Source organism: Mycobacterium hubeiense (assembly GCF_002838065.1).
Lineage (GTDB): Bacteria > Actinomycetota > Actinomycetes > Mycobacteriales > Mycobacteriaceae > Mycobacterium > Mycobacterium hubeiense.
The window spans coordinates 1-57,671 of the sequence record NZ_PIZU01000001.1 but is presented as its reverse complement, the minus strand read 5'-3'; the positions used below and the strand labels follow the sequence as shown (position 1 = coordinate 57,671).

Below are 57,671 nucleotides of genomic sequence, written 5' to 3'. Positions count from 1 at the left end.
GGCAATTCGGGCAGATGCTGCGGGTACCGCGGCGTGACGGTGCTGATGGCCCGGACAGACGGCACACCCTCCAGCGACCCCAGATGCTTTTCGGCGAACGACTTGCTCGCCACGATCAGCGCAGCCGCGCCGTCGGACGTCGCGCAGATGTCGAGCTGCCGCAACGGGTCGGCGACCACCGGGCTGGCCAGCACGTCCTCGACCGACGCCTCCTTGCGGTAGCGGGCATTCGGGTTCTGCAGGCCGTGGCGGGAGTTCTTCACCTTCACCTGGGCGAAGTCTTCGACGGTGGCCCCGTAGAGATCCATCCGGCGGCGGGCCAGCAGCGCGAAGTACACCGGGTTCATCGCACCGATCAGGTGAAAGCGCTGCCAGTCCGGGTCGTTGCGGCGCTCGCCACCGACCGGGGCGAACGCACCCTTCGGCGTCGTGTCCGCACCGACGACCAGCGCGACATCGCAGAACCCGGCCAGGATCTGCGCGCGAGCGCTCTGCAGCGCCTGCGACCCGCTGGCACACGCGGCATACGACGAGGACACCGGCACACCGTTCCAGCCCAGCTTCTGGGCGAACGTCGACCCCGCGATGAAACCCGGATAGCCGTTGCGGATGGTGTCTGCGCCGGCGACGAACTGGATCTGACGCCAGTCCAGCCCGGCCTCGGCCAGTGCCGCCCGGGCGGCGACCACGCCGTACTCGGTGAAGTCGCGGCCCCATTTGCCCCACGGATGCATGCCGGCGCCGAGGATGTAGAGCGGTTCCGGGCTCATGATGCGATCCTCCAGGCGTGCACGACGCGCTCGACGCCGTTCTCGTCGACGTAGAGCGGCATGGTGGTCAGTTCCATCTCCATCCCGACCTTCAGGTCGGCGGCGAGCGTGCCCTCGACGACCTTGCCCAACACGATCAGGCCCTCGTCGGCGAGCTGCACCGCGGCAATCGCGAACGGCTCGAAGGGATCTGGCGCCGGATAGGGTGCCGGCGGGGGATACCGGTTTTCGGTGTAGCTCCACAGCGTGCCGCGTCGCGACAGCGGCACCTGGGCCAGCTCGTCGCCGTCACACGCCGGATTGGGACAGTTGTTGGCCCGCGGCGGAAACACATAGGTGCCGCACTGATGGCATTTGCTGCCGATGAGATACGGCGCGCCCGATCCGTCGGTGGCGAACCAGCCGTCGATCGCGGGTTGAGTGGATGCTCCTGACACGCGGTCAGCGTACCGACTCGGCGCACGAAACTGAAACGTGTTCCAGTTTCCGGACAACACCTGTCAAGCCCGCCCGGTGTCCTGCCCTGTTGTCACCGCGGGTGCATAGAGTAGGGCCGTGAGCCCAGCCAGCACCGCGACCGACAAGAAGACGGCGCCCGCGACAACGGACCAGAAGCCGACATTGATGCTGCTGGACGGCAATTCGCTGGCGTACCGGGCGTTCTACGCGCTGCCCGCCGAGAACTTCAAGACCCAGGGCGGGCTCACCACCAACGCGGTCTACGGGTTCACCGCGATGCTGATCAACCTGCTGCGCGATGAGCAGCCCACCCACATCGCGGCCGCGTTCGACGTCTCGCGGCAGACCTTCCGCGTCGACAAGTTCCCGGAGTACAAGGCCGGCCGGTCCAGTACGCCCGACGAATTCCGCGGCCAGATCGACATCACCAAAGAGGTGCTCGCCGCGCTCGGCATCACCGTGCTGGCGGAGCCGGGCTATGAGGCCGACGACATCATCGCCACGCTGGCCACCCAGGCCGAGGAGCAGGGCTACCGGGTGCTGGTCGTCACCGGTGACCGCGACGCGCTGCAGCTCGTCAGCGACGACGTCACGGTGCTCTACCCCCGCAAGGGCGTCAGCGAGCTCACCCGGTTCACGCCCGAAGCCGTCGTCGAGAAATACGGGCTGACACCGCAGCAGTACCCCGACTTCGCGGCGCTGCGCGGCGACCCGAGCGACAACCTGCCGGGCATCCCAGGCGTAGGGGAGAAGACCGCCACCAAATGGATTGCCGAATACGGCTCGCTACAGGCGCTCGTCGACAACGTCGACACGGTGAAGGGCAAGGTCGGTGACGCGTTGCGCGCCAACCTTTCCCACGTGGTGCTCAACCGCGAGCTCACCGACCTGGTCAAGGACGTGCCACTGGCGCAGACCCCCGACACGCTGCGGATGCAGCCGTGGGACCGCGACCAGATCCACCGGCTGTTCGATGACCTCGAGTTCCGGGTGCTCCGCGACCGGCTGTTCGAGACTCTCAGCGCCGTCGAACCCGAGGTCGAGCTGGGTTTCGACGTCCGGGGCCGCGCGCTGGAGCGCGGGGAGCTCGCCGCGTGGTTGGCCGAGCACAGCGACGGGCGCCGGTTCGGGCTGGCCGTCGTCGGCAGCCACCGCGCGTTCGACAGCGACGCCACTGCGCTGGCCATCGTGTCGGCCGACGGCGACGGCCGCTACATCGACACCGCCACCCTGGACCCCGAAGACGAGGCGGCGCTGGCGTCGTGGCTCGCCGATCCGGGCCCGCCCAAGGCGCTGCATGAAGCCAAACTGGCGATGCACGACCTGGCCGGCCGCGGCTGGACGCTCAACGGTGTCACCTCCGACACCGCGCTGGCCGCCTACCTGGTGCGCCCCGGGCAGCGCAGCTTCTCCCTCGACGACCTGTCACTTCGCTACCTGCGGCGTGAACTGCGTGCGGAAAACCCTGAGCAGCAACAGCTTTCGTTGCTCGACGACACCGACGGCACCGACGAGCAGGCGGTCCAGACCTTGATCCTGCGGGCGTGTGCGGTGCTGGATCTCGCCGACGCGCTCGACGAGGAGCTGGCGCGCATCGACTCGTCGTCGCTGCTGGGACGGATGGAACTACCGGTGCAGCGCGTGCTGGCCGACATGGAGACCGCCGGCATCGCCGTCGACCTCAACATGCTGTCCGAGCTGCAGAGCGAATTCGCCGACCAGATCCGCGACGCGGCCGAGGCGGCGTATGCGGTGATCGGCAAGCAGATCAACCTCGGCTCGCCCAAACAGCTGCAGGTGGTGCTGTTCGACGAGCTGGAGATGCCCAAGACCAAGCGCACCAAGACCGGCTACACCACCGACGCGGACGCGCTGCAGTCGCTGTTCGACAAGACCGGCCATCCGTTCCTGCAGCATCTGCTGGCGCACCGCGACGCCACCCGGCTCAAGGTCACCGTCGACGGGCTGCTCAACTCGGTGGCCTCCGACGGCCGGATCCACACCACCTTCAACCAGACGATCGCCGCGACCGGCAGGCTTTCCTCCACCGAACCGAATCTGCAGAACATCCCGATCCGCACCGAGGCCGGCCGCCGGATCCGCGACGCGTTCGTCGTCGGCGCCGGATACGACGAGCTGATGACGGCCGACTACAGCCAGATCGAAATGCGGATCATGGCCCATCTGTCCAAGGACGAGGGCCTGATCGAGGCGTTTCGCACCGGCGAGGACCTGCACTCGTTCGTCGCGTCCCGGGCGTTTTCCGTGCCGATCGACGAGGTCACCCCCGAACTGCGGCGCCGCGTCAAGGCGATGTCGTACGGCCTGGCCTACGGGTTGAGTGCGTACGGGCTGGCGGCGCAGCTGAAGATCTCCACCGAAGAGGCCAAAGTGCAGATGGAGCAGTACTTCGCGAGGTTCGGCGGGGTGCGCGACTACCTACACGAGGTCGTCGACCAGGCTCGCAAGGACGGCTACACCTCGACGGTGCTGGGCCGACGCCGCTATCTGCCCGAGCTCGACAGCAGCAACCGGCAGGTCCGCGAGGCCGCCGAACGTGCCGCGCTCAACGCGCCGATCCAGGGCAGCGCCGCCGACATCATCAAGGTCGCGATGATCAACGTCGACAAGGCGCTCAAGGACGCCGGGCTGAAGTCGCGGATGCTCCTGCAGGTGCACGACGAGCTGTTGTTCGAGATCGCGCCGGGGGAGCGGGACGCCCTCGAAAAGCTGGTCAAGGACGAGATGTGCAACGCCTACCCGCTGGACGTGCCGCTGGAGGTCAGCGTGGGCTACGGCCGCAGCTGGGACGCCGCGGCTCACTAGGAGACCCGACTCCGCAACAGGCGACTGTCAATTGCCCAAAATTGTCGGTGTCGTAGCGGATACTTCCCAGAGCAAACAGGCGCAAAGCGACGAGGAGGTGCCCAACCGGTGAAGGACGGCCGTTGGGTCCAGATCGCCGAGTCGCAATTCGCCCACGAGCAGCAGGGGCTTGACGCCATCAAGCGGATTCTCCCCGACGCTCCGCCGTTTCGCGCCTGGGCCAACTTCGAGTTCCGCGACAACCGCGGCCGCTGGCATGAGGTCGACCTGCTCGTGCTCGCCCGTGACACGCTGTATTTGATCGAGCTCAAGCATTACGCGGGCACCCTGCGGGGCAACGACCACGTCTGGATGCGCGACGGGCACCGGGCTGAGGACTCGCCGCTGCTGCTGACCCGTCGCAAGGCCCAGTACTTCGCGTCGCTGCTCAAGGACACGCTCCGGCAGAAGGCCGGCTACGACCCGGGCATCATCCCGTACGTGCAGGAATTGGTGTTCCTGCACCATCCGGAATTCAAGTGTGAGCTGCCGGAAAGCTCGAAGATCAACCTGTACGGCCTGGACGGGCGCAGCCACAAGACTGGTTTGCCCGGGATATCCGAACGCCTGCTGGCACCGGCCCGACACGAGCCGGTCAGCGAGAAGAACAGCTTGATCATCCATGGCCTGATGAAGGCGATCGGCCTGGCGCCGCGGCGCCAGCGCGAGATCGGGTCGTGGATCATCGATGAGCAGCCACTCGCCGACGGCGAGGGTTGGCAGGACTGGCCGGCCTTTCACCATGTCGACACCGAACGGCATGCCCGCATCCGCTTCTACACCATCGGTGAGGGCGCCACCAAGGCCGACAGTCACGCCCGCAAGCAGGCCGTCACCCACGAGTTCCATCTGCTGTCCCGGCTGCGTTACGACGGGCTGCAGGTTCCCGAAGACCTGGTCAACGAGCCCGAACTGGGTATCGGGCTGGTATTTCCTCAGCCCAAAGGTGATGTGCCGCTTGATCTTTGGCTGGCCGACCACAAGAACCTGTCGCTGGAAACCCAACTCGACTTGATCGGCCGGCTGGCCGACATCGTCAACTACGCCCACCGCAACCGCGTGGTGCACCGTGGACTCAACCCGCGTGCTGTGGCCATCCGCGACCGCGACGAACCGCTGCCGCAGGTCACCGACTGGGACAGCGCTGGCGTGCTGCCCGCCAACCCCGACACCGCGGTGAGCCGGCTGTCGAGCGGCTCGCTGTCGCTGATGGCGGCGGCGCCCAGCGAGATGGCCCGCCTGTTCGCCGCGCCGGAGGGGCCGCGACCGACGGATCCCGCGCGCATCGACGTCTTCGGGCTGGGTGCCCTCGCGTTCTTCGTGCTGACCGGCGGCCAGTTGCCGGCCACCGAACGCGGCGAGCTGATGGACCGGCTGCGCCGCGACCACGGCCTGGACCTGGCCGCTGAGATGCCCCAGGTCCGAACCCCGCTGCGCCAGTTGGTGCTCGACGCCACCAACCCCCGGCCTGACGAGCGCATCGCCGACGTGTCCGAGTTTCTCGACCGACTCGCCGCTGCCCGCGAGGACGTGCTCGGCAAGGCCACGGGCACCGATCCGCTGGAGGCTGGGCCGGGAACCGAACTGGCCGGACGGTTCATCTACCGCCGCAAGCTGGGCGCCGGCTCGACGGCAGTGGGCATTCTGGTCGCCGACCACCAGGTGGGCGGCGCCGAACGGGTGCTGAAGGTGGCCAAGGATGCCGACGCCGCCGACCGGCTGCGCGCCGAAGCGCAGATCCTGGGCCGCTTCGAGGACGACGACCGGATCGTCACCTTGCACGGCGTCGTCGAAGTCGGCGGGCGCACCGCGCTGCTGCTCAAGTACGCCGGCCGCACCACGCTGGCCGAGGAACTCAACAACCGCGGCCGTTTGTCGATCGACGTGCTGGAACGCTGGGGCACCGACCTGCTGACCGCGCTGGTGGCGCTGGAACGCAAGGGGGTAATGCACCGCGACATCAAACCGGCGAATCTGGGTGTCTACCAGTCGAGTTCACGTGCCGACTCGCATCTGGTGATGTTCGACTTCTCGATGGCCGGCGTCGATCCCAAGAACATCGAGGCCGGCACCCCGCCCTACCTGGACCCGTTCCTGGGCATCGGTGGACGCCGCCAGTACGACACCGCCGCCGAACGCTACGGCGCCGCGGTGGTGCTTTTCGAGATGGCGACGGGCAAAAGCCCCCAGTACGGACCCGACCCGAACATCAATCCGGCCACCGTCGACGACGACATCACGCTGGTTCAGGACATGTTCGAGCCGACCCCCGCCGCGGGGATGGTTGAATTCTTCACCACCGCGCTCTCCCGCGACGCGGCCAAACGACCCGACACCGCCGAGGACATGCTGCGCGCCTGGCGCGCCATCTTCACCACCGTCGACACCGAAACCGCGCCGCAGGAAAGCGATTCAGCCGCCGCACGGGCGGACGTGTCGACGCCACTGGCCGCCGCGGGGTTGAGCGCTCGGGCGGTGTCGGCGTTGGCCACCGCGCAAGTCGCCACCGTCGGCGAGCTGCTGGCGCTGGACTCCACCCCGCTCAACCGGCTGGTCGCCCGCGAGGCCAAGGACACGCAAAAGGAGATCAGAACCCGTTACCGCGAGTGGACGAAGCGGCTGGGCAAGCAGCGCACCGTCTCCGATCAACTCATGGGCCTCGACGACGCGGTGGGATTGTTGCTGACGGCGGTATCGGCACCGCGGGCGGCCACCACCCGCAGGCGGGCCGCCGAGCTGATCCTGGGCGTCACACCGGGGCTCGACGCCTTCGCCAGCAGCGCCGAACTGGCCGAAAAACTGGGCAAGACGACTCCACGCGGCATCCAGGTGCTCAAGGAACTGCAGGACGACTGGGCGAAGAACGCCGACGCGCGGGAATTGCTCGACGCGATCACCGAGATCGCCAAACAGGTGGTCACCGACTTCGGCGGGGTGGCCGCGGTGAGCACGCTGACCGCCGAGATCCGTGCGCGGCTGCCCCAATCCGGCGTCACCATGGCGGACTGGTCGGCACACGACCGCGCGGCCGGTGGTCTGTTGCGCGCCGCCCTGGACCGGCTCAGCGAGCACGAAACCGCATCGGGCACAAAGGAGTTCGTGCGGCGACGGCACGGTCGGCGGCTGGCGCTGCTGGCTGACGACGAGATGCTGCTCGCCGCCGCCGAAGCCGCAGGGGAACGGGCCGACAAATTGGTCAGCGCCGACGTTGCCGCCGTGGTGTCCGCGTCGACGGCGGCCAGAGAACTGCGGGCCGCGTTCTGTGACGGCTACCGCGCCGTTAGTGACGCCGCCACGCAGATCCCGGTGCCGGCGGATGCGCGGTTGGTGCGGCTGGCCGCCGCCATCTCCCGCCATGCCGCGGTGTCCGGCCGCGGCGAGTTGCACAACCGGAACATGCCGCCCGCGGCCGCGGTGCGGGTGGCGCTGACCGGGCTCGCACAGTCCGAGCGGCTGTCGCCCTCGCAGGTCCGCAGCCGCGTGACCGCCCGCTTCCCGGAGTTGGACCGGATTCCGCTGCGGCCGCACCTGGACACCCTGATCGCGCAGACCGGACTGGACCTCGAGTGGGATGGCGAGGCCTATCGCTTCCGGGTTGTCGAACCGCCCAGCGCCACCACCATGCACACCCACACACCAACCGTCGTGCCGGGGGCCGGTGACCTCGACGCCGCGGCGCTGCAACAGGCGGATCACGATGCGGTACTGCAGCGGTGCGTCGATGAACGGGGATTCATCGCGATCGGCGTGCCCATACCGCCGGATCGGCCCGGCGAACACGAGCGGGTGGCGCGTGTGCTCGCCCATGCCTACGGCGGTGAGGTGCTCGACATCACCACGCGTCTGATCACCGCGATGCGGGAACTGGCCGAGCGGCAGGGCGTGTCATGGGATCTGATTCGCAGCGCGGACGCCGCGGCGCCGGGCAGCCGTGACGCCCGCGGGCTGCGCGCGGTGATCGACCGGGTGATGCCGCAATTGGCCGACGAGTTGCGCGCGTCGGTGTTCGACGGCCCCGGCCGGGCCGAACCGCTGATCCTCACCGAGGTCTCGCCGCTGGCCCGTTACGGACATCTCGACATTCTCGCTGAGCTCAGCGACCTGTCGGCGCCGCGGCGGCGCCCGGTGTGGGTGCTGCTACCCCAACTGCGGGGACAGACCGGCGCGCTGGTGGACCGCAAGCCGATTCAGCTGGGCTCGCCCGGACAGTTCCTCGTGTGGCGGGAGGCGGCGGATGCAGTACCCGCATGACGAAGCAACCGCTCACGCACCCCCGACCTCGACACAGGCCTACTTTAGAAGTAATTTTAATGTCATGGATGAGGTGTCGTTTTCTGACTTGCAGTTGAAAGGCAAGGCAACTGTCGAGCGGTGGCTACGCAGTTCGGCGGGTCGCCCCCTGCGGGTGCGTAGGCGCGACGCCGAGGATCTGGTGCTGATCACGGCCTCGCGGGCCGCCCAGGAGCGCGAGGCGTCATCGGCGACGTCTCGGTTGTTCGTGGCGATGATGCAGCATGGCCGCGGCGCGCATGACTTGGTATCCGACGCGTTGCCGGAGGCATTTCCCTGGGTGGCGTTTTTGTCGCAGGAGGAGGTCGGCGAGTTCGTCGACGAGTTGGTGGCGACGATGCGGGCCGCGGATTCGATCGACAACCCGGTGCCGGTGGCGCAGGTGATCGAGAGCTGGCGACACACCGCGGAGGTGCTCGCCGATCCGGAGTTGGCGGCGGTCCTGGCCGCACCGAGCGACGGCGACTACGGAAGGGTGCCGGCACCTGAGTGAGTCCGAAACGGGGAGATCGCGTCGCACCGCCGGCTGTGCGGGGACAGTGGGAGGTGCGGTTCGCGACCAGCGAGGCGGTCAAGGGATGGGAATCGCTGTGCCAGCAAGCCGCCGCGAACACCGCGACTGCGTGGAACGAATTGCGCAAACGCCCGGAAAGCCCTGCGTCCACCCCGCGCCATCATCGGCTCAAGGGGCGGCTGGCCTCGGCCGCGCATGGTGGGGTGGAGATGGAGCAGTGGCAGTACGAAGTGACCGGCGGCGGAAGGATCTGGTACGTCGTCGATGTCGAGAAGCACACATTGTGGCTGCGCCACGCGGGACCTGGGCATCCTCGTGAGACTGAGTAAGGGGAAAGACGTCGCCGTGAAAGCAACCGAATATAAGGAGCGATGGACTCGCGAGTTTTCTGGCGTGGGGAGAGGCGGCCGATGCCTACTGGTGAAACAGCGCCCGCACGTGACGACATGAAGACGCTCGTCATTCTCTGTCGCTGTCGGTCCCGCCCGATACTCTCTACCCCGACGTTCAGGGCTGAGATACGGAATGGTTGAAATTGTAGGCAAGCACTACGTGCTAGTCGGCGGTGGAAGTCGTGCTGGTGGGCTCTCGACCGTGCGCAAAGCTGTCGATAATCGCGACGGTAGCTCCGTGGCGGTCAAGTTCATCGCTAGTGGATCGGATGAATTGTCGCAGAAGGTATTTGACCGCGAAATTCGCGCGCTTCGTAGTTTGAGTCACCCGAATATCGTCAAGTTCCGAGACGCTGGTACTGACGAATCCGGGACTCACTTTGTTGTCCTCGAGTGGGTAGAGCGGTGCCTGAAGGATCTCCTTGAGGAGCCACCGTGGCAGAACTGGGCCGAACTCTACAAGACTATTGCCAAGCCCGTACTGGCAGCGCTTGAGTACGCGCACTTAAATCAGTACGAACACCGTGACATTAAGCCCGGGAACATCTTAATTGACTCATCAGGGTCTCCGCTGCTTGCAGATTTTGGCATCGCGAAACTGCGGACTGACGAACTTCACAGCGACTACACGGTCCAGAACTTCCGCTCGGGAGCGTATGCACCGCCCGAGCGCGAAGCAGTTCGGCCCTATGTGCGCGACGTCTTCAGTATGGGCGTGGTGTTACTTCAATGCATGAACGCGACTCCTATCAAGGACTATTCCGATGTTCGCGTCGCACTCGAATCGGTTCGGGTGCCGGCAGATATCCGAGAGGTCCTTGAAGCATGTGTAAGTCCTGACCCAATGGAGCGCCCGCCCAACGCCGGCGTGCTCGCCCTTGAACTTGACTCGCTGGTACGTAAGGGAGCCGCGGCCAGTCAGCAACCCCGCAACCAGATCTGGCTGCAGCTGACTCGCAGTGCACAGGAACATCTCGCGGGGTCTCCACCAGATAGAGCGCGGGCCGCGACGATGATGGTCAAGGACCTCTCTGGTGAAGTGTTCGCATATTTCGGTACGGACCGTGAAACGGGCGAACTAGATAAGTCACGGGTTGTCCTGATCGGTCAGGAACGTAGGTACGTGCTGAAGCGAGACGACGAGAAGCCGGGATTCGTTGTAATCGCAGTAAGCACGCCTGAATTCGAATCCTTGGAAGCCAGCCGCAGGCACGGACTCGCACTACCGCAGATCTTCAGCTGGAGTGATCGTCACCCTGTTGACATGCAGGCTAGTGGCCAAGCACGCCATCGCTTATTCGAACTCTTGGAGGAGTTCTACTTAGAGAAAGCAGTAGCTGCTGAAGGCTCTGCCAACGAACGTAGCGACGAGCTTTTCGATCGTTGGATGCGCGTGTTGGATGCACGCGAGGAACTGGCCCGCGGTGAACATCAGCCTTTGGTGTACAAACGAGTTCGAGTTGTCGGTCGTAGGTCGATGTTCACACTTGCAGAGCCTTGTGAGGCCGATCTCGTCGGTACGGATTGGCAGGTGATGGACCGGCCCTCGGGGCGACGGTTCGGGTACGGCCAGGTCATTGATCAGGACGGGGACGAGATCACCGTGCTCACGGCGAGGCCGTTGGGATCGCTGCCCCCAACTGCAACTCTCGTGCCATACGACGCGCCGTCATCGATATCGCTTAACCGGCAACGGGATGCGGCTCTGGCCGTAAAGAACGGTACGACTCCACGACAGGATCTCCGCGGCTTGCTCGTCAACCCGGAAATAAATGCCGAGCCAGACGAAATACGACTGGACGATTGGTTTGAGGAGCTTGATCCACAAAAGCGCTTGGCAGTCGAGAAAGCAGTCGGTGGATCTGATCTGCTTGTTATCCAGGGGCCGCCGGGAACAGGCAAAACGCGATTTATCACTGAAACCGTGAAACAGGTTCTCAGGCGCCAGCCGAACGCACGCGTCTTGATTGCCTCGCAAACACATGTTGCGGTTGACCACGCAGTCGAGCGCCTCCGTGATGCTGGCGTCACTCGGTTGGTGCGGCTAGCGGGCGCCGACGATTCGGTCGTGCAGCCTGGTGTGCGAGATCTCTTACTGGATGCGCAGATACGAAGATGGGCTGAGGGAGTTCGTAGCCGGGCAGAGTCTCATGTTGCCAAGCAAGCGGTGGAGTTTGGAATCGACCCAGCCCACTTGAAGGCTGTGCTTGCCTTGGAGCAACTGGCGACGGTCGCGGCAGAGCTGGAATCAGTCGAGAACCAGATCGCCAAGACGCCAGCAACGATGTCCGAGCCTTCAGATCTGGCCACCGCAATCGAAGAAGCGAATCCCGCTGAACGCCTTCAAGCTCGATTCGACCATCTCTCTGATCGACGCGCAGAACTAGCCCGCGCGGCGCAAGAACTCCTGGCGGGCGATCTGACGATCCCTGCCGTGATCACCAGTTCGGAGGCGCGCAATGCGATCGAGCTTCTGCTAGGCGAGGATGTTGAGGCCCGAAGGCTAGTGGGTCGCTTGGAACTACAGGCCCAGTGGCTCGAACGGATAAGTGCGGAAGACAGTTTGGCCGCCATTTTTCTCGCAGGCACATCTGTTGTCGCCGGCACCTGCACAGGCTTCCTGCGGAACAGAGCAGTCGGGCAACTCGAGTTTGATCTGTGCGTCATCGACGAAGCTTCAAAGGCGACGCTTACCGAGGCACTGGTCCCGATAGCGCGTTCGAAACGATGGATCTTGGTAGGGGACACAAGACAATTGCCACCGACGGACGAAGAGCTCATGCGGCGAACGGACCTGCTGGAAGAGCACTCACTCAACTCGGATGATGTGAGGGAGACACTGTTTCAACGCCTTGTGGACCGATTGCCCGAACATTCCCAGCTCATGTTGGAAGAGCAGTACCGCATGGTGCGTCCTATCGGTGACTTGATCTCGAACTGCTTCTACGGAGGGAGGCTTCGCTCACCCAACACGCAGGGATTGGCAGGCTTCGACAGAGTCGTCGGTGCCGAAGTGGTGTGGCTCGATACCGGCGCCTTCGGCGAGAAGCGCCGAGAGCAAGGCAATCAGAGCTATGTCAATCGCGTCGAGGCGCGGACGATCGTGTCCCAGTTGCAGACCTTGGACACCGCGATAGAGAAGGGTCTCGTAAAACCCAACGCGGTTGGAAGCAAGCTGACTGTCCTGGTCGTGGCGCCATACAAGAACCAAGTCGAGGAATTGCGTCGGCGCTTAGCGCCCAAATCGTTTCGACATCTTGAAACCAGTGTGATGTCTGTCGACGCAGTCCAAGGCAGGGAATCTGACCTGGCGTTCTTTTCAGTTACCCGAAGCAACAGCCGTGGACGTCTTGGATTTCTTGGCCCTGACTATTGGCGGCGTATCAATGTCGCCCTTTCAAGAGCCCGATACGGCCTGGTCATAGTCGGTGACGCGGGCTTCGTCAAGGGAACGAATGGCGCTCTGAAATCGGTACTGGAATACATCGAGCAGCACCCTGGAGACTGCCTAGTTACACGAGTCGACGATGAGTAGGCAATTTCAGATGTTTCAGCGGCGGTTCGGGGCCGCCCGACCCGGCCTTCAGTTGATCGCTGTCGAGGATGCCGCGATCCCTGTGACCGTGATCCGCGTCGACCTACTAGCGCAGGAGCGCAAAGAACTGCCCATCACGGAGGAGTTCACGCTGAGGTTCATCAACGAAGGTGTTGACGAACCGCAGGAGATCGCGGCATACCTGGGACTGGAAACCGCGCACGTGCTCAGCGCAGCTGCAGAACAGTTGAGTGAAGGTCATGTCCGTCGAGTGGGACCGCGGGGCCAACTTGCGTTGACACCGCTCGGCTCAGACGTTGCTACGACGCTTGCGGCAACACGGCCAGTATTGCGCCAGCTCCCTATCTCATTTGACCGACTTACTTGGGAGCTTGGTGACTACCCAGAACGAGCCCTGATTGAAAAGAAAGAGGCGCAGGAAAGAGATCTGACGCTGCTACCGGCGGCGCGGAACGCGCGCATAGGCTTGGGCGACGTCAGTGCTGCAGACTTCAATCGGCTCCTCAAAAAGAGCGGCCAAGACACACTTCAAGTACTCCGAATTCATAAAGTACAGGCAACGAAACATCGATATTTACCGGTTCAACTGTTGGTCTACGGCGACGAGACCAGAAGCGAGCTTGAGCTTGCAGTCATCATCGATGATGAACTTGCGACGGAACACGGTTTCGCGCTTGAACGGGTCGGCGCGGTCGAGCGGCTCGGATTGAAGTTGGGGCCAGCCGAACCTCGGCCAGTGCTCGATGAGGAGCTAGAACGCCAACGAGCACGAGCTACCGACTTGCAGGAGGATGAAGCCCCATCCGATCCCGCGCGCGAATTAAGCGGCGGGCTCACGGCATTGGTAACCAGCGTCAGCGTTTTCGAGCACGCCGATCTCCTTGCCGAGGCCCTGGAAACCGCGCACCAGCGGCTGCTGATCATCTCGCCTTGGATTAAGAAGGCTGTCGTAACTACGGATTTCATCTCAAAGCTGGAGAAGCGACTTCGAGCGAAGGTACAGGTCACAATCGCTTACGGAATTGGAGATAGCGACGAAGGGTCTGATGAATCAGCCCTTAGACGACTGCGCAATTTGGCACAGAGATTCGAGAACTTCACCTTCGTGCGCGTTACCAACACACACGCCAAGATTCTTATCTTCGATGATCAATGGGTCAGTACAAGCTTCAACTGGCTGTCGTTCCGAGGCGATCCAGACCGGACGTACCGCATGGAGGAGGGCACACTAGTTCGGATACCCGGCAAAGTTCAGGAACAGTATGAACGTTATCTGGCCCTAATCGAGGATCAAAAGCGTGAGTGACATGCTGGCCGACCAATGTCACGCACGGCTCTCGCCGGTAACGATTGAGGAGCACCGAAAATGAGCTGGGCCACAGCGGATCTGGTGGCCGCGCTGCGCCGCCAGGTGTCGGAGCTTGAAGCCGACCTGCGGGCGCGGGTCGACAGCGACGATCACGACCTGCGCCAGCCGGGCGTGTACGAGTCGTGGAAACGGGACTACGAAGCGGCGTTCGCAGCGCAGCGGACGGCGTCGTCGTGGCAGCAATGGCGCGACGACCGGGTGACCCAGGCCGCGGTGGCGTGGGTGCTGCTGACGGTGTTCGCGCGCTACTGCGAGGACAACGCTCTGGTGACGCCCCGCTGGATCGCTGGTGCCACCAGTGACGAACGGGGCCACGCGCTGGATGCGCGACGCTCCTACTTCCAGCAGCATCCCGAGCACACCGACCGCGAATGGCTGCAGCAGACCATCGCGCACTTCGGGAAGTTCACTGCGACAAAAGGATTGGTAGACAAATATTCACCGCTGCACTTGGTCGCACCATCCGGTGACGCAGCACGGACGCTGCTGGAGTTCTGGTGGCAGCAGAGCGCGACGGGTGAGCCGCTGTATCCCTTCGTTGGCGTGGACACCCGGTTCCTCGGCGACGTGTACCAGGACCTGTCCGAGCACGCGAAGAAGACCTACGCACTGCTGCAGACCCCGGAGTTCGTCGAGGAATTCATCCTCGATCAGACGATGGAACCGGCGCTGGCCGACCGGCCGCTGGAAGGGTTCACGGTCATCGACCCGACCTGTGGGTCGGGGCATTTCCTGCTCGGCGCGTTCCGGCGCCTGCACGACCGCTGGCAGCGCCACGCGCCCGGCCGCGGCGCACGCGAACTCGTCGAGAAGGCGCTCGACGGGGTGTACGGCGTCGACATCAACCCGTTCGCGGTGGCGATCGCGCGGTTCCGGCTGCTGGTAGCGGCGCTCCACGCGGCGGGGGATAGAAGCATCGAGGAGCAGATCCGTTACACGCCGCACCTGGCCGCCGGGGACAGCCTGCTGTGGGGCGCCAAGCAGCAGTTGCTTCCAGAAGATCTGTTGGCCGGTAAGGTAATTCGTGCCGATTCGACCGAGAACGCCGATGCACTGAAGGAAATACTGCAACGCGAGCACGACGTTGTGGTCGGCAACCCGCCGTACATCACGGTGAAAGACGCGGCGCTCAACACGACATACCGGCAGCTCTACAGCCACTTGAGCCGCACATACGCGCTAACAGTTCCGTTTATGCAATTGTTCTTTTCGCTGAGTCGGCAATCCGGACAGCAACGTCCCGCCGGCTGGGTCGGTCAGATCACATCAAACTCGTTCATGAAGCGCGGGTTTGGGAAGCCTCTTGTAGAACAATTCCTTCGACGTCTAGATCTCCGTTGTGTGATCGATACTTCAGGCGCATATATTCCCGGCCACGGCACGCCCACGGTGATCATCGTCGGCCGGAACCAGCCGGCGACTAGCAGCACTGTGCGTTCGGTCCTGGGAATTCGTGGCGAGCCGGGCCGGCCGGACGAACCCGCTCTCGGACTCGTGTGGACAAGCATTGTCACTCACCTGGATCGAGTGGACTACGAAGACGAGTACATAACGGTTGAGGACTTGAGTCGATCGCTTCTGGCCGAACACCCCTGGACACTGACAGGGGGCGGCGCTGTCCGCCTCAGATCGGCTATAGAGTCGGGGTGCGCATCGACTCTCAACCAGCGCATCTCGCCACCAATCGGTAGGGCGATCCGTGCAGGATCTGATGAAGCCTTTATTCGCCGAGCGAACTTGCCGCGCTGGAAGAACGACCATCATTGTCTCCCGGTCCTGTTAGGAGAGGAAATTCGGGATTGGATTGGCAGTCGGAATCATCGCATTCTCTACCCATACATCTTTGGCTCTGACGAGTTACGCACCGATTTTCCTCCACAGGAGCTCTGGCCCCTGCGAACCCAACTGCGCGAACGACGGACATTCCAAGGAATTATGGAAGATGCCGGATTGCGTTGGTGGGAGTACATGCAGCACACATCGAGCGCCTATTCGACTGAGACGTCTATCGCTTTTAGCAACGTCGCCACTCATAATCATTACATCCTCGACCGCGGGCATTGCGTATTTACTTCCCATGCTCCGGTGATCAAGCTGCCCGCGGGCGCGACGGTCGAGGATCACGTGCGGCTGCTGGGTGTCCTTAATTCGTCGGTGGCGTGCTTCTGGCTCAAACAGAACAGCCATAACAAGGGCAATGGCGGTATCGGCGGAGGGATCGGCGACGAGGACTGGGAGCCACGGTACGAGTTCACCGGCACCACACTCAAAGACTTCCCGCTGCCTGCCGCCACACCGCTCGATCGCGCCAAACTGCTCGATGATCTTGCACAGACCCAACAACAGCAGACACCGGCGGCGTTGGCGGCCCGACAAACGCCCACCCATGCTGTGCTCGCAGCGGCGCGCTCCGAGTACGACCGACTTCGCGGGCTTATGATCGCCCACCAGGAAGAGCTCGACTGGGAGTACTACCGCATTTACGGGCTGATCGACGAGGACCTCACCTACGCGGGCGACGTCCCCGAAATCGCGCTCGGGGAACGGGCTTTCGAGATCGCCTTGGCGCGGCGCATGAGAGACGGTGAGGAGACCGCCTGGTTCAAACGACACGGGTCGACGCCGCTCACCGAGATTCCCGGCCATCTACCCGCCGACTACCGCGACCTGTTGCAGCGCCGCTTGGATGCCATCGACTCAAACCCTCACATCCGCCTCCTGGAGCGCCCGGAATACAAGCGTCGCTGGGCGATGGAGCCATGGGACAAGCAAGTTCAATCCGCACTCAAGGACTGGCTGCTGGACCGGGTCGAGAACCGCGCACTGTGGTACGACCGCGAGGGCCGGCCCACCGTGCTGTCGGTGGCGCAGCTTGCCGACATCGTCGACCGCAACGAGGAGTTCCGCCGCGTGCTGCGGCTGTGGGCCGGCGACCAGAACGTCCCCACCGGAGCCGCACTGGCGAAACTGCTTGCCGACGAGGCCGTTCCGTTCCTGGCCGCCTACCGCTACAAACCGTCCGGGCTGGACAAGCGCGCCGCCTGGGAGCACACCTGGGCACTGCAGCGCCGCGAAGACGCCGGCGAGAAAATCGACGCCCCCATCCCGGTGCCGCCGAAGTACACCAGCGCCGATTTCGCCAAGCCCTCGTACTGGTCGCACCGCGGCAAGCTCGACGTGCCCAAGGAGCGCTTCATCAGCTACCCGAACGCGGGCCGCGAATCGGACACCACCGAACTGCTCGGCTGGGCTGGCTGGGACCACGCGGACCAGGCGCTGGCGTTGGCCGCGCTGATCAGCCAGCGCATCGAGGACGGCTGGGACACCCCGCGGCTGATACCGCTGCTGGCCGGGCTGCATGAGCTTTTGCCGTGGGTTCGGCAGTGGCACAACGAGATCGACCCCGAGTACGGCGAGTCGGTGGCCGACACCATCGACGACGAGCTGACCGCCCGGCTGGCCGAACACCACCTCACCGTCACCGACCTGACCGCGTGGCGTCCCGAGCCCACGCGCAGAACACGAAGGGCCGCAACGTCATGACCACACTGCTGCGCGATGTCATCGACATTCCCGAGCGGGTGGGCAGCGACGACTACGTGCTGCGCCTGACCGACAGCACCGGCGACGACCAGCGCATCGCCGCCGCCCTCGACGAGTACGTCATCACCGACTCGCTGCGAGACAACTTCTTCGCCGCCATCGACCTGGTATCCGACGCGCTAGCCCGCAACACGTCGCGCGCCGCCTACCTCACCGGGTCGTTCGGCTCCGGCAAGAGCCACTTCATGGCCGTGCTCTACGCGCTGCTAGGCAACCACCCCGCCGTGCGGACGTCGAAGTTCCAAGACCTCACCGGACACTACGACGGGCAGCTCTCTGGCAAGAAGATCCTGCGCCTGACCTATCATCTGCTCGGCGCGAAAAGCCTTGAGCAGGCGGTGTTTCGGGGCTACGTCGAGCAGATCACCCGGCTGCACCCCGACGCGCCGCTGCCCGCGGTGCATCTGTCGGACAAGCTGCTCGCCGACGCGGAGAACATGCGCGCGCAGATGGCCGACGACGACAAATTCCTCGCCGGTCTCGGGTCCGGTTCCGGTGTCGGCGATGAGTGGGGCGGCCTCGTCGGCGGTGGCTGGGACCTGCCGCGATACCAGGCGGCCCTTGCCGCCTCACCCGAAGACCCCGAACGGCGCGACCTGGTGTCCGCGCTGGCCGGCAGCTACTTCAAATCGTTCGCCGAGACCGCCGACTACGTCGACCTCGACCGCGGCCTCGTCGTCATCTCCGAACACGCCAAATCGCTGGGCTACGACGCCGTCGTGCTGTTCCTCGACGAACTGGTGCTGTGGTTGGCGTTCTCGGTGCGCGACACCGAGTTCTTCGCCCGCGAATCGCAGAAGATCACCAAGCTCGTCGAGTCGTCGGGCCGCAACCGTGCAATCCCGTTGATCTCCTTCATCTCCCGCCAGATGGACCTGCGCAAGTGGTTCGCCGACGCGGGAGCCTCCGGCGCCGAGCAGGAGGCACTCGACCGCGCGTTCCACTACCAGCAGGGCCGCTTCCGCGAGATCGGCCTGGGCGACGACAACCTCGCCGAGGTCGCCCACGCGCGGCTGCTCGCACCCAAGGACGACGCCGCCCGCGCCGTACTCGACGAGGCGTTCGCGAACCTCACCCGCCGCGCCGAGGTGTGGGAAGTGCTGCGCGACAGCCTCAACACCGACGAGCACCACCGCGGCGCGTCGGAGGCCGAATTCCGGCTCACCTACCCGTTCTCCCCGGTGCTCGTCTCCACGCTGCGCAACCTGTCGTCGGTGATGCAACGCGAACGCACCGCGCTGAAGGTGATGCAGCGCATGCTCGTCGACCGCCGCGACACCCTCACCGTCGACGACCTCATTCCCGTCGGTGACGCCTTCGACTACATCGTCGAGGGCGGCGACCCCATCGACGCGCACGCCGCAGCGATGTTCAAATCGGCTACCGAGCTCTACCACACCCGGCTGCTGCCCTCCCTGCTGGAGAAGCATTCGGTCAGCAGGGAACAACTCGAGGACGATCCCGCTTCGGTACCGGCCGGGTTCCGCGCACACGAACGCATCGCGAAAACCCTGCTGCTGTCGGCCATCGCGCCGAGAGTCCCAGCGCTGCGCGACATCACCGCGCCGCGGCTGGCCGCGCTCAACCACGGATCCATCCGGTCCAAGCTGGCCGGCGGCGAATCCCGCGTCGTTCTCGGCGTTGTGCGCGAGTGGGCGCAGAAGGACGTCCCCGAGATCAGCGTCTCCGACGCCGCCAACCCGGTGATCCGGGTGCAGCTCGCCGACGTCGACTACCAGTCGATCCTGGAACGCATTCGCGGCGAAGATAATTCGGGTCGCCGTCGGGTGCTCGTCCGCCGCCTGGTGCACGAGGCGCTCGGCTTGTCGAGCCGGCAGGACGACCTGAGCGGCGCCGCCACCCGCACCATCGTATGGCGCGGATCGCGCCGCGAGGTCGACATCGTGTTCGGCAACGTCCGCGACCCCGGCTCGCTGCCCGAGCAGTCCTTCGACAACCGGCCGGGCACGTGGCGCGTCGTCGTCGACTACCCGTTCGACGAGGAGGGCTACACCAGCAAAGACGACATCGACCGCATCGACCGGTTGCTCACCACCGGCGACCGGCACACCGTGGTCTGGCTGCCCAGGTTCTTCACCGACGCGGCGATGGCGGACCTGGCGCTGCTGGTCAAACTGGACTGGCTGTTCACCGGCGGCGGCGAGCGCTGGAACGAATACTCCGACCATCTGTCGGCGACCGACCGGGCGCAGGCCCGCGGGATCCTGGAGAACCTGCGCAGCGGCACCATGACCAGCTTCCAGACCTTGCTCAAGCAGGCCTACGGCATCGAACCCGCCGACCCCAAACGCATCACCGCCGAGTCGCAGCAGTACGACGTGCTCACCTCGCTGTCTCGCGACTTCCAGCCCGAGATGCCACCCGCCGCCAACCTGGAGGATGCATTCCTCAAGATCGTCGACCAGGCGTTCGCGGCGACCTACCCCAACCACCCGGCGTTCGAACCCGCCGACGAGGAACTCACCGTCCGCAATTTTGAAACGGTGCGCGACTACGTCGAGCAGGCCTGCGCCCACCGCGACGGGCGAGTCCCCACGAACCCGGGCAGCGATCGCAAGGTCCTGCGCCGCATCGCCGGCCCGTTGCGCGTCGGCAAGGCAACCGAAGACCACTTCCTGTTCGGCGAGGACTCGTTCGCCTACTGGGCCGGTGAACTTGACCGCGCCGCACACCAGGCGCAGCCCCTCACCGTCGGTGTGCTGCAAGACCATATCGACACGATCACCCCCAAGTGGGGGCTGCGACCCGAAGCGCGCGATCTGGTGGTCTGCGCGTGGGCGCTGCTGCGCAAGCGGGCCTGGTTCGAGGCGGGCCTTGCGATCACCCCGCCGCCGCTGGGCCGGCTGCGGCGCGGCATCGAACTGCGCGCCGAGGAACTGCCCACCCAGCAGGCCTGGGACGACGCCCGCGCCAACGCGTCCAAACTGTTCGGCTACACCATGCCGCGCACCTATCTCACCGGCGCCAACGTCGCCGAATTCGCCACCCAGGTCCGCGCCAAGGCCTCCGACGCCGTCACCGAACTCGGTTATCTCGTCGACGAACTACAGCCCGCGCATACGCGGCTGGGTTCGACACCCGGCGCCGGCGACCGACTGACCACCGCGGTGGAGCTGCGTGAGTTCGTCGAAAAGCTCAGCACCACAACGGGAAATGTCGCCCTAATTGATGCGATGGCCACCGTCACACTTCCCGTCGCCGTCGAAACAGCGGGTCAGATCCGCAACGACGCGGCACGCGACGCCCGCGCCCTGCGCAACTTCAAATGGCCGCTGCTGGAGACATTGCGCGCCGGCGCCGATCGACCGGGGGAGGCCGGCGACAGCGCACGGGCGATCCAACGGTCGCTACAGACCGCGATCGCCGTGCCCGGCCGGTCACTGAGCGATGAGCTGGCCAGCGAGGAGAACAAGCTGGTCGCCTGGGTGGTCGAGGACAAGCCGAAGCCCCCCGCCGGCGAGGAGTCCGGTGAGGCTGCGATCAGCAGCCCGCAGGAGCTGTCCAGATTGCATTCGAAGCTGACCGAAGCATTGTCCAAACACGGCAAGACAATCCACGTGCGCTGGTGGGTGGAGTGAGCACACTGACGGCGACCGAACCCATCATCCGGGCGCGGCTGGGCAAAGCCAAAGCCAAACGGTACGCCCACGGCGTGCTCGGCCTACGCGCGAAACCCGAATGGAACGGCCGCACTTTCGATTACGAAGGTACCCCCGTCACCGTCGTAGCGTGCCCGTCGGTGTTGGCGATTTGGGAGGCGATCAACACCCGCGACGCCGACGCCTGGACGGTGGTGCTGACCGACGTCGACGACGACGATCTCAGCGACACCGTGCTGGCGCACCTGCTCGACGGCAGGCTCATCACCCCCGACCCGTGGGATGCGTTGCGCAGCAACTTCGCCGCCTCCACCATCGAACCCGCGCTGTATCGAGTCCACAACGACCGCGCCATCGCCAACGGCTTGCTGAACATCCTGTCGCCCGACGCCTACACTCCGGCGCCGGGCGGGGTGCTGACCCGAGACCACGCCATGGCCGCCGTCGCGCGCGACGTCCTGAAGATCGTCAACCGGGCCGACGTGGAGATCGATACGCTCGCGGTGCTGGAGTGGAGCCTGTCGGCGGAGGCCGTCGCCGCCCTGGACGGGCTGCGCGACCGTGGCGGGGCCGATCTCACGGCGGCGTTCTGCGGCTGGCTGGCCGGGCGCGCCGCCGCCATCGCCGCTCCGCTGACCGCGCTGCTGAGCAGCAACCAGATCAGTGAGCTGGTGCCGCTGGGCATTGTGGCGGGTTTGTTCTCGCCGGCGCCCGACGCCGATCACTCCAAGGCCCTCGGTGTTTTCCTCGGCCACTACGGGCTCGCCGCGCTGAGCGCTGAGGACCTAGACGCCTGGTACGTCAACGCCCGCGGCCTGGTGACCAACTCGCTGACGTCGCCGCACTCCGTGCTGCAGGCCGCGGCCGCCGCGGTGGATAACCTCGGGATCGGCGCGGCCGCGGCGTCATCGGAGTTGTTGAGGCACGGTCTGGAACGCCGGCTGGATGTCCTCGCCGACGCGATGACGACGGCGCTGACCCGGCCGGACACCCAGCCCAGGGTGGAAAGCGCGTGGGCCGATGTGCAGAGCCATTTCCTTTTCGGATCGGACCCGTCGTGCGCGGCGTTCGCCGGCGCCATCCGGCTGGTTCGTTGGCTGGCTCAAACACCCTCGTCCGCAACGGGACTCGTGGATGCCACTGCGCTTTATGTGCGCGAGCTGTCGTGGGTCGATACAGCGTTGGTCGCCGCGCGCAGAGGTGCCGACGGCCCGCACCTGGCCGAGGCGCTGCGCGCAGTCATCGACGCCGTCGCGGTCCGCCGAGGTCCCTACGATCGCGCGTTCGCGCAGGCGCTGGCCGACGCACCCAAACCGCCGGTGCAAACCATCGAGAATGTGGTGGCGCAGTGGGTGATACCCCTCGCCAAGAAGACACCGACGCTGCTGCTCGTTATCGACGCGCTGTCGCTGGCTGCTGCCAACGACCTCGTCGCGGCCGCGCAGGGTGACGGGTGGGTGGAGATCTCCGCCAGTGGCGACGGACACCGCGGCGCTGCGCTGGCGGTGCTGCCCACCCTGACCCAGCGCAGCCGATGCTCTCTGCTGTGTGGGGAACTACGCGAAGGCCCCGACGCCGTCGAGCGAAGCGGCTTCGTCGTACTGATCCGCGAGGCGCAACTGGAAGCCACCGGCGGTGCACCGGACCCGATCTTCCATAAGAAAGCGCTGGACGCCATCCCCGCTGGTGCCTCGCTGGCCACCGACGTCAACAACGCGATCGCTGACGTCGAACACCAACCGCTGGTCGCCGCGGTGCTCAACTACGTCGACGACACACTGCACCACACCGACCCGGGCGGCACCGACTGGACATTGACCACCATCACGCATCTGCGTGCGTTGCTGCACGCCGCGAAAAATGCCGGACGCGCAGTGGTGATCACCTCCGACCACGGCCACATCATCGAGTACGGCACCAGTGCCAAGGTCGAGCGCGCCAACACCTACGGTCAACGTGCCCACGGCGATTTCGCCAACGTCGACCACGATCGCGAGGTCGTCGTCGAAGGTCCCCGTGTGTTGACCACCGACCATAGGGTCGTGTTGGCCGTCCATCCGGACGTGCGCTATCAGGGCCGCAACGCGGGCTACCACGGCGGGGGATCACCCGCCGAAGCGCTGGTGCCGGTGGTGGTGCTGGTGGCTGGCACACTGCCCGACGGTGTGGTTCCCGTCGCGGGAGCCGAGCCCGCGTGGTGGCACGCCCCGGCCCAGCCCGTCGTCACCACCCCGGTCAAGACGAAGATGCTGCAGGAGGCCAGCCTGTTCGATGTCGCGGCGCCGTCGAGTGCGCTGCCCGACAAAGTGTTGCGCAGCAAGGTGTTCAGCGAGCAACTGAAGCTCGCCAAGCGAACCGTCGTGCAGCAGCACCAAATCCGCGACCTACTGGCCGCGCTGCTCGCCACCAGCGCGCACGAGATCACGCTGGCGCAGGCGGCCCTTGTCCTCGGCGTGGCCACGGCCAGCGTCAACGGTGCGCTGATGCAGACCAAACGAGTGCTCGACGTCGAAGGCTATGAGGTGTTGCGGGTCAGCCGGGGTGTCGTGCGCCTCGACGTCGATGCGCTCAAGGAACAGTTCGGAGTGTCGGAGTGAGCGTGTCGGCGCGGCGCCGCCGCGAGATCCTCGACGCACTGCGACGCGGCACCGTGCCGTCCAACGGGCTCGACCAGTTGGCCGTGGGGCTGGGGCGATTCGAAGCCGAACTCGACGCCTCCCTCGATGCCGTCGCGGCCGGAGGCGCGATGTTCAAGGCGGTGCGCGGCGAATACGGCTCCGGTAAGACGTTTTTCGCGCGCTGGCTGGCGGACCGGGCGATGAAGAAGGGGTTCGCCGTCGCCGAGGTCCAGATCAACGAGATCGACACGCCACTGCACAAATTGGAGACGGTGTACCGGCGCAGCATCGAATCTCTGCGTACCGCGACGATTCCGCCGAGCGCATTGCGGCCGGTGCTGGACGCGTGGCTGTTCACCATCGACGACGACGCCCGCCAGCAGGGCGTGGACGCGGACACTCTGCTGGAACGCCGGCTCACCGACGTCGCCGCGCGGGCACCGGTGTTTCCGCTGGCGATCCGCGCCTACCGGCGGATGGTCGCCGAGGGAGACCACGACGGCGCCGATGGACTGGTCGCGTGGCTGGGCGGGCAGCCGCATGTGGCCGCGACGGTCAAACGCCGTGCCGGTATCAAGGGCGATCTCGATCACTTTCTCGCGCTGGGCTTCCTGCGCGGGCTGTTGGCTGTTCTGGCCGACGCCGGCCACCCCGGGCTGCTCTTGGTGCTTGACGAGGTGGAGACACTGCAACGCATCCGCAGTGATGCACGAGCCAAGGCGCTCAACGCGTTACGCCAACTCGTTGACGAGGTCCACGACGGCCATTTCCCGGGCCTGTTCCTGCTGATCACCGGGACGCCGGCGTTCTTCGAGGGCCGTCAGGGCATACCGTTGCTGCCGCCGCTGGCTGACCGACTGCACACCGAGTTCGCGAAGGACCCCCGGTTCGACAACCCGCGGGCCCCGCAACTGCGCCTCACCGGATTCGACCAGCCGCGCCTGATCGAACTGGGCACCCGCGTCCGCACCCTGTACGTCGCGGGTGTACCTGACCCCGACCGGGTGACCTCGGTGGCCGACGACACCTTCCTGCAACAGTTTTCGGCCGCGGTGGCGGGTGAGCTCGGGGGGAGGGTGGGCATCGCGCCACGGCTGTTCTTGCGCAAACTCGTCGACGTTCTGGACAAGATCGAACAGTTCCCGGACTTCGATCCGTATCGGGATTACGAAGTGCGCATCGCCGAAAATGAACTGTCCACCGCCGAACGCGCAGCGCTGACCGCCGACGACGTTGTGCTCGATCTGTGATGGATGCGTTCGATCGACTGCATCCCGGGCTGCAATACCATCTGGCAAACACGTTGCGGTGGAACAGTCTTCGTCTCACGCAGGCGCAAGCTGTGGCGCCCATCCTGGAGGGTTGCGACACCCTGGTCCTGGCGCCCACCGCCGGCGGTAAGACCGAAGCTGCGGTGTTCCCGCTGCTGTCGCGGATGGCGAGCGAGGACTGGCAAGGACTGTCTATGCTGTACGTGTGTCCGCTGCGGGCGCTGCTCAACAATTTGCAGCCCCGCATCGACGGCTACGCGAAATGGCTGGGCCGGTCGGCGGCCGTCTGGCACGGTGACGTTGGCCAGAGTCAACGGCAGCGGATCCTCTCCGAGCGCCCCGACGTGCTGCTGACCACACCGGAGTCGATCGAATCCATACTGGTGTCGACCAAAGTCGACCCGCGCGTGCTGTTTTCGGGGTTACGGGCGGTGGTCGTCGACGAGATTCACGCGTTCGCCGGCGACGACCGGGGCTGGCATTTGCTCGCGGTGCTGGAGCGGGTATCGCGCCTGGCCGGCCGAGAATTGCAGCGGGTAGGGCTGTCGGCCACCGTCGGGAATCCCGCTGAACTAGTGACGTGGCTGCAGGGCAGCTTCGTCGCACGCGCGTCGTCGGTGGTGGCGCCTGCCGGTGCATCAACTGCCGACTCCGAGGTCACCGTGGATTACGTCGCGTCGCTGGGCAATGCCGCCAAGGTGATCGCTTCACTGCACGCCGGAGAGAAGCGACTGGTGTTCGTCGACAGCAGACGCCGGGCCGAGGAACTCGGGGTCGCGTTGCGGGAATTCGGCGTCTCGACCTTTGTGTCCCACTCGTCGCTTTCGGCGGCCGAACGACGGCGCTCCGAAGCGGCGTTCGCCGAGACACGCGACACCGTCATCGTCGCCACCTCAACCCTCGAACTCGGCATCGATGTAGGCGATCTCGACCGTGTCATCCAGATCGGCTCCACGCGAACGGTCGCGTCGTTCCTGCAACGGTTGGGCCGCACCGGCCGTCGCGCGGACACCGTCCGCAATTGTCTGTTTCTGTGCGTTGACGACGACAGTGTGCTGCTGGCCGCAGGGATGCTGCACCGGTGGTCGCACGGCTGGGTCGAGCCGATCACTCCGCCGCCTGCGCCGCGGCACATCGCGGCGCAACAATTGATGGCATTGTGCCTGCAGGAACACCGGATCAGTGCGGGGGAGTGGGCGTCGTGGTGGGGTGGCCTGCCGGTGTTCGATGCCGGTTCGGCGATTCTGGATCACCTTGTCGCTGAAGGATTCTTCGAGCGCGACGGGCCGTTCTTGCACATCGGCCCCGAGGCCGAGAGGAAATTCGGCCGTCGCTACTTCTCCGACCTGACTGCGGTGTTCACCGCGCCCCCGGAATTCCTCGTCCTCGCCGGACGCGTGGAAGTTGGAACCATCGGCACGGAGTTGCTCACCGACGAAGTCGACGGGCCGCGAGTGCTGCTGCTGGGCGGCAGGTCGTGGCGAGTCACCCATGTCGATTGGGACCGTAGGAGATGTTTCGTCGAACCCGAGGACGGAGGTGGGCGGGCCAAGTGGTCGGGGTCCGGCGGAGGGCTGTCGTACGACATCGCCCGCGGCATGCGGGCGGTGCTGCTGGGGGCGCTACCTGCGGGAGTGGCATTCACCGGGCGAGCATCGGCGAAGCTTGCAGAGATCCGAGAGGCGAACGGCGACAACGTATCTGCCGACGCGTTGATCGTGCGGCTGCCTCGCGACTCGGCCGGCAGGTGGTGGACGTGGGCGGGGACTGCGGCCAACCGGACGCTGCAGGCGTCATTGCCGTCGATCGTCGATCCCCGGCAGCGGATCGACGAGAAGTCGCTGCGGCTGCTACCGGGCGTCACGGCCGCCGAGTTCTCCGCCGCGCTGGATGCCGTCGAGTGGCAGGAGCCCGCGGTCGACGCGAACGCGCTTCGGGGGCTGAAGTTTTCGTCGGCCCTGCCGCCCGAGTTGGCTCGGGCCACGCTATCCGCGCGCATCGGCGACCAAGCGCGGGCGGCCGAGGTGCTCGGTGATTACCGCATTTTCGTCCGGTAGCTGTGACGTAATCATTGATGCGTCAGAGGTGCCGAGGGCAAGTACCAACCCCATGGTTGCCAGCGCTCACCGTGAGAGAATGTGAGTTGATATGACCGTACTCCACGTCGAACTCGTCCCTGAGTTCGATTTCGGCGATGACGTGGTGTTGTTGGCCATGGACACCGCCGGGGTGGAGGCGTTCCTGACGCCACTGCGTCAAGCAGAGCAGCACGGGTTGTCGCGAATGGACCACGGCGGCATTACTCACGAATTCTCCATAGAGCCTGGCGCCGCCGATATCGAGCTGCACGACGATCGCGTTGTGTGGCGGTTTGATCAAGCCAAGGCGGCGAAAATCATCGAGATGTTGACAGGGATGAGTCAGAGCAGCGGTGCAGGCCATTACTACGTCGACATCTCCGAGCCGGCACGGACCCTTGTTATTTCACACAACGAGTGGACTAGCCAGAGTTTTCCTCTTGCGAGGTTCCGCGAGCTGTGAGGACGGTGTTGACGAAGGCGTAGTGGATGGCGTCGCTGAGTCGGGCGATGTCGTCGTGTAGGCGTGCGAGGCAACCGGATTCGACGAATACTCTGAGGTGCTGCAAGGTGCGGGCCGCTGGACTCAGTACGTCGGGTACGTCGGGGGCGTGACTTGTCAGTCCTGCGTGTCACCATGCCGTTCGTGAGTGACCTCAATCCGAAGGTGCCGGAGTTCCCACGGCCCGAAAATGTCGTGATTACCGACGATGCGTGGGCGCAAATCGCGTCGCACATAGCGATGACCCCGGAACGCCGGGCAAGACAGGAGCGAATCGCTGCGGAGCGGCAACGGCGTGTCGAGGAACTGCTTCGCCGAGATGAGTACCCGACCAAGCAACTTCGGCATGTACGCACCTCGTTCCGCCATCCCCGGGAATGTCGATGTGTGGTGTGTACGCGCGCTACGACGGCGAGATGGTGGTGCGCTGGACCGATCACGAGGGAAACGACGCGTTGACGATCGAGACCCAATCCGGCTCATTGCCGGGGATCGACCCAGGTCGCTTTCCCCGACGCGTCAACCACATCGTTCCGGTTCCGGGCGGAAATTGGTTGGGCTCAACTGCGCGAGTCGATCCGGAGCACGGCGATGCGACCACCCCAGCGGACAGAGCTGCCAGGATGGTCGTTGCTGATACCGCCTGGATCATCTCGCCGGACGGAGATGTCCTGGCAAGCAGCTGCTTTGGCGACGCGGCGCTGCACTCAGTGGTGCGGCAGCATTACCACTTGGGATTGAAGCTCTCGCGATCTCGGGCTACATGGAAGGCGGGGTTCGTTCGGCTTACCGCACCGCGTAGGAGTCCTCCGCAACTGTATGAGCCGTCTAAGTGGCCAACCCACTCGACGCTTGATGGTCGTGTGTGGGGACAATGCGGACCCGGTCCTTGACGGCGTGCAACCTGTGCAGTGCGCGGAAGCACGCATCCCTGTCCTCGTCCGCGAAAGCACCTGGGTAACTTCGCTTTTGCCGGATCTGCTGTACTTGCAGCCCATGCCAAGCGGCGTCACCAGCCAGCAACACCCATCCGGCATCCGTGTTGGCGAGAAGCCCGACACTGCCCGGCGTATGTCCCGCGAGGTCGACGAGCAACACTGCGCCGTCGTCAAACAGGTCGTGGCTGCGATCGAACGTCAACACCGGTGGGCCATCAAGGGTGAACGTGCCTATCCGTCTGTCCCGCAACGAATCCCGCACACCGCCTACCGGCGCGACCGGACCGCGCGTCACCCAGTCCAGCTCAGCGTGATGCACGTGGACAGGCAGCGCGGGCAGGTCCAAGATCGCCCGCTCTATATCGGTCAGGGAATCCACAACCACTCTCCGTCGAGTTCGTGCTCGAGCTCGGGCACTTCGATCGAGTCGAGGGTGGCCATGCGGGTGTTCAGCGTGGGCTCGTCGACCCACAAGTGTTCGGCGAGCTCGCGAGGGTGACGGGACCACCGGATGCCATTGACCAGGGCTGTCAGCGCGATCAACCGGCGCGCCGCGATCTCGTCGACGATCCGTTCTTCACGCGCAGCGGCGACGGGATCCGTTGGCACGGGCCCGCGTTCGCGGTGCACCAGCTCGTGGGTGAGGGTGCAGCGGCGTTCGGCCTGGGTGAGTGTTCTGCACAGCCAGATGCGCGCGCCGCGCTGTAAACCCATGATCTGATCCGGCAACCGGTGCCGGCAGGTCACGTCGACGTCGGCGTGATGATCACGCAGGGTGCGCCAGGGATGCCAGAGAGCTTCGATGCCCATGCCGACGAACGGTAGGGGAGCGGTCTGACATGAAAACGCGTTGACCAGGAACTACATGGGTGTCGTTAACGTGTCACACGGTCACCGACGCAATGCCTGGATCACATTGTTGTGTCAATCTCTGCTGCGCTGGCTTCGTCTCGGTGGTCGTAGATGTCGGCGCTGCGGTAGAGGTTCAGCGCGATGTCTCCCAGCTTCTCGGCGCGGGCGGCGTCCGCGAGCTCCCAAGCCTCGCGGACTTGTTCGAATGCTGCGAAAGCTGAGCCGGCCCATCCGCCCTGGCAGCCAGCTAGGGCAGCAGCGTTCTGACTTAGCTGGGTAGTCGTTGACTCGTTGACAACGTCGAGCCGCCCGGCGCTAGCTCGCAGGCTGGCGGTGTCGACATGCAGCGGTTGCGGCACCAAAATTCCCTCTCAGCGACCCTCTCGGAACTGACTATAGTGGCCCGGACAGGGTTTGCCGGACACAAATTATTCCGGCCCGAGAGTTCGGGGAAGCGGGACATATGGCGCTGACCTTCGAGGATGTGGAGGACTGGACCCGCAAGACCGGTGTCCTCGAATCGCTGCAAACCGAGCTCTCGCAGCGCACGACGACGTTGTCGGGCTTGCAGGATCAGCTCCACGACATTCGCCGCCTCGACGGATGGGAGGGCAGCGCCGCGCACGCCGCGCGCCAATCGTTCGACCCGGTCGACGACGACATCGCCAAGGCCGCGGCCGCCGTGGGCGCAGTACGCACGCAGGTCGGGGAGACAATCGCCGACCTCACAGAGGTGCGGGGCAAGATCAACGACGCCAAACAGTTCGCCAGCGCCAACGGTTACACCATCCAGTTCAACGGAACCATCGTCGATCTCTGGGATTTGGACGACAAAGCCAATGCCTCGCCCGAGGAACTACGGCGCCACGAAGAGGCCCGGGGCAAATTGATGGAGATGGTGTCTGAGATTGTGGCGCGGGGCAACGAGATCGAGTCCGAGGCATCCCGCGTGCTGTGGGCCGCCAACCAAGGCGACATCGGTACCGACGGCCTCAAGGACGCCGACCAAGCCGCCAACGCGGGCGCCCATTTCGCGCTCGAACCCGACGCCGACCCGCAAGAAGTCGAGGACTGGTGGAACGGACTCAGCCCGGAGCAGCAACAGTGGATGGTCACGAATCGGCCGGACTGGGTTCGCAACCGCGACGGCATACCCACCGTCGCGCGGGACAATGCGAATATGCGATGGCTCGACACCGAGCGCACCCGGCTGCAGGCTGAGCTCGACCGCGAGCTGGCGGCGAATCCCTATCCAAACGCCCCAGGGGCTGACCAGAGCTCATCGCGGCGAATTCAAGAGCTGCGCAGCACAATCCGAGATCTCGACAAGATCCACGAAGCAGCGGAAAACCCGAATACCTATCTCATCGGCCTGGACACTTCCGGCGACAGCACCAAAGCAATTGTGTCGGTTGGCAACCCAGACGAAGCCGATCACGTATCGGTCACGATCCCCGGGATGGGGTCTCAGAAAGATGCGGGTGGCACGATCGAGGGCATGGTGAGAGAAGGCACGTTGATGAGGTCTGAGGCCATGACCCAGCTTGAGAATGCTGGACGGGGCAACGAGACCGTAGCGACGGTGGCGTGGCTGGGCTACGACACCCCACCGGGGATAGCGGAGGCCGGCGCGGACGCTCGAGCCACCGGCGCCGCGCCCGTCTTGTCCAACTATCTCGAGTCCGTCGAAGTCACGTCAGCCAGCGGAGATCCGCACCTCACGCTGGTCGGGCATTCCTACGGCTCGGTGGTGTCCGGCATGGCGCTGAACGAAGGCGCAAACGCAGTTGTCGACGACTACGTGGCGTACGGGTCACCGGGCTTCTACGCGATGGACGAAGCCGACCTCGGCATGCAGCAGGGCCATGTGTTCGTCATGCAGGCACCAGACGACCCAATCCAGAACCTCGACAAGGTCGACTGGCTGCCCGGGCTGGGTTGGCGGGGTGGCGATCCCGCCGACGGGTCGTTCGTGCAGCTGTCCACCGAAGCGGGCACCACCCCCGATGGCGTGTACCGCGCAGGTGCCTCGGGGCATTCGGAATACCCAAGGCCATTCCAGGTCGGTGGAAATGACGTGTTGCGTACCACCGGCTACAACACCGCTGTTGTCGTTGCCGGCCTACCCGAATTGGCGGTGCGCAAGTGAGCGAGCAATCAGAATCGCAGCGGCCCAGCCGGTGGCGCATCGTTGGGTGGACGGTGGGTGTCATCGCGGTTGTTGCGGCGGTGGCCGCCATCGTCTTCTTTGTCTGGCTGTCGAACGCACTGTCGCCTAAGCAGGAGCCCCCCATGAACCCTGATCAAGTAGCGGCCCTCGAAAACGATCTGCGTGCGAAGGGATCAGCTGAAGAAGCCCTCGCCCGCTACGAGTCCGTCCTGGAGCAGACGGCGAACGGCATCACGGACCTCGTTCCTGGCTTGACGTGGCGCTGGAACCGAGAAGTGAACCACGTGTCCTGCGCAGGCCCGCTCATGGAGACACGCGGCGTACAGGTTCTGACACGGCACATCGTTTTCGACGGCCCGATTCCGGATGATGTTTGGCCGCAAGCACTTCAACTGGTCCGCGACAGCGCCGCCAAGTTGGGAGCCTTTGAAGTGCATTACTACGTCGATGAACCCGGACGTCACGATGTAGCGGTGTTCGCCAACGACGGTCCAGAGGTTCGATTCGGGACGTGGAAGGCTGCATCGTTGTCGGCTAGGAGCGACTGCTACCTCAAGCAAGAAGACCTGTAAGGGGAGAAGTTGTCTACATCCTCTTCACGCTGAAGAACTTCACGAAACACGCCTCAGCCAATTGCTCGCCAAACGGCAGCACATCAACCCCAGTATGTACCTCTGCGCTATTGCACAGGTCGATTGATTTGCGCTGATCAACGCACCTTGCAGCGTGCCGGCCTGGCTCTTGCGGAAATCCGTGCACTGCGCGCCGCCGACCGCGAAATGCGAATCGGCCTCATCACGACCACGCTCGAGCGGATCCGGTCCGATCTGTCCAGGCTGCAACGAGCCGAGCAGTTTCTCACTCACGTCATCAGCTGCGTGCATCCGATCGCGTCGGAATGCCCGGGCTGCGCGGGATTCGCGGTAACCGCCGTCGAGGGCTCGGCTCAGACCACTGGCGGTCTGGGCGGGTAGCCCGCCAGCGACTGCAAGGCGGGCGCGGCCGCGCGCGCTGCCGCGACGCCGTTGACCTCTTCCTGGAGCAGCGCCGATACCCACTCGTCGCCGAAACCGCGGTCGATCCGGTCCCGTACGAACGCCAGCTCCACCACCTGAGCGGCGAACTTCTTGACGGCCTTGCCCGCAGGCCGACCCGCGAGCCGGGTGGCCTCGGTGATCGCGGTCTTGCGGGCACGGATCGAGCCCAGCCACGTCGCTTCGCTGGGGCTCACCAGGCCGGCCGCCACCATGCCGGGCAGCTTGGCGGCGACGACGCGCTGCTCGCGGCGGCGGCTGGCGATGCCGAGCGCGATCGCCAACCCGAAGATCGGCACCATCCACAGGAAGTAGACGAGGAAGTAGGCCTCGATGCTCAGCAGCGACGAGCCGTTCCACAACGCGTGCATGAGCACCGCGGCGGCGTAGCCCACCAGCACACACCCCGCCTTGACGATGGCGCTGCGCTGCTGCAACGCGAAGTACACGCCGATGCCGAACATGGTGGTGAACAGCGAGTGGGCGAACGGCGCCATGACCAGTCGCATCGCGGCGGTGACCAGCGATTCAGAGACAGTTTCGCCGGCGCCAATGTAGAGAATGTCCTCCAACCACGCGAAACCCGCGCCGACCAGCCCGGCGTAGATCAGGCAGTCGGTCATCGAGTTGAGCTCGTTGCGGCGCCGGCCCGTCATCATGAGCACCAGGAACAGGCCTTTTGCCGCCTCCTCGGTGAGCGGCGCGCCGAGCACGACGGAGAGCGGGCTCACCGTGTCCGTCACACCCGGGTTGATCGCCGCCTCCATTGTCAGCTGCAGGATCGTGGAGATGACGACGGCAACCGACGCGCCCCACAGAAACGCGAGGATCAACAGCCGGGGCGGCTCGGGCTCCCAGCGGTCGAGCCACAGGTAGGCGAGCACGACGACGGTCATCGCGACGCAGGACAACGTGAAGCCAATGGCCGTGCCGACGGGATTCGAGAGGGTGAGCAGGATCACGATCAACCCGGTGAGCATGCCCAGCGCGATGAGCACCCCGAGCGGGGCGCCGACCTTGCGGATGCGCCGAGGTAGACCGGGAATGAGAGGCTGGTGCGGCGCCACGGGGAATGACACCTCAGGAGGGTATCGGCTCGCGAGCGTGAACTGGCTGCGTAGACCGAGTTTGTCCAGCGTGCGCACCGTCGAGTAGGCTCAACTGGTACCCGTGTGCATTTGATCGCGGGTCACACCAACAACATCTGTCCCTCGTCCCTACGACCCAACCTGTCCGGAGCAACCCAACACATGCCAAGTCCCTCCGTCACCTCGCCGCAAGTAGCCGTCAACGACATCGGCTCCAGCGAGGACTTTCTCGCCGCCATCGACAAGACCATCAAATACTTCAACGATGGCGACATCGTCGAAGGGACGATCGTCAAGGTTGACCGCGACGAAGTCCTGCTCGACATCGGCTACAAGACCGAAGGTGTCATCCCTTCCCGCGAGCTCTCCATCAAGCACGACGTCGACCCCCACGAGGTGGTGTCCGTCGGCGATGAGGTCGAAGCCCTGGTCCTCACCAAGGAGGACAAGGAAGGCCGCCTGATCCTGTCCAAGAAGCGCGCTCAGTACGAGCGGGCCTGGGGCACCATCGAAGAACTCAAGGAAAAGGACGAGGCCGTCAAGGGCACCGTCATCGAGGTCGTCAAGGGCGGCCTGATCCTCGACATCGGCCTGCGCGGCTTCCTGCCCGCATCGCTGGTCGAGATGCGTCGCGTCCGCGATCTGCAGCCGTACATCGGCAAGGAGATCGAGGCCAAGATCATCGAGCTGGACAAGAACCGCAATAACGTGGTGCTGTCCCGCCGCGCGTGGCTCGAGCAGACGCAGTCCGAGGTGCGCAGCGAGTTCCTCAATCAGCTGCAGAAGGGCGCCATCCGCAAGGGTGTGGTCAGCAGCATCGTCAACTTCGGTGCGTTCGTCGACCTCGGCGGTGTCGACGGTCTGGTGCACGTCTCCGAGCTGTCCTGGAAGCACATCGACCACCCGTCCGAGGTGGTTCAGGTGGGCGACGAGGTCACCGTCGAGGTGCTCGACGTCGACATGGACCGCGAGCGGGTTTCGCTGTCGCTCAAGGCGACTCAGGAAGATCCGTGGCGTCACTTCGCCCGCACCCACGCCATCGGCCAGATCGTGCCGGGCAAGGTCACCAAGCTGGTGCCGTTCGGCGCGTTCGTCCGCGTCGAGGAGGGCATCGAGGGCCTGGTGCACATTTCCGAGCTGTCCGAGCGCCACGTCGAGGTCCCGGACCAGGTGGTGCAGGTCGGCGACGACGCCATGGTCAAGGTCATCGACATCGACCTGGAGCGTCGCCGCATCTCGCTGAGCCTCAAGCAGGCCAACGAGGACTACACCGAAGAGTTCGACCCGAGCAAGTACGGCATGGCCGACAGCTACGACGAGCAGGGCAACTACATCTTCCCCGAGGGCTTCGACCCCGAGACGAACGAATGGCTCGAGGGCTTCGAGAAGCAGCGTGACGAGTGGGAGGCCCGCTACGCCGAGGCCGAGCGCCGGCACAAGATGCACACCGCGCAGATGGAGAAGTTCGCGGCGGCTGAAGCAGCTGCAGCCGAAGAGTCCCCCAGGTCGTCCAACGGTGCGCCGCGCTCCGAGGAGTCCGCAGGTGGGTCGCTGGCCAGCGATGCCCAGCTCGCGGCGCTGCGGGAGAAGCTCGCCGGCAGCGCCTAGCTGTCGATGCTGCGTATCGGCCTGACCGGCGGGATCGGCGCCGGTAAGTCGACGGTGTCCGCCGCGTTCAGCGAATGCGGCGGCATCATCGTCGACGGCGATGTGATCGCCCGCGAAGTTGTCGAACCCGGCACCGAAGGACTCGCACAACTCGTCGACGCGTTCGGCGAGGACATCCTGCTTCCCGACGGCGCGCTGAACCGACCGGCGTTGGCGGCCAAGGCCTTTGTCGACGACGAACAACGCGCGAAGCTGAACGGCATTGTGCACCCGCTGGTGGGACGCCGGCGGCAGGAGATCATCGACAGCGTGTCGGGGGAACCCGAAAAAGACACCGTGGTGGTGGAGGACAACCCGCTGCTGGTGGAAACCGGTATGGCGCCGATGTTCCCGCTCGTCGTGGTGGTCACCGCGCCGGTCGAGACCCGCGTCGAGCGCCTGATCAAGCGCGGCATGGATGAGGCCGACGCGCGGGCGCGCATCGCGGCGCAGGCCTCCGAAGAGCAGCGTCGCGAGATTGCCGATGTGCTGCTGGACAATTCGGGTTCGCAGGGCGAGCTCATCGAGAAGGCCCGCGATCTCTGGTACAACCGGGTGCTGCCGCTTGCGCACAACATCCGGACCCGTCAGCCCGTCGAGATCACGCCCCGCGTCGTGCCGTACAACCCGGCCTGGCCCGACGACGCCCGCCGCATCATCAAGCGCCTCCACACCGCATGCGGGTCAAAGGCGCTGCGGGTCGACCACATCGGCTCGACGGCCGTGGCGGGGATGGACGCCAAGGACGTCATCGACATCCAGGTGACTGTCTCCTCCCTGGAGGTCGCCGACGACATCGCGGAGGCGCTTGCGGGCGTGGGCTATCCCCGTAAGGAAGAGATCACCAACGACGTGCCGAAGATCGACGGGCGAAGCACTGTCGCCGAATTCGACCATACCGACGATGCGTCGCTGTGGCAGAAGCGGTTTCACGCTGCCGCCGATCCCGGGCGGCCGGCGAATGTCCATATCCGGGTGGACGGCTGGCCGAATCAACAGTTCGCGTTGCTGTTCGTGGACTGGTTGGCGGCCAATCCCGGTGTGCAAGAGGACTATCGGGCCGTCAAGCAGGCGGCGCTGCGGACGTCCGACTACGTCGAGGCCAAGGAGCCGTGGTTTCTCGACGCGTACCGCCGCGCATGGGAATGGGCCGACGCCACCGGCTGGCGGCCCTAGCGAAACGCACGGGCAAGGCGTTCACCGGCGAAAGCCGTGGCGGCCGCAGCGGCGGGAAACACTTCGTCGAATCCGAAGAAGCCGTGCACCATGCCGACGCCGAGATGGGTCTGCACCGAAACCCCTGCTGCCTCAAGCGCTTCGGCATATCGCTCGCCCTGCGGACGGATCGGATCACATTCCGCGAGGATCACCGACGCCTCGGGCAACCCGGCGAGAACCGCAGCGAGGACGTTCACCCGTGGATCGCCGGCGGCGTCAGAGCTGGGCAGGTAGTTGTCCTGATGCCATTGCAGCTCATCACGTTCCAGCGTGATGCCGTCGTACTCGGGATCCATGCCGCGGGTCAGATCGGTGGTCGTCACCGGGTAGATCAACAGCTGATGACACAGCCGCGGACGGCCAAAGTCACGGGCGTGCAACGCAACTGCCGCCGCCAGATTGCCGCCGGCGCTGTCCCCGGCGACGGCCAGACGACCGCCATCAACGGGCAAACCTCCCGCCGATTCCACCGCATCGATGGCGTCGTGCACCGCCGTCGGAAACCGCCATTCCGGGCCGCGGCGGTACCCCACCGAAAGCACCGCGCCGCCCGACGCGTTGGCGAGCAGCCGGGTGACCACGTCGTGCGAGTCGATGCTGCCCATCAGCCACCCGCCGCCGTGGAAGTACACGGTCAGCGGCAGATCGTCACGGTCGGCCGGCAGATAGAGCCGCGCCGGGATCGTCGCGCCGTCGCGCGTCGGGATCGTGACGTCGACGACACGGTGCACCTCGGGCTTGGACAGCGCCGAGTAAGTCTGCTCGTAGTTCTGCCGGGCCGTCTGCACCGGCAGCAGGTGAGCATTTGGCCGCCCGGACGCCTTCGCCGCGTCGAGCATCTGCCGGGCGACCGGATCGATGGGCACCCGTCAGGCGGGCGGGGGCGGCACCTGGCCGTCGGCCGGTGGTACGGCCGCGGGGTCGGCGGGGACCGTGTTCGCGACCCCGCTCACCGGCGCCTCGCAGGTCAGTGCGCCGTAATCGGGGTCGTCCTTGACGGGCACGACCCGCGGTGCGATGAAATCCTCGGCGCGAGCGACCAGCACGTCGTCGACAAGAATCTCGCACAGCAGATTCGCTGAGTACGGCCACTCGATCGACACCCGCATATTGGCCGTTGCGGAGGCCGGAAGCACCGTGTTGGCCTCGAACACACGACCGGGCAGCATCGTCGGATCGGCGGTCTGCGTTTGATTGCCCTCCGCCGCATACGTGATCGTCGCTCCGCGCGAGACACCGTCCACCCGGGCGCGGTAGATGATGTTGTGCAGAATCTCGTCCTCGGGAGGCGGCTGCACCTCGGTTTGGGGGTCAGCCTCGGGGTCGGCCAGCGCAGTCGCCGAGGTTAACTGCGAGGCGGCCAAGACGGCCGACATGACAGCAGCCGCCAACCATAGGGGCTTGGTCCTCATGAACCCCGACCATACGCGTCTCGCCACGGGAGGGCCACGTCGTTGCCAGCAAGCCGGTTGTCCACCCGGCTGGCTACCTCCCGCGCCAGGTGAGGGTCATGCCCTGCTCGGCCAGCCAGCGATTCAGGTCGTAATCGTGGCGGGCGAGGCCGTCGACGGCGGCCACCGCGGTGTGAATTGCCTGTTCGCCAACGTCGGGGCTCAGCAGGCCGTGCCGCACCGCGGTGAGCAGTTCGTCCACGTCCGCCAATTCCACGCCCACGCCGGTGCGTACTACCAGGTCGAGGTAGTGGTCCTCGGAATGCCACACCTTTGATCCGGGCGTATAGGCGCCGACATCCAGGTAGTAATCCTGGTCGAGCTCATAGCCCGGGTTGAAGTGAAAGACCGTCACCCGCAAACCCAACGACGGAAGCAGCCACGACTCGATGTAGTGGAACTGGGCGCGGCCCGGGGTTGGGCGGGCCATGTACAGGCCCCACGGTTCGACGGTGTAGACGTCGACGGCCCGCACAATGCCCTTCGGATCGGTGTTGGTGCGGGCGACCAGGTCGAATGTCTCGTGTTTGGGAGGGTGGATGACGCCAGCCTACGGGCGGGCCGCTCCGCGCCGGAACAGAAACTGTCGGTGCCTGGTTCTACGCTGGTGAACATGGCCTTCGCTACCGAACATCCGGTCCTCGCGCACTCGGAGTACCGCCCTGTCGACGCCATGGTGCGCACCGGCGGTCGCTTCGAGGTGGTCAGCCCGTACCAGCCCGCGGGTGACCAGCCGGCGGCCATCGACGAGTTGGAGCGCCGCATCAAGGCGGGGGAGAAGGACGTCGTGCTGCTGGGCGCCACCGGCACCGGTAAGTCGGCGACGACGGCGTGGCTCATCGAGCGTGTGCAGCGGCCCACCCTGGTGATGGAGCCCAACAAGACGCTGGCCGCGCAGATGGCCAACGAGCTGCGGGAGATGTTGCCGCACAACGCGGTTGAATACTTCGTCTCGTACTACGACTACTACCAGCCCGAGGCGTACATCGCGCAGACCGACACCTACATCGAAAAGGACAGCTCCATCAACGACGACGTGGAGCGGCTGCGCCACTCGGCGACGTCGAGCCTGCTGTCCCGGCGCGATGTGGTCGTGGTGGCGTCGGTGTCGTGCATCTACGGCCTGGGCACGCCGCAGTCCTACCTGGACCGGTCGGTTGAGCTGAAGGTCGGCGACGAGGTGCCGCGCGACGGGTTGCTGCGGCTGCTGGTCGACGTGCAGTACACCCGCAACGACACGGCATTCACCCGCGGTTCGTTCCGGGTCCGCGGCGACACCGTGGAGATCATCCCGTCGTACGAAGAGCTGGCCGTGCGCATCGAGTTCTTCGGCGACGAGATCGAGGCGCTCTACTACCTGCACCCGCTGACCGGCGACGTGGTCCGCAAGGTCGACTCGCTGCGGATTTTCCCGGCGACGCACTACGTGGCCGGCCCGGACCGGATGGCGCACGCCATCTCCACCATCGAGCAGGAGCTCGCGGAGCGGCTGGCCGAGCTGGAGGGCCAGGGCAAACTGCTGGAGGCGCAGCGGCTGCGGATGCGGACCAATTACGACATCGAGATGATGCGTCAGGTCGGGTTCTGCTCGGGCATCGAGAACTACTCGCGGCACATCGACGGCCGCCCGCCCGGGTCCGCACCGGCCACGCTGCTCGACTACTTCCCGGAAGACTTCCTGCTGGTCATCGACGAGTCTCACGTCACGGTGCCGCAGATCGGCGGCATGTACGAGGGCGACATCTCCCGCAAGCGCAACCTGGTGGACTTCGGGTTCCGGCTGCCCTCGGCGATCGATAACCGGCCGCTCACCTGGGAGGAGTTCGCCGACCGCATCGGGCAGACGGTGTACCTGTCGGCGACGCCCGGTCCCTACGAGCTGAGCCAGACGGGCGGCGAGTTCGTCGAGCAGGTGATTCGCCCGACCGGCCTGGTGGATCCGCAGGTGGTGGTGAAGCCGACGAAGGGCCAGATCGACGACCTGATCGGGGAGATCCGCAAGCGCGCCGAACGCGATGAGCGGGTGCTGGTCACCACGCTGACCAAGAAGATGGCCGAGGATCTCACGGACTACCTGCTGGAGCTGGGCATCCGGGTGCGGTATCTGCACTCCGAGGTGGACACGCTGCGGCGGGTCGAGCTACTGCGGCAGTTGCGGCTCGGTGAATACGACGTGCTCGTCGGCATCAACCTGCTGCGTGAGGGCCTGGACCTGCCCGAGGTGTCACTGGTGTCGATCCTCGACGCCGACAAGGAGGGCTTCCTGCGGTCGACGCGCAGCCTCATCCAGACCATCGGCCGCGCCGCCCGCAACGTGTCGGGTGAAGTGCACATGTACGCCGACAACATCACCGAGTCGATGCGGGAGGCGATCGACGAGACCGAACGCCGCCGAGCCAAGCAGATCGCCTACAACGAGGCGCACGGCATCGACCCGAAACCGTTGCGCAAGAAGATCGCCGACATCCTCGACCAGGTCTACCGCGAAGCCGACGACACCGAGACGGTCGAGATCGGCTCCGGGCGGGCGGTATCGCGTGGCCGCCGCGCGCAGGGCGAGCCCGGTCGCGCGGTCAGCGCCGGGGTCTTCGAGGGTCGTGATACGTCCAACATGCCGCGGGCCGAATTGGCAGATCTCATCAAGGATCTGACCGAGCAGATGATGGCGGCCGCGCGAGACCTGCAGTTCGAGTTGGCCGCCCGGATCCGCGACGAGATCGCGGATTTGAAGAAGGAACTGCGCGGCATGGACGCGGCGGGCCTCAAGTAGCGTCCCCGGGCCGATTTCTGCAAGAGGGCTGTTGTTTCGGCGGAATCGCAACCCTGGCGCAAAATTCGGCGAGCGCTTGAACTCAACAACGGTTGAGCTTTTAGCGTGATCGCCATGAGTGCCCGTCCAATGACCAAGTGGCCCGAGCAGTTAGCGTCCGTCGGCGCGATCCGTTTTGCGCGCCGCTACCACCACTTCCACGAAGCGGTCGCCTTCTACCGCGATCTCGTTGGCCTGCCGTTGTATGAAACGTTCGAGGCGAGTTACGGCTCCACCGGCGCAATTTTCGCGCTGCCCACGCCTGCCCTGACCTTCGAGATCGTCGAGGCCTCCGAGCCGGTCGCCGTCGACCCGCACGACCAACTCTGCCTCTACTTCCCCGACCAGCAGGCGAAACAACAGGCGATCAGGCGACTTTCAGACGCCGGCATCGAACCGGTCGAGTCGCACCCGTACTGGGCGGCCACCGGAGCCGTCACCTATCGCGATCCTGACGGGCGTGAGGTCGTGTTTGCGCCGTTCGTCTACGGCATCGGCGAGCCACCGGCCAGCGTGGCCCAAGGCAAACACGAGTTTCCGCCCGCCCGATGAGTATCGGCGGCGGCCGTGGTCGGTACGCCCGCGGAGGGCTGACTCACGCAGATGAACTGAGCAGCGACAGCGCGTGCGTGCGGCGTAGCTTGCCCGACGGCGTCTTCGGAATGGTGCCCGGGCCCAGCACCACGACATTGCGCGGTCTCATGTCGACCTCGGCCACCACCTCGTGGGCGACTTGACGCCGTATCCGTCGCGTTTCGGCCGCATCCTGCCAGCTGTTGGATTCGACTGCGACAGCGAAGGTTTCGCGTGAGTGCCCGGCGTCCAGCCGCACCGCGACGGCGCAGCCCGGCCGCACCCCCTCCACTCGGGCGGCGGCACGCTCGATATCGGTCGGGTAGATGCTTCGGCCCGCCATGATGATGACGTCCTTGATGCGCCCGCAGACGACGATGTGGCCTTTTTCGGTGAAGTAGCCCAGGTCTCCGGTGCTGTACCACCCGTGTTCGTCCTGCGCCGCAACGAAACCCGCCATCGTGCAATAACCCGGGGTCACCGGCTCGCCGCGCACCTGGATCTCGCCGACCGCGCGGGTGGGCAGCTCGTTCAGATGCGTGTCGACGATGCGCGCCTCGAGACCGTTCAGAAGCGGTCCAAGGGTGGCCAGCCGGCGGGTACGGCCCGTCGTCGCCGGGACGGCCCGGTGCAGCGCGGCCAGCAGGTCGGCGTCGACCTCATCCACCACCAGGCCCGCACCACATTCCGAAAATGACACGGCCACAGTCGTTTCGGCCATGCCGTAAGCCGGCAGGATCGCCTCCGGCCGCAGCCCGAACGGCTTGCCCGCGTCGATCAGGTCCTCCACGTCGGCGGGTTCCACCGTCTCCGCTCCGGACAACGCCCACCGCAGGCTGGACAGGTCGAACTCGCCGGGCTGGACCTGCGTGCGCAGCCGCTTGGCCAACAGCGCGTAGGCGAAATTGGGGGCCGCGGTCATGGTGCCCCGGTACTTGTCGATGAGCTTGGCCCACAGCAACGTATCCCGCAGGAAGTCCATCGGGGTGACCTTGACCAGCTCCGCGCCGAAATACATCGGGACGGTCAGGAAACCGGTCATGCCCATGTCGTGAAAACACGGCAGCCAGCTGATGATCACGTCGTTGTCGAGGTCGTACTCGGCGCCGACGAACATCGCCTCGGCGTTCGAATACAGGTTGCGGTGGGTGATGTGAACAGCTTTCGGCGATCCCGTCGATCCGGATGTCAGCTGCATCATCGCCACATCGTCCTCGCGCGTGTCCAACGGATCGATCGGATCGGCCGCCAGCAAGCGGTCGACATTGAGCACCCTGACGCCCCGCTCTTCGAGCACGGGCACGACGGGTAGGAACGGTTCGGAGACGATGACGGCCCTCGCCTCGATCATCGCGATGACCGACATGGTGTCCTCGGCCCACAGGAGAAGATCGGTGCGCGGTGTCGGCTGATGCAACATCGTCAGGGTGGATCCGCGCATCCACAGCGCCTGTGCGGTCGGCGCGATCTCCACCGGATATCCCGCGAGCATGCCGACCGCGTCGCCGGGGCCGATCCCGGCGCGCGCCAGCCCGCCGGCGATCCGCCGGGCCCGCTGATGAACCTCGAGCCAGGTCTGGCGCACCGGTGCGTCCGGTTCCCCCGTCACGAAACCCTTCGTGCTGGTATGTGCGCTGCGGTACATCTTGTCCGTGAATCGGCTCACTGCCACCCCCAATTCCGCTGCGCGACGGAATTTGCAGCAGCTTATCGCCGCGTTCCGGCAAATGCGGGGCTCCCAGACGTGTTGGGGTAGAACGCGGTAGCCAAATCCCGGTGTCCGCGCAAGCGAGTTCATTTGCCAAGAAGTCCCGCGGCAAACTGCAAATCGGAAACCAAGGCGTCGAAAGCCATTTCGCGGGCTTCGGGCGGCCCGCGAAGCACCGCCGACGGATGCGCGGATACCACCACCTCGGGGTCGATTTCGAGGTGCGGAGTCGCGTCGGCGACAGGCATGTGCAGCGCCTCATCGCGGTGTGTCGTCAGTCGAAAATCGTTACCCATCAAGGATTTCGCCGCCGTCGCGCCGAGCAACACGACGACATCCGGCTGCACGGCCATCATTTCGGCGAACAGCCACGGCCGGCAGGCGACGACTTCGGTGCGGCTGGGCGTCTTGTGGATCCGGCGCTTTCCACGCTCGGGCAGAGTGAATTTGAAGTGCTTGACGGCGTTGGTGACGTACAGGCGGTCTCGGTCGATCCCGGCCGCCGCCAACGCCTTGTCCAGCAGCCGTCCGGCGGGCCCGACGAACGGCGCACCGGCCTTGTCCTCCTGATCGCCGGGTTGTTCGCCCACCAGCATCATGTCCGCCGCCGACGAGCCCGCCCCGAACACCGTCTGGGTGGCGTTCAGATACAGATCGCAGCCCTTACAGCCCAGCGCGGCCTCAGCCAGATCGTCGAGATCGTGGGTGTCGGGGACGAAGTCCCCGGCGGTACGCGCAGCCATGCCCTCCGATTACCCAACCGGGCGGGCCGTCACTCGCGCTACCGGGTGGACTTGGTGACCTGAGCGAAGTTGAACTGCCACCGTTCGACGATGTGGAAACCCAGCCGGCTCGGCACCTGATAGGCCGGTGCGCGGCGCAGGCGCGGACCGGGGTCCAGTGCCTCACCGCTCTGCCGCTCTGGCACCGTGCTGTCGCGTTGCGACACCGTCCACAACTCCGTGCATTTCCGGACCTGATCGGCGACGCCCCAGATCCCGAGGTGGGCATCCCAGAGGCGGTTGCGTTCGGCGGCCCGCAGCCCCCGGCCCGGGTCGACGAGCTTCTCGTAGGCCGCCGGCCGTGCAGCGGTCAACGGCCGAATCGGGCCGGGCGCCCAATTGGTGGTGTTGTCCATGATCAGGCAGTCGCCCGGCGCGGTGTGGGCGGTGATCACGTCGGCGACCTGGCTGTAATCCATGCCTTCCTTGGCGTAGGGACCGCGTTGGGCGAACAGATAATTCGGCGTCGCGGCGACGGCGAATACGGCCACCATCGCGGTGATTCGGTCACGCTCGCGGCCGACCGCGACGATGCACACCCCCAGCATCAGCGCCATCGCAGGCGCGGTGTAGCTGAGATAGCGCGGGTAGTAGATCGGCTCGGACACGATCGAGTACCCCAGCAACACCATGGTGGGCAACACCATCCAGGCCACCGCGATGACCGCCAGGTGGCGGTTGCCGGTGTCGAAGGGCCGACGGCGCAGCGCCAGCGCGCCGGTCAGCGCCGCCACTACCGCGAACGCCACGCTGTGGTCGAAGTACTGCTCCAACGCGATGTCGACGAGCGTGCCGGCACTCGGCGGCGATATCCACCTCACTTGGGCGATCTGGGTTTGGCAGAACAGCAGAAACGGCGCCACGATCAGCACCGCGACCGACGCCGATACCGCCCAGCGCCGCACCGTGGCCCGCGTCGTCGACAGCACGCCCACCACCACCGCATGGGCGAGCACCATCAACACCGCGAACAGGTTGAGCAGCGTGGCCAGCACCAGGCACAGCGAGTACAGCGGCCACAGCGCGGGACGGTCGCGACGGAGGGCCGCCACCAGCAACACCGTCAACCACACTGCGGCCGATGCCGACAGTGCGTATGAGCGCCCCTCGATGCCGGCCCAGGTGATGCGGGGCAGGATCGCGAACATGACGCCGGCGCACACCGCGACCGATCGCGTGGAGAACTGCTTGGCCAGCACCACCACGCCCGCTGCGGCAAAACCGACGGCCAGACAACTGGAAAACCGGGTCCAGAACTCGGTGACGGGAAAGACCGCGAACCACCCGTGCATGACGAGGTAATACAGGCCGTGTACCGCGTCGATGTTGCCGAGCAGTCGCCACAATTCGGGCACCGAGCGGGTGGCCGCCGAGATCGTCGCGGCCTCGTCGAACCACAGCGACGGCCGGCTGGCACCCGCCGCGGACACCGCCACGGCGAATACGGCGACCAGCAGCGGATCCAACCGCCCGGTCCGAACCCGCTCCAGCTGACCGAGACGCTCCAGCGCCCCGGCTCTTTGTGAGAGATCCACGCCCGCGACCCGTACCCTTTCCGTCGACGGCAAAACGGTAGCCTGCGCGCATCGGACGTGCCCGGTGAGTGCGGCACGCGGACAAAAGGTTTCGCTCGCAGGCGCCGGATGCTCCTGTGCGCGCGTTGATCTGGGTCACGCTCGATGCGGGAATGCGAGCCGGTGCGGCGAATCGCCGACGCGGTGCGTTCTGTCACTGACGGCACCCGTGCGACGGTGCCGCCGGTTACCATCAGTGCCGGTAAAGCGGGCATTGCTTCGCCAACCGCCGCGACGGGTGTCGTGAATCGCACCCCTGGTCGGCGGGCAAAGGGTTACTGTCTCGGGTGGCGTTGCAACCGACAGTGGGAGGGCATGGATGAGCGGCTATCGGACCGTGGTGGTGGGCACCGACGGATCGGATTCCTCGTTGCGCGCGGTGGACAAGGCCGGCCAGATCGCCGCTGGTTCGGACGCGAAGGTCATCGTGGCGACCGCGTACTTCCCCCAGAGCGAAGATCAGCGTGCAGCCGACGTCCTGAAGGACGAGGGCTACAAGATGTCGGGCAACGCGCCGATTTACGCGATCCTGCGTGAGGCCCGCGATCGCGCGAAGGCCGCCGGGGCTCAGAACGTCGAAGAGAAGGCGGTTGTCGGAGCGCCGGTCGATGCGCTCGTCGAGCTCGCCGAAGAGGTCAAGGCGGACCTTCTGGTGGTCGGCAACGTCGGCCTGAGCACCATCGCGGGACGGCTACTCGGCTCGGTGCCCGCCAACGTCGCGCGGCGCTCCAAGACCGACGTCCTAATCGTGCACACCACGCCCTGAGCCAACGCCGCGGCGCACGGTCACGACAACCGCCACCGCGAGCACCGCGACAGCCAGCGCGGGCACCCACGGGCCGAGTCGTTGGTAGACCGTGTTCTGCGACGCGAGGGAAACGTCGACAACCACTACGCCCTGTTCGGTGGCGGGTAGCCAGGCGAGTTTGCGGCCGCGCGCGTCGAAGGCCGCGCTGACGCCGGACAACGTCGCGTGCACGGCCGGGCGGCCGACCTCGACGGCGTGGACCGCCGCCTGGCTGGCCAATTGCGGCTGCGCCCAACTTCCTTGGAACGATGACGTCGAACTCTGGTAGGCGAGTAGATCGGAACCAAGCTGCACTACGCGTCGCGGTAAGTCGGAAAAGGTCGTCTCGAAACTGATCAACGGCCCGATTGCCAGCGAATTGGTATGCAGCACAACCTGATCCGTGCCGCGACGTCTGTCCTCGTCCGCGGCCTCGGTGCGGCGGGTGGCCCATTCGATCAGTTGTCGCATCGGCACGTATTCGCCGAACGGCACCAACCGGGTCTTCGCGTAGGAGCCGCGCGGGCCGTCCGGCCCGACGAGAACCGATGACTTGTAGATGCCGCCCGTCGGCGCGCGGGCGTCGACGTTGACGAGCAGATCGGCACCGACTCGCCGGGACAAGTCGGCCAGCCGACGCGCGGCCTGTGTATCGGTGGCAAGGTCGACGGCGACGCTGCTCTCACCCCACACGACGAGGTCGAGGCGCTGGCCTTCCAACGTGGCGGTGAGTGCTTCGCCGGCCGCCTGGCGCGCGGTGCCGTCCTCAATGTTGCCCGGCTGCACCAGCGCCACCCGACCAGTCTCACCGTTCGGTGGCTGCGGCGAGAGCCAGAACCACGCCGGGCCGACGAGAACGCAGGCCGCGGCGGTGGCCAAGGCGAATGCGGGGGAGCGCCACTGCAGGATCGCGGCGGCGAGCGCGGTGTTGGCGGCGACGATGAGAAAGCTTGTCAGCCAGACTCCGCCGAGCGAGGCCGACGCGAGTGTGGCCGGCTGATTCCATTGCGACGCGCCGAGCAGCGCCCACGGTCCGCCGAGGCTGGGCCAGGAGCGCACGGTTTCGGCGACGACCCAGGCGCTGGGCAGGACGACGACGGCGGTGAGCGTCCGGTGGGACGTCACAGGTCGCGACAGCAGACGGTGTGCGGCCCAGCCCCACGGCAGCCACAGTGCACCGAAGAGCGCCGCCATCAGCGGCAGCAGCGGACCCGCGAAGGGCCAGAGCCAATACTGCGTCGTCAGCACGAACCCGGCCAGGCCGCACCAGGCGCGCAGTGCGCCCTGCAGCGATGACGGCGCGGCTCTGACGACCAACAGCAGCGGCACCAGCGCGAACCACGCCAGCCACCACAGGGATGGCGCCGGGAACGCGAACGCAGGCAGGGCGCCGAGCACCAGCGCCAAAGCGCACCAACGGAGCGCCGTCATGGCATCAATTCTGTCGCGCGTGGCGTCAGGGGCGTCGGCCGTCACTGTCGGGCAGACCGTGCACCTGACCGCCTTCCGCCCTCACAAGACGCGCCAACGCCGGGTCCGATGTGGCCAACGGCAGCCGGTGGGAAAGCGCCGTCGCGGCGGCGACGCAATCAGCCATGCTGACCGGCATGCGTTCACGGTGGTAGTGACGGGCCCGTAGCCGACCGGCCTGGAGTCCGATATCGGGTACCACAGCCTCAATCATTAAGCCGCTCTTGGCCAATAGCGCGAGATCTGCATGCACATCGTCTCCGTCATACCCAAACACCCGGACCAGCTGGTCGATGACTTCGGCCGCGTTCACCGCGGACAGAATGGTCGGCTTGCGGAGCAACTCCGCAACTTCATCAGCGGCATTTTCCGCACGGAAATACGCCAACACCGCATATGCGTCGAGAACGGTCACCGACTGCCGCGGCGTGACTCGGATTCGGCGTCAGCCTTGCGCTCGGCAGCGCGGACCTTCTCACTTGCCGGCCCAGGCCCAGCGAAGGCGCCCTTCAGCGCTGTCACGGTGTCCTTGGGTATCGGCCGAACGATGGCGTAGTCGCCGCGGTCAACCACGAGAACAGACTCGGCGCCCCACCGGTGCCGCAGTTCGGCGGGCAGCGAAACCTGGCCATTGCGGGTCACCTTCGCGCGGACACCAGTCATAAAGAGCATCATACGCCGAACATCGATCGTTGTATGTCCCTAGGGATTCATAGTATGGCCTTACCAGCCGCGCTCTTTCCATTCGCCAAGGTGTGGCCGCTCCGCGCCGAGCGTGGTGTCGTCGCCGTGACCGGGATAGATCACCGTCGAATCGTCGTAGACGTTGAACACCCGGCTGGTGACGTCGCCCAACAGCTGCTCGAAGTCGCCGGGCTGCCACGTCTTTCCGACGCCACCCGGAAAAAGGCAGTCGCCGGTGAAAAGGTGCGTCGCCTCGTCCGCGCCGTCGAGTGCCAGCGCGACCGAGCCAGGAGTGTGGCCGCGCAGATGGATGACGTCGAAGGACAGCTCACCGATCTTGATGGTGTCGCCGTTGGCGAGGATCCGGTCGGGCTTGACCGGCAGCGGTTCGGCGTCGAGCTGATGCGCCGCGGTCGGGGCGCCGGTGGCCTTGGCCACCTCGGCCAGCGCCTGAACGTGATCCCAGTGCTGGTGGCTGGTGACGATCAGGGACAGCTTCGAGGCGTACCGCTCGATGAGTTCCAACAGAATGTCGGCGTCGTTGGCCGCGTCGATCAGCAGCGTCTCGCCGGTCTGATTACACGTCACCAGGTACGAGTTGTTGTCCATCGGGCCCACCGACGCCTTCACGATGGTCGCGCCCGGCAGGGTGCGCCGGGCAGCCGTCCGAGGCTCGACGTGGCCGGTGTAGTTGTCGTCGACGACTGTCATAGCCTCACGGTATCGGGCTTGTCGGTGGGGGCACATAGCATGGGCATGAACTCTGTCCGCGGGAAAGGAAACGCGTGGCTGACCGCCTGATCGTCAAGGGTGCGCGCGAGCACAACCTGCGAAGTGTCGACCTTGACCTGCCGCGGGATGCGCTGATCGTCTTCACTGGCCTGTCGGGCTCGGGCAAGTCGTCGCTGGCGTTCGACACGATTTTCGCCGAGGGTCAGCGCCGCTATGTGGAGTCGCTGTCGGCCTACGCGCGTCAGTTCCTGGGCCAGATGGACAAACCCGATGTCGACTTCATCGAGGGCCTGTCGCCGGCGGTGTCCATCGACCAGAAGTCCACCAACCGCAACCCGCGCTCCACCGTCGGCACCATCACCGAGGTGTACGACTACTTGCGCCTGCTGTACGCGCGGGCCGGCACCCCGCACTGCCCGGTCTGTGGGTCGCGCATTGCCCGGCAGACCCCGCAGCAGATCGTCGACCAGGTACTGGCCATGCCCGAGGGCACCCGATTCCAGGTGCTCGCGCCCGTGGTGCGTACCCGTAAGGGCGAGTTCGTCGACCTGTTCGACAAGCTGAACTCGCAGGGCTACAGCCGGGTTCGGGTCGACGGCGTGGTGCATCCGCTGACCGATCCGCCGAAGCTGAAGAAGCAGGAGAAGCACGACATCGAGGTGGTCGTCGACCGGCTCACGGTCAAGGCGAGCGCCAAACAGCGGCTGACAGACTCGGTCGAGACGGCGCTGAATCTCGCCGACGGGATCGTGGTGCTGGAGTTCGTCGACCACGAGGAGGACCATCCGCACCGCGAGCAGCGCTTCTCCGAGAAGCTGGCCTGCCCCAACGGGCACCCGCTGGCCGTCGATGATCTGGAGCCGCGGTCGTTCTCGTTCAACTCGCCCTACGGCGCCTGCCCGGAGTGCACCGGCCTGGGCATCCGCAAAGAGGTCGATCCCGATCTCGTCGTACCCGATCCGGAGCTGACGTTGGCCGAGGGCGCCGTCGCGCCGTGGTCGATGGGGCAGACGGCCGAGTACTTCACGCGGATGCTGGCCGGGCTGGGCGATCAGCTGGGCTTCGACGTGGATACGCCGTGGAAGAAGCTTCCGGCCAAGGCGCGCAAGGCAATTCTCGAGGGTTGCGACGAGCAGGTGCACGTCCGCTACCGCAACCGCTACGGCCGCACCCGGTCGTACTACGCCGATTTCGAAGGCGTGATGGCGTTCCTGCAGCGCAAGATGGAGCAGACCGACTCGGAGCTGATGAAGGAGCGCTACGAGGGCTTCATGCGCGACGTGCCCTGCCCGGAATGCAATGGCACGCGGCTCAAACCGGAGATTTTGGCCGTCACGCTGGCGGCCGACAAGGAGCACAAGTCCATCGCCGAGGTGGCCGAGCTGTCCATCGCCGACTGCGCGGAGTTCCTCAATGCGTTGACGCTCGGGCCGCGCGAGCAGGCGATCGCCGGGCAGGTGCTCAAGGAGATCCAGTCGCGGCTCGGCTTCCTGCTCGACGTCGGCCTCGATTACCTGTCACTGTCCCGGGCGGCGGCGACGCTGTCCGGCGGTGAGGCGCAACGGATTCGGCTCGCCACGCAGATCGGCTCCGGGTTGGTCGGGGGGCTGTATGTGCTCGACGAACCGTCGATCGGCCTGCATCAGCGCGACAACCGCAGGCTGATCGAAACGCTGCTGCGGCTGAGGGATTTGGGCAACACGCTGATTGTCGTCGAACACGATCTGGACACCATCGCGCATGCCGACTGGGTGGTCGACATCGGCCCGGCCGCCGGCGAGCACGGTGGGCGGATCGTGCACAGCGGCCCATACGATGAGCTGTTGCGCAACCCGGATTCGCTTACCGGCGCCTATCTTTCGGGTAAGGAGAGCATCGAGGTCCCGGCGATCCGGCGGCCGGTCGACAAGCGTCGGCAGCTCACGGTCGTCGGCGCCCGTGAGCACAACCTACGCAGCATCGACGTGTCGTTCCCGCTCGGTGTGCTGACGTCGGTGACGGGCGTATCCGGTTCGGGCAAGTCCACATTGGTCAACGACATCCTGGCGTCGGTGCTGGCCAACAAACTCAACGGCGCCCGCCAGGTGCCGGGCCGGCACACGCGGGTGAACGGGCTCGACAACGTCGACAAGCTGGTGCGGGTCGACCAGTCGCCGATCGGCCGCACGCCGCGATCCAACCCGGCCACCTACACCGGGGTGTTCGACAAGATCCGCTCGTTGTTCGCGGCCACCACCGAGGCGAAGGTCCGCGGGTATCAGCCGGGCCGATTCTCGTTCAACGTCAAGGGCGGTCGCTGCGAGGCATGCTCCGGCGACGGCACCATCAAGATCGAGATGAACTTCCTGCCCGACGTGTATGTGCCGTGCGAGGTGTGCCACGGCGCCCGGTACAACCGCGAAACCCTCGAAGTGCACTACAAGGGCAAGACCATCTCCGAGGTGCTCGACATGTCCATCGAGGACGCCGCGGAGTTCTTCGAGCCGATCACCTCGATCCACCGCTACCTGCAGACGCTGGTCGACGTCGGGTTGGGATACGTGCGGCTGGGGCAGCCGGCGCCGACGCTGTCCGGCGGTGAGGCGCAACGCGTCAAGCTGGCCAGCGAGCTGCAGAAGCGCTCCACCGGCCGCACCGTCTACATCCTCGACGAACCGACGACGGGCCTGCATTTCGAGGACATCCGCAAACTGCTCAATGTGCTCAACGGCCTTGTCGACAAAGGCAATACGGTGATCGTCATCGAGCACAACCTCGACGTGATCAAGACCTCCGACTGGATCGTCGACATGGGGCCGGAGGGCGGCGCCGGCGGCGGCACGGTGGTGGCGTCCGGCACACCGGAGGACGTGGCCGCCAATCCCGACAGCTACACGGGCCTCTTCCTTGCCGACACGCTGGGGCTACCCAGGCCGACGCGCAAGACCCGCAACGGCCGGAATGGCCGAAACGGGCGCAAGGTGAGCGCTTAGTAGCCGACCGACGGTAGCCAGGATCCCTGCGGCTCGTTGTAAAGCCCGATCGACATCAGCGTGGACTGCTGCACCAGTCGCAGCCCGGAGTCCAGGCACCATCGCATCAGCCGGGTGTTGCGTGACGGCACCAGAATCCCCAAGCCCGTGAACGCCTCGGCAGATCTCGTGGCAGCGCTCGAGGTCCGCGTCCCCGCTGACAGCCTGAGTTCACCGCTGTTTCGACAGGGGCGACGGGAACCGCGGGCTGACCCGCACGCCTGCCAGCCACTCGGTGAGCTCGTCGGCCCGGCGCTCCAGCGCCCGTTGCGCGTCGCGCCCCACCTCTTCAAGCAGTCGCACCGCGACGCGGCCGTCGTCGTCTTGGCCCCCGCCGCCGACGATCCGGCCGTTCCACCACGCCGTCGTACCGCCGTTGCCGTTGGTGTCGAATACCTGACTGCGGTGCTCACCGAGATACCAGTCCCGGTCGAACCAGCCCATCGTGGTGACGTCCAGCGCTGGCAGCAGGGCGCACCACGGTTCGGCATCGGGCTCGGGTTCCAGATCGTCGGGCAGGGCATAGCCGGGGGTGCCGTCGAGATCGACCTCGACCGCGTCGATATCGCGCAACGCCTGCCGCGCCCACGTCAGCGTGTTGCCGAACCACCACTTGATGTCGGTGACGGTTGCCGGCCCGAACGCCCGCAGCCACCTGCGCACCAGTTCGGCGCGGGCCACCTCGGCCGCCTCGGGTTCGACGGCGCTACCCAACCAGTCGGCCGTCGTCGTCCACCGCGGCCGCGACACCGTCCAGGCGCCGTCGTTGGGGCCTCGCACGATGTCGCCGCGCACCGCTAGTACCGTCAAAACCCGTGGTGCCAAAGGTGTTTCACCACCCCAGCGTTTTCCGGGAGCATAGTCGTAGCTGCCCGCGAGTTCCGGCAGTGCCGCCCGCAGTTCCTTGGCGCTCGCCGGGCCGTGCTCGCCGAGGCGCCGCAGTACCGCCTCGCATGCCCGGTCCAGCCAGCGCTCACCGTCGTCGGTGATCCCGGCCTTCTGCGCGTCGGCAACCAGGCGTCGGCGTTCGTTGGCGGCCACTCGGTCGCTGGCCGCCGATTGCACCAGCGGCAGGTCCTCGGCGCGCACCGCCCACAGCGTGCGGCGCATCGCGAGGTGCTTGACCAGTGTTCGGCGCTGATAAAGCTCTGCTTCCAGATCCGTGACGGAGAAGCCATTCAGCCGTGCCCACAGCGACAGAAACGGGGTGGCCGGATCGGTGGAATGCAGCCCGACGACCGTGCCTGCCACGGTCGCAATCGAGTCCGCGGGCTCACCGAGGAAGTGGCGTCGCGCCAGGCGGGCCCGGCGCTCGGCGAGGGTGAATGTCCGCACAGCTCAGTCGGTCTGGTCTTCGTCGTGCATCGACTTGCGGATCTGTGCCAACCGTTCGGCAGCGGCTTTCTGGCGTTCTTCGTACTGCTTCTCGACGGTCCGGCCCTCCGGGGTCTCGGCGGCGAGTTCGGAGGCCCCTATCGCTGTTCCGTAGCGGGTTTCGATCTTCTCGCGCACCGATTCGAAGGTCGGCACGCCGCCGGGGCTGTAGCCGGTGTCTTCTGGAGCGGCGGCCGGGGGCCCGGTCGGCGGCGGGGTATCGGGCTGCAGCGCGATATCGTCGACCGCGTCGTCGTCGATGGCGGGATCCGGCTCGGAAGGGCGTTCGTCCGGCATGCCGCATACGGTACTCGCTACCGGACCGCCACCTGTTCGACCGGCGTGGACGGCCCCGGTCCGGGCAACGAGATTGGCGGCACGTCCGGGGTGCCGAGTCGGCCGGCCAGCCAGGGCAACGCGGCGGCGAATGCACGCGACGCGAACTGCCAGTCATGCCTGCCCGGCTGGACGACGACTGCGCAGTCGATGCCACGCGCGGCGCCTGTTGCGCACAGCGAATTCGCCGCAGCCGCTTGCGCGTTGACCGGTGCGTAACCGTTGACATGGAACCAACCGGCCACACCGGTGTAGGGGCCGTGGCGGGCCATCACCGTGGTCGGGTCGAACGCGGCCCACCGCTGGGCGCTGCCGCCGAACAGTCGGTCGATGGTCTGCTCCCGGGTGCCCGTATTGGGGCCCAGGTCACCGGCGATATCGGCGAATGCGCTGAACATGTCTGGATGCATGACGGTGAGGTCGACCGCGCAGGTGCCGCCCATCGAAAACCCCGCCACACCCCAGTTCTGCGGCCGTGAACTGACGCCGAACCGCGACATCATAAATGGCACAACATCCTTCGTCAGATGGTCGGCGGCGTTGCCGCGCGGGCCGTTCACGCACTCGGTGTCGTTGTTGAACGCGCCGCCGGGGTCGGCGAACACCAGCACGGGTGCGTAGCCATGGTGGGCCGCGGCGAAGTCATCGACCGTCGTCACCGCGTTACCGGCACGCAGCCAGTCGGCGGGGGTGTTGAACTCGCCGCCGATCATCATCACCGTCGGCAGCCGGGGCGGCGGATCGGTCGCGTACCAGGCGGGCGGCAGGTAGACCAGCTCGCCCCGATGCCGAAAACCCGACACCGCATCGCCGATGCTGACCGGCAGCACGGTGCCCCTGGCCGGGATCCTGTGTTGTTTCTGCATCGCGACCACGGTGACCTGATCGGTCTGATCCGGCAGCGGACCCGCAGTCAGTTGGTTCCATGCAGTCTGGGCCGTCGGGAAGTAGCCGACCCACTGATTCAACGCCAGCGCGGCACACAGGAGGCAGGCAGGTAAAGCCATCGCCGACACGCCCCGTCGCCACCATCGCGCGTCGCGCCATCCCGCCAGCAGCACTGCAGCAGCCACGCCGGACAGGCCGATCCACAGCCACAGTGCGTGCGGTGCGGGCTCGCCCGCGAGCCCTTGCGAGGCGACGTACCAGTACGCTGCGCCCGTGACGGCCGCGCCGACTATGACCGCCCATGGCAGCCAGAGCAACCTCCAGGTCCGGGTGCGCCAGCCGACCGCCGCCACCAGCGCGACGACGGCCACGAGCTGAACCATCCCCGGGATCCACCCGTGCGTCAGCGGAAGAGGGTGGTGCAACAGCGCAAACAGTGACACGGCCATATGGTGACCGCGCAACCTTGTAGTTGGCTGTGTGCCACCTGTCAGTGCGGCGCTGCGTCGTCGTTGAGATGGCGCTCAGGGCTGTGAATCTCGCCGATTCACTACCCCGGCCGCAATGTCAACGGGGTTTGGCCAACGGGAACGGCAGCGTCTCGCGGATGCTGCGCCCAGTGATCAGCATGACGACGCGGTCCACCCCCATACCCAGCCCGCCGGTCGGCGCCATCGCGTACTCCATCGCCTGCAGGAAGTCCTCGTCGAGTTCCATCGCCTCGGGGTCGCCGCCCGCGGCCAGCATCGACTGTTCCTGCAGCCGACGCCGCTGCTCGACGGGATCGGTCAGCTCGCTGTAGGCGGTGCCCAGCTCCACCCCCCACGCCACCAGGTCCCACCGTTCGGCGACGCCGGGAATGCTGCGGTGCGGCCGCGTCAAGGGCGATACCGACGTGGGGAAGTCCTTGTAGAACGTCGGCGCCTCGGTGCGGTCCTCGACCAGGTGCTCGTACATCTCCAGCACCACCGCGCCTTCGTCCCAGTGGCTCAGATACGGGATGCCCGCCGCATCGGCCAGCCGACGCAAGGTCGCCAGATCGGTTTCGGCGTCGATCTGCTCACCGAGCGCCTCCGACACCGCCTCGTGCACGGTCTTGACGGTCCACTCGCCGGAGATGTCGACCGGCGCGAGGGTGCCGTCGTCGCGCGGTCGCATGAAGACGTGGTCACCGTTGGCGGCCTGCGCGGCGTTCTGGATGAGCTCCCGGCAGCCGTCGATCCAGACGTTGTAATCGGCGTGCGCTTGATACGCCTCCAACAGCGTGAATTCCGGGTTGTGGCTGAAGTCGACGCCCTCGTTGCGAAACGCCCGGCCCAACTCGAAAACCCGCTCGACGCCCCCGACGCAGAGCCGCTTGAGGTAAAGCTCGGGGGCGATGCGCAGATACAGGTCGAGGTCGTAGGCGTTGATGTGCGTCAGGAACGGGCGGGCGTTCGCGCCGCCGTGAATCTGCTGCAGGATCGGCGTCTCGACTTCGAGAAAGCCCTTGCCGTACAAGGTTTCCCGGATCGCACGCAGCACGCCGCTACGGGCGCGGATGAGGTCGCGCGCCTCGGCGTTGATCGCGAGATCGACATATCGAGCGCGCACCCGCGCCTCTTGATCGGTCAGGCCTTTCCACTTGTCGGGCAGCGGGCGCAGGCACTTGCCGATCAGCCGCCAGCTGCGCACCAGAACCGAGCGGGTGCCTTTCTTGCTGTAGCCCATGGTGCCGGATACCTCGACCAGGTCTCCCAGATCGATGGCCGCGGTGAAATCCGCGGTGGTGCCGTCGGTCAACGACGAATTGTCCAGCAGCAGTTGGACTTCGCCCGACCAGTCGCGCAGCTGGGCGAACAACACACCGCCGTAGTCGCGCATGCGAAGCACCCGCCCCGCGACGGTCAGGCTGACGTCATCGCTCTCCTCGATGGCCTCGGCGATGGTGTGGCTGGGTGCGCGCCCGACCGGATACGCGTCGACGCCGTTGAGCTGTAGGGCCCGCAGTTTGGCCATCCGCACCCGTACCTGCTCGGGCAGCCGTGGGCCTTCCTCGTCGTCGGGCAAGTCGACCTCGGCGAGCTCGGGAGCGCTGCCGTCGTGGTGCAACAACCCCGACTCCACCAAAGTGGTTGGTGCCGAGACGTGCTGGCCGGTGTGTTGTTTGTTGCGCCGCGAGAACGGCAGCACCAGAAAGCCTTCGGCGATGACGGAGGCAACGCCGACCCGTGGGATCAGCCGCGCATCCTCGTAGCACGCGTAGCGGGGCACCCATTCCGGTTGGTACTTCATGTTCGACCGGTACAGCGTTTCGAGTTGCCACCACCGAGAGAAGAACACCAGCACGGCGCGCCACAGTCGCGCCACCGGCCCGGCGCCGAGCTGGGCGCCCTGTTCGAACGCCGACCGGAACATCGCGAAATTGAGCGAAATCCGGTTCACCCCAACGTGTTCGGACTGCATGCATAGCTCGCTGACCATCAATTCGATGGTGCCGTTAGGGGATTGAGGGGAGCGGCGCATCAGGTCCAGGGAGACGCCGGTGGTACCCCAGGGCACCAGCGAGAGCAGTGCCACCACTGTGCCGCTTCCCCCGTCGCTTCGCTCCTGCCCGCCGGTGCCGCTTCCCGTGTCGCTTCGCTCCTGCCCGCCGGTG

Annotated in this window: 42 protein-coding genes (1 of these 42 running past the window's edge); 20 read left to right on the top strand and 22 right to left on the bottom strand. The window is 65.9% G+C overall.

Annotated features, from left to right (window positions below):
• Both CWS39_RS00215 and CWS39_RS00210 read right to left on the bottom strand, forming a co-directional pair.
• Positions 1–770, bottom strand: the 5' portion of a protein-coding gene (locus CWS39_RS00215; protein WP_102140897.1) for a lipid-transfer protein. Its footprint begins 430 nt before the window's first position; the window shows 770 of its 1,200 coding nt (coding positions 1–770); it begins with the start codon at positions 768–770; the stop codon falls past the left edge of the window.
• The gene (locus CWS39_RS00210) at positions 767–1,207 is read right to left on the bottom strand and encodes a Zn-ribbon domain-containing OB-fold protein (RefSeq protein WP_102141149.1); all 441 of its coding nucleotides are present in this window, start codon (positions 1,205–1,207) and stop codon (positions 767–769) included. Before CWS39_RS00210 ends, CWS39_RS00215 begins: the two co-directional genes overlap by 4 nt.
• A gap of 187 nt (positions 1,208–1,394) precedes the next feature.
• Between CWS39_RS00210 and polA the strand changes: the two genes are divergently transcribed.
• From polA to CWS39_RS00150, 12 genes are all read left to right on the top strand, one after another.
• Positions 1,395–4,055, top strand: coding sequence for a DNA polymerase I (gene polA, locus CWS39_RS00205; protein WP_199177906.1), 2,661 nt, complete (start codon positions 1,395–1,397; stop codon positions 4,053–4,055).
• A 108-nt stretch (positions 4,056–4,163) separates the two neighbouring features.
• Positions 4,164–8,345 (top strand): BREX system serine/threonine kinase PglW, encoded by a 4,182-nt coding sequence (gene pglW, locus CWS39_RS00200; protein WP_102140895.1) that lies wholly within the window; start codon positions 4,164–4,166, stop codon positions 8,343–8,345.
• A gap of 64 nt (positions 8,346–8,409) precedes the next feature.
• Positions 8,410–8,877, top strand: coding sequence for a hypothetical protein (locus CWS39_RS00195; protein WP_102140894.1), 468 nt, complete (start codon positions 8,410–8,412; stop codon positions 8,875–8,877).
• Positions 8,874–9,227 (top strand): hypothetical protein, encoded by a 354-nt coding sequence (locus CWS39_RS00190; RefSeq protein ID WP_102140893.1) that lies wholly within the window; start codon positions 8,874–8,876, stop codon positions 9,225–9,227. The genes CWS39_RS00195 and CWS39_RS00190 overlap by 4 nt, the downstream gene beginning before the upstream one ends.
• Positions 9,228–9,423: 196 nt before the next feature.
• A complete protein-coding gene (locus tag CWS39_RS00185; RefSeq protein WP_102140892.1) occupies positions 9,424–12,825 on the top strand; it encodes a serine/threonine-protein kinase in 3,402 nt (1,133 codons plus the stop codon).
• A 10-nt stretch (positions 12,826–12,835) separates the two neighbouring features.
• On the top strand, positions 12,836–14,152 hold the full coding sequence (locus tag CWS39_RS00180) for a phospholipase D-like domain-containing protein (protein WP_158240310.1): 1,317 nt from the start codon (positions 12,836–12,838) through the stop codon (positions 14,150–14,152).
• A gap of 60 nt (positions 14,153–14,212) precedes the next feature.
• A complete protein-coding gene (gene pglX / locus CWS39_RS00175) occupies positions 14,213–17,758 on the top strand; it encodes a BREX-2 system adenine-specific DNA-methyltransferase PglX (protein WP_102140890.1) in 3,546 nt (1,181 codons plus the stop codon).
• Complete coding sequence (locus CWS39_RS00170) at positions 17,710–21,417, top strand: DUF6079 family protein (RefSeq protein WP_488801368.1); 3,708 nt, start codon at positions 17,710–17,712, stop codon at positions 21,415–21,417. The genes pglX and CWS39_RS00170 overlap by 49 nt, the downstream gene beginning before the upstream one ends.
• Complete coding sequence (gene pglZ, locus CWS39_RS00165) at positions 21,414–24,035, top strand: BREX-2 system phosphatase PglZ (RefSeq protein ID WP_102141147.1); 2,622 nt, start codon at positions 21,414–21,416, stop codon at positions 24,033–24,035. The genes CWS39_RS00170 and pglZ overlap by 4 nt, the downstream gene beginning before the upstream one ends.
• Positions 24,032–25,306, top strand: coding sequence for a BREX system ATP-binding protein BrxD (brxD, locus tag CWS39_RS00160; RefSeq protein ID WP_102140889.1), 1,275 nt, complete (start codon positions 24,032–24,034; stop codon positions 25,304–25,306). The genes pglZ and brxD overlap by 4 nt, the downstream gene beginning before the upstream one ends.
• Positions 25,306–27,384: a DEAD/DEAH box helicase gene (locus CWS39_RS00155; protein ID WP_102140888.1), complete on the top strand. Its 2,079-nt coding sequence runs from the start codon at positions 25,306–25,308 to the stop codon at positions 27,382–27,384. Before brxD ends, CWS39_RS00155 begins: the two co-directional genes overlap by 1 nt.
• 91 nt (positions 27,385–27,475) lie before the next feature.
• Positions 27,476–27,868, top strand: coding sequence for a hypothetical protein (locus CWS39_RS00150; RefSeq protein ID WP_102140887.1), 393 nt, complete (start codon positions 27,476–27,478; stop codon positions 27,866–27,868).
• An 867-nt stretch (positions 27,869–28,735) separates the two neighbouring features.
• Here the strand turns inward: CWS39_RS00150 and CWS39_RS00140 are convergent.
• From CWS39_RS00140 to CWS39_RS00130, 3 genes are all read right to left on the bottom strand, one after another.
• Entirely contained in the window at positions 28,736–29,224 is a 489-nt protein-coding gene (locus CWS39_RS00140) for an MBL fold metallo-hydrolase (RefSeq protein WP_142386781.1), read from the bottom strand.
• The gene (locus CWS39_RS00135; RefSeq protein ID WP_102140884.1) at positions 29,212–29,655 is read right to left on the bottom strand and encodes a hypothetical protein; all 444 of its coding nucleotides are present in this window, start codon (positions 29,653–29,655) and stop codon (positions 29,212–29,214) included. Before CWS39_RS00135 ends, CWS39_RS00140 begins: the two co-directional genes overlap by 13 nt.
• A gap of 101 nt (positions 29,656–29,756) precedes the next feature.
• Positions 29,757–30,056 (bottom strand): WXG100 family type VII secretion target, encoded by a 300-nt coding sequence (locus tag CWS39_RS00130; RefSeq protein ID WP_158240309.1) that lies wholly within the window; start codon positions 30,054–30,056, stop codon positions 29,757–29,759.
• Between the two features lie 104 nt (positions 30,057–30,160).
• Here CWS39_RS00130 and CWS39_RS00125 point away from each other — a divergent pair, with 104 nt between their 5' ends.
• Positions 30,161–31,846 (top strand): alpha/beta hydrolase, encoded by a 1,686-nt coding sequence (locus tag CWS39_RS00125; protein ID WP_102140882.1) that lies wholly within the window; start codon positions 30,161–30,163, stop codon positions 31,844–31,846.
• Complete coding sequence (locus tag CWS39_RS00120; RefSeq protein WP_142386780.1) at positions 31,843–32,439, top strand: LppA family lipoprotein; 597 nt, start codon at positions 31,843–31,845, stop codon at positions 32,437–32,439. Before CWS39_RS00125 ends, CWS39_RS00120 begins: the two co-directional genes overlap by 4 nt.
• Before the next feature lie 39 nt (positions 32,440–32,478).
• Here CWS39_RS00120 and CWS39_RS28560 read toward each other — a convergent pair whose 3' ends face one another.
• Complete coding sequence (locus tag CWS39_RS28560; protein WP_142386779.1) at positions 32,479–32,733, bottom strand: hypothetical protein; 255 nt, start codon at positions 32,731–32,733, stop codon at positions 32,479–32,481.
• A gap of 80 nt (positions 32,734–32,813) precedes the next feature.
• A complete protein-coding gene (locus CWS39_RS00110) occupies positions 32,814–33,980 on the bottom strand; it encodes a PrsW family intramembrane metalloprotease (RefSeq protein WP_233213307.1) in 1,167 nt (388 codons plus the stop codon).
• A gap of 171 nt (positions 33,981–34,151) precedes the next feature.
• Here CWS39_RS00110 and rpsA point away from each other — a divergent pair, with 171 nt between their 5' ends.
• Both rpsA and coaE read left to right on the top strand, forming a co-directional pair.
• On the top strand, positions 34,152–35,597 hold the full coding sequence (gene rpsA, locus CWS39_RS00105; RefSeq protein ID WP_102140879.1) for a 30S ribosomal protein S1: 1,446 nt from the start codon (positions 34,152–34,154) through the stop codon (positions 35,595–35,597).
• Between the two features lie 6 nt (positions 35,598–35,603).
• Positions 35,604–36,812: a dephospho-CoA kinase gene (gene coaE, locus CWS39_RS00100; protein WP_102140878.1), complete on the top strand. Its 1,209-nt coding sequence runs from the start codon at positions 35,604–35,606 to the stop codon at positions 36,810–36,812.
• Here coaE and CWS39_RS00095 read toward each other — a convergent pair.
• The 3 genes from CWS39_RS00095 to CWS39_RS00085 all read right to left on the bottom strand — a co-directional run bounded on the left by CWS39_RS00095 (position 36,809) and on the right by CWS39_RS00085 (position 38,780).
• A complete protein-coding gene (locus CWS39_RS00095; RefSeq protein ID WP_102140877.1) occupies positions 36,809–37,720 on the bottom strand; it encodes an alpha/beta hydrolase in 912 nt (303 codons plus the stop codon). The genes coaE and CWS39_RS00095 overlap by 4 nt on opposite strands.
• Positions 37,721–37,723: 3 nt before the next feature.
• Positions 37,724–38,266 carry a hypothetical protein gene (locus tag CWS39_RS00090; RefSeq protein ID WP_102140876.1) on the bottom strand — a complete coding sequence of 181 codons (543 nt, stop codon included), beginning with the start codon at positions 38,264–38,266 and terminating at the stop codon, positions 37,724–37,726.
• Between the two features lie 73 nt (positions 38,267–38,339).
• On the bottom strand, positions 38,340–38,780 hold the full coding sequence (locus tag CWS39_RS00085) for a ribonuclease FAU-1 family protein (RefSeq protein ID WP_199177879.1): 441 nt from the start codon (positions 38,778–38,780) through the stop codon (positions 38,340–38,342).
• Positions 38,781–38,918: 138 nt separating this feature from the next.
• Between CWS39_RS00085 and uvrB the strand changes: the two genes are divergently transcribed.
• Complete coding sequence (gene uvrB, locus CWS39_RS00080; RefSeq protein ID WP_102141145.1) at positions 38,919–41,075, top strand: excinuclease ABC subunit UvrB; 2,157 nt, start codon at positions 38,919–38,921, stop codon at positions 41,073–41,075.
• Positions 41,076–41,189: 114 nt separating this feature from the next.
• Positions 41,190–41,666, top strand: a complete 477-nt coding sequence (locus CWS39_RS00075) for a VOC family protein (RefSeq protein ID WP_102141144.1) — start codon at positions 41,190–41,192, stop codon at positions 41,664–41,666.
• Positions 41,667–41,709: 43 nt separating this feature from the next.
• On the opposite strand, the gene CWS39_RS00070 is transcribed toward CWS39_RS00075, so the two are convergent.
• The 3 genes from CWS39_RS00070 to CWS39_RS00060 form a co-directional block, all read right to left on the bottom strand.
• Positions 41,710–43,353 carry a fatty acyl-AMP ligase gene (locus CWS39_RS00070; RefSeq protein WP_102140874.1) on the bottom strand — a complete coding sequence of 548 codons (1,644 nt, stop codon included), beginning with the start codon at positions 43,351–43,353 and terminating at the stop codon, positions 41,710–41,712.
• Positions 43,354–43,481: 128 nt separating this feature from the next.
• Positions 43,482–44,138, bottom strand: a complete 657-nt coding sequence (locus CWS39_RS00065) for a UdgX family uracil-DNA binding protein (protein WP_102140873.1) — start codon at positions 44,136–44,138, stop codon at positions 43,482–43,484.
• Between the two features lie 38 nt (positions 44,139–44,176).
• Positions 44,177–45,712, bottom strand: a complete 1,536-nt coding sequence (locus CWS39_RS00060) for a glycosyltransferase family 39 protein (RefSeq protein ID WP_233213306.1) — start codon at positions 45,710–45,712, stop codon at positions 44,177–44,179.
• Positions 45,713–46,070: 358 nt separating this feature from the next.
• Here CWS39_RS00060 and CWS39_RS00055 point away from each other — a divergent pair, with 358 nt between their 5' ends.
• Positions 46,071–46,517, top strand: a complete 447-nt coding sequence (locus CWS39_RS00055; protein ID WP_102140872.1) for a universal stress protein — start codon at positions 46,071–46,073, stop codon at positions 46,515–46,517.
• Here CWS39_RS00055 and lnt read toward each other — a convergent pair.
• Genes lnt through CWS39_RS00035 form a run of 4 tightly spaced genes read right to left on the bottom strand, consistent with a single transcriptional unit; the run spans position 46,494 to position 49,403 of the window.
• Complete coding sequence (lnt, locus tag CWS39_RS00050) at positions 46,494–47,969, bottom strand: apolipoprotein N-acyltransferase (protein WP_102140871.1); 1,476 nt, start codon at positions 47,967–47,969, stop codon at positions 46,494–46,496. The two genes, CWS39_RS00055 and lnt, sit on opposite strands and share 24 nt — an antisense overlap.
• Positions 47,970–47,994: 25 nt before the next feature.
• Positions 47,995–48,423, bottom strand: a complete 429-nt coding sequence (locus tag CWS39_RS00045; RefSeq protein WP_158240308.1) for a PIN domain-containing protein — start codon at positions 48,421–48,423, stop codon at positions 47,995–47,997.
• A complete protein-coding gene (locus CWS39_RS00040; RefSeq protein ID WP_102140869.1) occupies positions 48,420–48,671 on the bottom strand; it encodes an AbrB/MazE/SpoVT family DNA-binding domain-containing protein in 252 nt (83 codons plus the stop codon). Before CWS39_RS00040 ends, CWS39_RS00045 begins: the two co-directional genes overlap by 4 nt.
• A gap of 60 nt (positions 48,672–48,731) precedes the next feature.
• On the bottom strand, positions 48,732–49,403 hold the full coding sequence (locus CWS39_RS00035) for an MBL fold metallo-hydrolase (RefSeq protein WP_102140868.1): 672 nt from the start codon (positions 49,401–49,403) through the stop codon (positions 48,732–48,734).
• Positions 49,404–49,477: 74 nt separating this feature from the next.
• Here CWS39_RS00035 and uvrA point away from each other — a divergent pair, with 74 nt between their 5' ends.
• Positions 49,478–52,396: an excinuclease ABC subunit UvrA gene (uvrA, locus tag CWS39_RS00030; RefSeq protein WP_102140867.1), complete on the top strand. Its 2,919-nt coding sequence runs from the start codon at positions 49,478–49,480 to the stop codon at positions 52,394–52,396.
• On the opposite strand, the gene CWS39_RS00025 is transcribed toward uvrA, so the two are convergent.
• From CWS39_RS00025 to lysX, 5 genes are all read right to left on the bottom strand, one after another.
• Positions 52,393–52,539: a hypothetical protein gene (locus CWS39_RS00025; protein ID WP_233213305.1), complete on the bottom strand. Its 147-nt coding sequence runs from the start codon at positions 52,537–52,539 to the stop codon at positions 52,393–52,395. The genes uvrA and CWS39_RS00025 overlap by 4 nt on opposite strands.
• Before the next feature lie 67 nt (positions 52,540–52,606).
• On the bottom strand, positions 52,607–53,770 hold the full coding sequence (locus CWS39_RS00020; RefSeq protein ID WP_102140866.1) for a winged helix DNA-binding domain-containing protein: 1,164 nt from the start codon (positions 53,768–53,770) through the stop codon (positions 52,607–52,609).
• 3 nt (positions 53,771–53,773) lie between these two features.
• Complete coding sequence (locus CWS39_RS00015; RefSeq protein ID WP_233213304.1) at positions 53,774–54,106, bottom strand: hypothetical protein; 333 nt, start codon at positions 54,104–54,106, stop codon at positions 53,774–53,776.
• A gap of 17 nt (positions 54,107–54,123) precedes the next feature.
• On the bottom strand, positions 54,124–55,482 hold the full coding sequence (locus CWS39_RS00010; protein WP_102140865.1) for an alpha/beta hydrolase: 1,359 nt from the start codon (positions 55,480–55,482) through the stop codon (positions 54,124–54,126).
• 118 nt (positions 55,483–55,600) lie between these two features.
• Positions 55,601–57,671, bottom strand: a 2,071-nt coding sequence (gene lysX / locus CWS39_RS00005) for a bifunctional lysylphosphatidylglycerol synthetase/lysine--tRNA ligase LysX (RefSeq protein ID WP_142386778.1), incomplete at its 5' end; no start/stop codon positions are given.

Bases quoted from the DNA above. Each gene is read 5' to 3' on its own strand.
- polA (WP_199177906.1), top strand. From the start codon at position 1,395: ATGCTGCTGGACGGCAATTCGCTGGCGTACCGGGCGTTCTACGCGCTG.
- CWS39_RS00195 (WP_102140894.1), top strand. From the start codon at position 8,410: ATGGATGAGGTGTCGTTTTCTGACTTGCAGTTGAAAGGCAAGGCAACT.
- CWS39_RS00185 (WP_102140892.1), top strand. From the start codon at position 9,424: ATGGTTGAAATTGTAGGCAAGCACTACGTGCTAGTCGGCGGTGGAAGT.
- CWS39_RS00180 (WP_158240310.1), top strand. From the start codon at position 12,836: ATGTTTCAGCGGCGGTTCGGGGCCGCCCGACCCGGCCTTCAGTTGATC.
- pglX (WP_102140890.1), top strand. From the start codon at position 14,213: ATGAGCTGGGCCACAGCGGATCTGGTGGCCGCGCTGCGCCGCCAGGTG.
- CWS39_RS00155 (WP_102140888.1), top strand. From the start codon at position 25,306: ATGGATGCGTTCGATCGACTGCATCCCGGGCTGCAATACCATCTGGCA.
- CWS39_RS00150 (WP_102140887.1), top strand. From the start codon at position 27,476: ATGACCGTACTCCACGTCGAACTCGTCCCTGAGTTCGATTTCGGCGAT.
- CWS39_RS00135 (WP_102140884.1), bottom strand. From the start codon at position 29,655: ATGGGCATCGAAGCTCTCTGGCATCCCTGGCGCACCCTGCGTGATCAT.
- CWS39_RS00125 (WP_102140882.1), top strand. From the start codon at position 30,161: ATGGCGCTGACCTTCGAGGATGTGGAGGACTGGACCCGCAAGACCGGT.
- rpsA (WP_102140879.1), top strand. From the start codon at position 34,152: ATGCCAAGTCCCTCCGTCACCTCGCCGCAAGTAGCCGTCAACGACATC.
- coaE (WP_102140878.1), top strand. From the start codon at position 35,604: ATGCTGCGTATCGGCCTGACCGGCGGGATCGGCGCCGGTAAGTCGACG.
- CWS39_RS00090 (WP_102140876.1), bottom strand. From the start codon at position 38,266: ATGAGGACCAAGCCCCTATGGTTGGCGGCTGCTGTCATGTCGGCCGTC.
- uvrB (WP_102141145.1), top strand. From the start codon at position 38,919: ATGGCCTTCGCTACCGAACATCCGGTCCTCGCGCACTCGGAGTACCGC.
- CWS39_RS00075 (WP_102141144.1), top strand. From the start codon at position 41,190: ATGAGTGCCCGTCCAATGACCAAGTGGCCCGAGCAGTTAGCGTCCGTC.
- CWS39_RS00065 (WP_102140873.1), bottom strand. From the start codon at position 44,138: ATGGCTGCGCGTACCGCCGGGGACTTCGTCCCCGACACCCACGATCTC.
- CWS39_RS00055 (WP_102140872.1), top strand. From the start codon at position 46,071: ATGAGCGGCTATCGGACCGTGGTGGTGGGCACCGACGGATCGGATTCC.
- lnt (WP_102140871.1), bottom strand. From the start codon at position 47,969: ATGACGGCGCTCCGTTGGTGCGCTTTGGCGCTGGTGCTCGGCGCCCTG.
- CWS39_RS00040 (WP_102140869.1), bottom strand. From the start codon at position 48,671: ATGACTGGTGTCCGCGCGAAGGTGACCCGCAATGGCCAGGTTTCGCTG.
- CWS39_RS00035 (WP_102140868.1), bottom strand. From the start codon at position 49,403: ATGACAGTCGTCGACGACAACTACACCGGCCACGTCGAGCCTCGGACG.
- CWS39_RS00015 (WP_233213304.1), bottom strand. From the start codon at position 54,106: ATGCCGGACGAACGCCCTTCCGAGCCGGATCCCGCCATCGACGACGAC.
- CWS39_RS00010 (WP_102140865.1), bottom strand. From the start codon at position 55,482: ATGGCCGTGTCACTGTTTGCGCTGTTGCACCACCCTCTTCCGCTGACG.